Origin of the sequence: Amycolatopsis sp. VC5-11, from assembly GCF_037034185.1 — a bacterium.
Classification (GTDB): domain Bacteria; phylum Actinomycetota; class Actinomycetes; order Mycobacteriales; family Pseudonocardiaceae; genus Amycolatopsis; species Amycolatopsis nivea.
The window spans coordinates 114,492-171,530 of the sequence record NZ_JBAGKF010000016.1 but is presented as its reverse complement, the minus strand read 5'-3'; the positions used below and the strand labels follow the sequence as shown (position 1 = coordinate 171,530).

The 57,039-nt window shown below is 69.0% G+C and carries 55 protein-coding genes and 1 pseudogene (2 of these 56 running past the window's edge); 21 read left to right on the top strand and 35 right to left on the bottom strand.

Annotation, left to right across the window (positions count from 1 at the left end; translation table 11 throughout):
* Window positions 1-204 carry the 5' portion of an adenosine deaminase gene (locus tag WA670_RS35050; protein ID WP_037816136.1) on the bottom strand. 888 nt of this gene lie to the left of the window's left edge, so the window shows 204 of its 1,092 coding nt (coding positions 1-204); the start codon lies at window positions 202-204; its stop codon lies off the left edge, out of view.
* A gap of 212 nt (window positions 205-416) precedes the next feature.
* Between WA670_RS35050 and WA670_RS35045 the strand changes: the two genes are divergently transcribed.
* Window positions 417-1,508, top strand: coding sequence for a PA containing protein (locus WA670_RS35045; RefSeq protein WP_037816138.1), 1,092 nt, complete (start codon window positions 417-419; stop codon window positions 1,506-1,508).
* 582 nt (window positions 1,509-2,090) lie between these two features.
* On the opposite strand, the gene WA670_RS35040 is transcribed toward WA670_RS35045, so the two are convergent.
* The 6 genes from WA670_RS35040 to WA670_RS35015 all read right to left on the bottom strand — a co-directional run bounded on the left by WA670_RS35040 (window position 2,091) and on the right by WA670_RS35015 (window position 8,913).
* Window positions 2,091-3,365, bottom strand: coding sequence for a thymidine phosphorylase (locus tag WA670_RS35040; protein WP_336160513.1), 1,275 nt, complete (start codon window positions 3,363-3,365; stop codon window positions 2,091-2,093).
* A complete protein-coding gene (locus WA670_RS35035; RefSeq protein ID WP_336160511.1) occupies window positions 3,362-3,751 on the bottom strand; it encodes a cytidine deaminase in 390 nt (129 codons plus the stop codon). Before WA670_RS35035 ends, WA670_RS35040 begins: the two co-directional genes overlap by 4 nt.
* Window positions 3,751-4,983, bottom strand: a complete 1,233-nt coding sequence (locus tag WA670_RS35030) for an ABC transporter permease (protein ID WP_336160549.1) — start codon at window positions 4,981-4,983, stop codon at window positions 3,751-3,753. The genes WA670_RS35035 and WA670_RS35030 overlap by 1 nt, the downstream gene beginning before the upstream one ends.
* Before the next feature lie 47 nt (window positions 4,984-5,030).
* The gene (locus tag WA670_RS35025; RefSeq protein ID WP_037816144.1) at window positions 5,031-6,128 is read right to left on the bottom strand and encodes an ABC transporter permease; all 1,098 of its coding nucleotides are present in this window, start codon (window positions 6,126-6,128) and stop codon (window positions 5,031-5,033) included.
* Window positions 6,125-7,690, bottom strand: coding sequence for an ABC transporter ATP-binding protein (locus WA670_RS35020; protein ID WP_037816145.1), 1,566 nt, complete (start codon window positions 7,688-7,690; stop codon window positions 6,125-6,127). Before WA670_RS35020 ends, WA670_RS35025 begins: the two co-directional genes overlap by 4 nt.
* Window positions 7,691-7,770: 80 nt before the next feature.
* Window positions 7,771-8,913 carry a BMP family lipoprotein gene (locus WA670_RS35015; protein ID WP_037816147.1) on the bottom strand — a complete coding sequence of 381 codons (1,143 nt, stop codon included), beginning with the start codon at window positions 8,911-8,913 and terminating at the stop codon, window positions 7,771-7,773.
* Window positions 8,914-9,466: 553 nt separating this feature from the next.
* On the opposite strand from WA670_RS35015, the gene sdhC reads away from it, so the two are divergent.
* The 5 genes from sdhC (at window position 9,467) to WA670_RS34990 (ending at window position 14,022) form a co-directional block, all read left to right on the top strand.
* Window positions 9,467-9,916, top strand: coding sequence for a succinate dehydrogenase, cytochrome b556 subunit (gene sdhC / locus WA670_RS35010; protein ID WP_078870582.1), 450 nt, complete (start codon window positions 9,467-9,469; stop codon window positions 9,914-9,916).
* 4 nt (window positions 9,917-9,920) lie between these two features.
* Window positions 9,921-10,337, top strand: coding sequence for a succinate dehydrogenase hydrophobic membrane anchor subunit (locus tag WA670_RS35005; RefSeq protein WP_037816149.1), 417 nt, complete (start codon window positions 9,921-9,923; stop codon window positions 10,335-10,337).
* A gap of 35 nt (window positions 10,338-10,372) precedes the next feature.
* The gene (sdhA, locus tag WA670_RS35000; RefSeq protein WP_037816150.1) at window positions 10,373-12,127 is read left to right on the top strand and encodes a succinate dehydrogenase flavoprotein subunit; all 1,755 of its coding nucleotides are present in this window, start codon (window positions 10,373-10,375) and stop codon (window positions 12,125-12,127) included.
* Window positions 12,127-12,900, top strand: a complete 774-nt coding sequence (locus WA670_RS34995; protein WP_037816151.1) for a succinate dehydrogenase iron-sulfur subunit — start codon at window positions 12,127-12,129, stop codon at window positions 12,898-12,900. Before sdhA ends, WA670_RS34995 begins: the two co-directional genes overlap by 1 nt.
* A gap of 153 nt (window positions 12,901-13,053) precedes the next feature.
* Window positions 13,054-14,022 (top strand): hypothetical protein, encoded by a 969-nt coding sequence (locus tag WA670_RS34990; RefSeq protein ID WP_336160505.1) that lies wholly within the window; start codon window positions 13,054-13,056, stop codon window positions 14,020-14,022.
* Between the two features lie 86 nt (window positions 14,023-14,108).
* On the opposite strand, the gene WA670_RS34985 is transcribed toward WA670_RS34990, so the two are convergent.
* Together WA670_RS34985 and WA670_RS34980 are read right to left on the bottom strand one after the other, a co-directional pair.
* Window positions 14,109-15,491, bottom strand: a complete 1,383-nt coding sequence (locus WA670_RS34985) for a S8 family peptidase (protein ID WP_336160504.1) — start codon at window positions 15,489-15,491, stop codon at window positions 14,109-14,111.
* Between the two features lie 78 nt (window positions 15,492-15,569).
* The gene (locus tag WA670_RS34980; protein WP_037816154.1) at window positions 15,570-15,815 is read right to left on the bottom strand and encodes an SCO4848 family membrane protein; all 246 of its coding nucleotides are present in this window, start codon (window positions 15,813-15,815) and stop codon (window positions 15,570-15,572) included.
* 42 nt (window positions 15,816-15,857) lie between these two features.
* Here WA670_RS34980 and WA670_RS34975 point away from each other — a divergent pair, with 42 nt between their 5' ends.
* A complete protein-coding gene (locus WA670_RS34975; protein WP_134731414.1) occupies window positions 15,858-17,090 on the top strand; it encodes a D-alanyl-D-alanine carboxypeptidase family protein in 1,233 nt (410 codons plus the stop codon).
* Between the two features lie 55 nt (window positions 17,091-17,145).
* Here WA670_RS34975 and yhjD read toward each other — a convergent pair whose 3' ends face one another.
* From yhjD to WA670_RS34950, 5 genes are all read right to left on the bottom strand, one after another.
* On the bottom strand, window positions 17,146-18,159 hold the full coding sequence (gene yhjD, locus WA670_RS34970; protein ID WP_134667577.1) for an inner membrane protein YhjD: 1,014 nt from the start codon (window positions 18,157-18,159) through the stop codon (window positions 17,146-17,148).
* A 54-nt stretch (window positions 18,160-18,213) separates the two neighbouring features.
* Window positions 18,214-19,470, bottom strand: coding sequence for a hypothetical protein (locus tag WA670_RS34965; protein ID WP_336160501.1), 1,257 nt, complete (start codon window positions 19,468-19,470; stop codon window positions 18,214-18,216).
* A gap of 43 nt (window positions 19,471-19,513) precedes the next feature.
* On the bottom strand, window positions 19,514-20,533 hold the full coding sequence (gene trpS / locus WA670_RS34960) for a tryptophan--tRNA ligase (RefSeq protein WP_037816158.1): 1,020 nt from the start codon (window positions 20,531-20,533) through the stop codon (window positions 19,514-19,516).
* Window positions 20,534-20,825: 292 nt separating this feature from the next.
* The gene (locus tag WA670_RS34955; protein ID WP_336160498.1) at window positions 20,826-21,203 is read right to left on the bottom strand and encodes a hypothetical protein; all 378 of its coding nucleotides are present in this window, start codon (window positions 21,201-21,203) and stop codon (window positions 20,826-20,828) included.
* Between the two features lie 411 nt (window positions 21,204-21,614).
* Entirely contained in the window at window positions 21,615-22,430 is an 816-nt protein-coding gene (locus tag WA670_RS34950) for an exodeoxyribonuclease III (protein ID WP_037816421.1), read from the bottom strand.
* Between the two features lie 64 nt (window positions 22,431-22,494).
* On the opposite strand from WA670_RS34950, the gene WA670_RS34945 reads away from it, so the two are divergent.
* Complete coding sequence (locus WA670_RS34945) at window positions 22,495-23,226, top strand: MBL fold metallo-hydrolase (protein WP_336160497.1); 732 nt, start codon at window positions 22,495-22,497, stop codon at window positions 23,224-23,226.
* A 364-nt stretch (window positions 23,227-23,590) separates the two neighbouring features.
* On the opposite strand, the gene WA670_RS34940 is transcribed toward WA670_RS34945, so the two are convergent.
* On the bottom strand, window positions 23,591-23,902 hold the full coding sequence (locus WA670_RS34940; RefSeq protein ID WP_106961406.1) for a hypothetical protein: 312 nt from the start codon (window positions 23,900-23,902) through the stop codon (window positions 23,591-23,593).
* Between the two features lie 193 nt (window positions 23,903-24,095).
* Entirely contained in the window at window positions 24,096-25,319 is a 1,224-nt protein-coding gene (locus tag WA670_RS34935) for an NADP-dependent isocitrate dehydrogenase (protein WP_037816160.1), read from the bottom strand.
* 216 nt (window positions 25,320-25,535) lie between these two features.
* Here WA670_RS34935 and WA670_RS34930 point away from each other — a divergent pair, with 216 nt between their 5' ends.
* From WA670_RS34930 to WA670_RS34920, 3 genes are read left to right on the top strand one after another with little or no spacing between them, the layout of a single operon-like run.
* A complete protein-coding gene (locus WA670_RS34930) occupies window positions 25,536-26,024 on the top strand; it encodes a hypothetical protein (RefSeq protein ID WP_051729162.1) in 489 nt (162 codons plus the stop codon).
* A gap of 37 nt (window positions 26,025-26,061) precedes the next feature.
* Window positions 26,062-26,427, top strand: coding sequence for a DUF2203 domain-containing protein (locus WA670_RS34925; RefSeq protein WP_037816161.1), 366 nt, complete (start codon window positions 26,062-26,064; stop codon window positions 26,425-26,427).
* 29 nt (window positions 26,428-26,456) lie between these two features.
* Window positions 26,457-27,056 carry a class I SAM-dependent methyltransferase gene (locus WA670_RS34920; protein WP_336160493.1) on the top strand — a complete coding sequence of 200 codons (600 nt, stop codon included), beginning with the start codon at window positions 26,457-26,459 and terminating at the stop codon, window positions 27,054-27,056.
* Here WA670_RS34920 and WA670_RS34915 read toward each other — a convergent pair.
* Both WA670_RS34915 and WA670_RS34910 read right to left on the bottom strand, forming a co-directional pair.
* Entirely contained in the window at window positions 27,053-27,562 is a 510-nt protein-coding gene (locus WA670_RS34915; protein WP_336160491.1) for a hypothetical protein, read from the bottom strand. The two genes, WA670_RS34920 and WA670_RS34915, sit on opposite strands and share 4 nt — an antisense overlap.
* Before the next feature lie 68 nt (window positions 27,563-27,630).
* Window positions 27,631-28,044, bottom strand: coding sequence for a DUF2000 domain-containing protein (locus WA670_RS34910; RefSeq protein ID WP_336160490.1), 414 nt, complete (start codon window positions 28,042-28,044; stop codon window positions 27,631-27,633).
* 50 nt (window positions 28,045-28,094) lie between these two features.
* Here WA670_RS34910 and WA670_RS34905 point away from each other — a divergent pair, with 50 nt between their 5' ends.
* The 4 genes from WA670_RS34905 (at window position 28,095) to WA670_RS34890 (ending at window position 30,594) form a co-directional block, all read left to right on the top strand.
* Entirely contained in the window at window positions 28,095-28,856 is a 762-nt protein-coding gene (locus tag WA670_RS34905; protein ID WP_336160489.1) for an AraC family transcriptional regulator, read from the top strand.
* Window positions 28,857-28,883: 27 nt separating this feature from the next.
* Entirely contained in the window at window positions 28,884-29,465 is a 582-nt protein-coding gene (locus WA670_RS34900; RefSeq protein WP_275291715.1) for an HhH-GPD-type base excision DNA repair protein, read from the top strand.
* 102 nt (window positions 29,466-29,567) lie between these two features.
* On the top strand, window positions 29,568-30,218 hold the full coding sequence (locus WA670_RS34895; RefSeq protein WP_037816166.1) for a DUF433 domain-containing protein: 651 nt from the start codon (window positions 29,568-29,570) through the stop codon (window positions 30,216-30,218).
* The gene (locus WA670_RS34890; RefSeq protein ID WP_336160485.1) at window positions 30,208-30,594 is read left to right on the top strand and encodes a hypothetical protein; all 387 of its coding nucleotides are present in this window, start codon (window positions 30,208-30,210) and stop codon (window positions 30,592-30,594) included. Before WA670_RS34895 ends, WA670_RS34890 begins: the two co-directional genes overlap by 11 nt.
* An 18-nt stretch (window positions 30,595-30,612) precedes the next feature.
* On the opposite strand, the gene WA670_RS34885 is transcribed toward WA670_RS34890, so the two are convergent.
* A complete protein-coding gene (locus WA670_RS34885) occupies window positions 30,613-31,257 on the bottom strand; it encodes a hypothetical protein (RefSeq protein WP_043835159.1) in 645 nt (214 codons plus the stop codon).
* Between the two features lie 13 nt (window positions 31,258-31,270).
* A complete protein-coding gene (locus tag WA670_RS34880; protein WP_037816169.1) occupies window positions 31,271-32,461 on the bottom strand; it encodes an MFS transporter in 1,191 nt (396 codons plus the stop codon).
* Window positions 32,462-32,570: 109 nt separating this feature from the next.
* Between WA670_RS34880 and WA670_RS34875 the strand changes: the two genes are divergently transcribed.
* From WA670_RS34875 to WA670_RS45255, 3 genes and pseudogenes are all read left to right on the top strand, one after another.
* Window positions 32,571-32,894 (top strand): ArsR/SmtB family transcription factor, encoded by a 324-nt coding sequence (locus WA670_RS34875; RefSeq protein WP_134731434.1) that lies wholly within the window; start codon window positions 32,571-32,573, stop codon window positions 32,892-32,894.
* A 185-nt stretch (window positions 32,895-33,079) separates the two neighbouring features.
* Complete coding sequence (locus tag WA670_RS34870; protein ID WP_043835162.1) at window positions 33,080-34,258, top strand: MFS transporter; 1,179 nt, start codon at window positions 33,080-33,082, stop codon at window positions 34,256-34,258.
* An 11-nt stretch (window positions 34,259-34,269) separates the two neighbouring features.
* Window positions 34,270-34,399 (top strand): annotated as a pseudogene (locus tag WA670_RS45255) (MFS transporter); the annotation flags it as partial.
* A gap of 56 nt (window positions 34,400-34,455) precedes the next feature.
* Here WA670_RS45255 and WA670_RS34865 read toward each other — a convergent pair.
* A complete protein-coding gene (locus WA670_RS34865; RefSeq protein ID WP_336160482.1) occupies window positions 34,456-34,767 on the bottom strand; it encodes a DUF3017 domain-containing protein in 312 nt (103 codons plus the stop codon).
* Entirely contained in the window at window positions 34,767-35,621 is an 855-nt protein-coding gene (locus WA670_RS34860; RefSeq protein ID WP_275291713.1) for a bifunctional methylenetetrahydrofolate dehydrogenase/methenyltetrahydrofolate cyclohydrolase, read from the bottom strand. Before WA670_RS34860 ends, WA670_RS34865 begins: the two co-directional genes overlap by 1 nt.
* Before the next feature lie 274 nt (window positions 35,622-35,895).
* Here WA670_RS34860 and WA670_RS34855 point away from each other — a divergent pair, with 274 nt between their 5' ends.
* Window positions 35,896-40,560, top strand: a complete 4,665-nt coding sequence (locus WA670_RS34855) for a glycohydrolase toxin TNT-related protein (RefSeq protein WP_442893151.1) — start codon at window positions 35,896-35,898, stop codon at window positions 40,558-40,560.
* 68 nt (window positions 40,561-40,628) lie between these two features.
* Here the strand turns inward: WA670_RS34855 and WA670_RS34850 are convergent, their stop codons facing one another.
* The 5 genes from WA670_RS34850 to WA670_RS34830 form a co-directional block, all read right to left on the bottom strand.
* On the bottom strand, window positions 40,629-41,216 hold the full coding sequence (locus tag WA670_RS34850; protein ID WP_275291712.1) for a pentapeptide repeat-containing protein: 588 nt from the start codon (window positions 41,214-41,216) through the stop codon (window positions 40,629-40,631).
* A 90-nt stretch (window positions 41,217-41,306) separates the two neighbouring features.
* A complete protein-coding gene (locus WA670_RS34845; protein ID WP_336160477.1) occupies window positions 41,307-44,639 on the bottom strand; it encodes an error-prone DNA polymerase in 3,333 nt (1,110 codons plus the stop codon).
* A gap of 2 nt (window positions 44,640-44,641) precedes the next feature.
* On the bottom strand, window positions 44,642-44,764 hold the full coding sequence (locus tag WA670_RS34840; protein WP_336160475.1) for a hypothetical protein: 123 nt from the start codon (window positions 44,762-44,764) through the stop codon (window positions 44,642-44,644).
* A gap of 56 nt (window positions 44,765-44,820) precedes the next feature.
* On the bottom strand, window positions 44,821-46,407 hold the full coding sequence (locus WA670_RS34835) for a DNA polymerase Y family protein (protein WP_336160473.1): 1,587 nt from the start codon (window positions 46,405-46,407) through the stop codon (window positions 44,821-44,823).
* A 50-nt stretch (window positions 46,408-46,457) separates the two neighbouring features.
* Window positions 46,458-47,051 carry a hypothetical protein gene (locus WA670_RS34830; RefSeq protein WP_037816176.1) on the bottom strand — a complete coding sequence of 198 codons (594 nt, stop codon included), beginning with the start codon at window positions 47,049-47,051 and terminating at the stop codon, window positions 46,458-46,460.
* 460 nt (window positions 47,052-47,511) lie between these two features.
* Between WA670_RS34830 and WA670_RS34825 the strand changes: the two genes are divergently transcribed.
* Together WA670_RS34825 and WA670_RS34820 are read left to right on the top strand one after the other, a co-directional pair.
* A complete protein-coding gene (locus tag WA670_RS34825; RefSeq protein WP_336160471.1) occupies window positions 47,512-48,528 on the top strand; it encodes a hypothetical protein in 1,017 nt (338 codons plus the stop codon).
* Between the two features lie 97 nt (window positions 48,529-48,625).
* Complete coding sequence (locus WA670_RS34820) at window positions 48,626-49,138, top strand: GNAT family N-acetyltransferase (protein WP_336160469.1); 513 nt, start codon at window positions 48,626-48,628, stop codon at window positions 49,136-49,138.
* A gap of 45 nt (window positions 49,139-49,183) precedes the next feature.
* Here WA670_RS34820 and purH read toward each other — a convergent pair whose 3' ends face one another.
* The 8 genes from purH to WA670_RS34780 form a co-directional block, all read right to left on the bottom strand.
* Window positions 49,184-50,746, bottom strand: a complete 1,563-nt coding sequence (gene purH / locus WA670_RS34815) for a bifunctional phosphoribosylaminoimidazolecarboxamide formyltransferase/IMP cyclohydrolase (protein WP_134731442.1) — start codon at window positions 50,744-50,746, stop codon at window positions 49,184-49,186.
* Window positions 50,743-51,360: a phosphoribosylglycinamide formyltransferase gene (gene purN, locus WA670_RS34810; protein ID WP_336160467.1), complete on the bottom strand. Its 618-nt coding sequence runs from the start codon at window positions 51,358-51,360 to the stop codon at window positions 50,743-50,745. Before purN ends, purH begins: the two co-directional genes overlap by 4 nt.
* A gap of 74 nt (window positions 51,361-51,434) precedes the next feature.
* Window positions 51,435-52,976: a cell division protein PerM gene (locus WA670_RS34805; protein ID WP_336160465.1), complete on the bottom strand. Its 1,542-nt coding sequence runs from the start codon at window positions 52,974-52,976 to the stop codon at window positions 51,435-51,437.
* Window positions 52,977-53,119: 143 nt separating this feature from the next.
* A complete protein-coding gene (locus WA670_RS34800) occupies window positions 53,120-53,836 on the bottom strand; it encodes a DUF5336 domain-containing protein (RefSeq protein ID WP_037816180.1) in 717 nt (238 codons plus the stop codon).
* A gap of 217 nt (window positions 53,837-54,053) precedes the next feature.
* Window positions 54,054-54,944 carry a succinate--CoA ligase subunit alpha gene (gene sucD, locus WA670_RS34795; protein WP_037816181.1) on the bottom strand — a complete coding sequence of 297 codons (891 nt, stop codon included), beginning with the start codon at window positions 54,942-54,944 and terminating at the stop codon, window positions 54,054-54,056.
* Window position 54,945: 1 nt separating this feature from the next.
* Entirely contained in the window at window positions 54,946-56,115 is a 1,170-nt protein-coding gene (gene sucC, locus WA670_RS34790; protein ID WP_134667608.1) for an ADP-forming succinate--CoA ligase subunit beta, read from the bottom strand.
* A 118-nt stretch (window positions 56,116-56,233) separates the two neighbouring features.
* Window positions 56,234-56,554 (bottom strand): hypothetical protein, encoded by a 321-nt coding sequence (locus WA670_RS34785; RefSeq protein WP_134731446.1) that lies wholly within the window; start codon window positions 56,552-56,554, stop codon window positions 56,234-56,236.
* A protein-coding gene (locus WA670_RS34780; RefSeq protein WP_336160462.1) for a hypothetical protein crosses the window boundary here: on the bottom strand, window positions 56,551-57,039 show its 3' end. 1,740 nt of this gene lie beyond the right edge of the window; only the last 489 of its 2,229 coding nucleotides appear in the window; its start codon lies off the right edge, out of view; its stop codon occupies window positions 56,551-56,553. The genes WA670_RS34785 and WA670_RS34780 overlap by 4 nt, the downstream gene beginning before the upstream one ends.

Genomic DNA, 57,039 nt, shown 5'->3' with positions numbered 1-57,039 from the left:
CGACACCAGGGAACCGGAGTCCGCCGCGGCGCGGAACCAGCGGCCCAGCTCGTCCGGATCCGTCGCGGGAAGGTCCCGGTAGCCGAGATCCTCGGCGAGTTCGGCGACCGTGCCCGGCCGCAAGCCGCCGTCGAGGTGATCGTGGAGCAGGACCTTGGGGGCGCGGCGCAGGATCTCCGCGCTCAGCGGGGTTACGTCCGACATGCTCCAACGGTAGCCTCGCTGTCATTCCCCTACCTGGCCGTAACCGAGAGCACCGGAACAACCCTCTGCTCAGCACTGTGCGCAAGGAATCGGCCATCCGGGTGGCACGGTCGTTATCCGCGTTCCCCGGGGGCCATACGCACAGCAATTTTCTTCATCGATAAGCTCGGGTCAGTCCCTTCCATTTTTCCCCGCCGACGAAGGACACCGCAGTGACCACTGACAACCACATTGCCGCTCCGTCGTTCGACCGGATGCGCAACATGCTGGTGCGCGCGGCCGAGGTTCGTGAGAGCGAGCAGCAGCAGATCTTCGACGCGCTCGACGACATCTACGCCCGGCTCGCCCCGGTGGACTCCCTCGGCGCGGTGCGCAAGCGGCTGTCGGAACTGCCGGACCGGACCGAGGTCGGGGTGCTGGCGGAGCGCCTCGACGAGGCGATGACGCGGCTGGAGTCGCAGGACAACGCGATCGCCGCGCTCACGCACGCGGTGGAGAGCATCGTCGACAAGCTGGCGAAGCCCTTCGCCCAGCTCGACGGCCGCCTCGACGGCGTGGCGGCGCGGTTCGAGGGCGTCGCGGGCCGGATGGACGGGCTCGAGGACAAGCTGCAGAACATCCACCGCAGGCTCGACGAGCTGGGCGGGCACCTGGACAAGCAGGACGCCAAGCTGGAGTCGCTGCCGCAGGCCACGCAGGGCCCGATCCGCGACCGGATCGAGATGGCCGAGACGTCGCTGCGCGAGCGGATCGAGACCACGGACCAGGAACTGCGCTCGCGCGTCGACGAACTGGACCGCGCGACGAAGGAACGCATCGGCGCCGCGACCGACGCGCTGAAGAGCGCGGTCTCCGACACCGGCGAGATGATCGACCCGGCCGCGCGCCTCGACTCGGTGGGCACGAAGCTCGAAACGATCACCCAGCGTCTCGACGACCTGTCCAGCCGCATCGACAAGGTCGAGGACGACGTCACCGGCCGCATCGGCGACCTGGACGGCTCGGTCCGCAGCGGCCTGTCGAAGGTCGAAGGCACGCTGTCGAAGCAGCCGGACACCGACGCGGTCGACTCGCTGGTGCGCCGCAGCAACGACGAATCGGTACGCCGCATCGGCGGCCAGCTGGACGAAGCGATGGCGACCTTCGCGGAACTGATGCTGGGCGGCGGACCGGCGGTGCAGCAGATCGCCCCGCCGCCGCCCGCCCCACGCCAGCCGCGCCGCAGCTCGCGCAACGGCCGGTCGCCCAAGGCCGCCGACGCGAAGGCGAAGGCAGGCGGCGACTCGGACGAGTCGACTGACTGAGCTTGAGTGACCGAAGCCCCGTCCAGAGTTCTGGACGGGGCTTCGTCGTTTCAGTGTCATTAGCCGCGACCGAGCCCGCCCTCTAGAGGATGTCGCTGTACGGCTGTCAAGCCGCAGTGGCTGGACCTGGTTCCGAGTGCTGGCAGTGGGCGCCGTTGCGGAGCATGGCGTAGAGGTCGCAGCGCCGTCGGGCAAGGCAGATGAGCGCGGCAAAGGGTGCTCATCGAGTCTCGGCGGCGACCTGTTTACTTTGCAGGAGCACGATCTTTCAGGCTGTCGCCCGGCGCGGCAGACTGTGTCCGCGCCCTTGCGGGGAGCGTGAGTCTCGGCAATCCCGGCGTTTAGGGCTACTGATGCGGTCCGTGCGCGACAGCGTCCATAGCTCCGGTTCGCTGTTGGGCAGCGGCCCGGCATGCAGCCGCTTCCCGTCCGAGTCCAAGACAACCGCGTGCTGCTCGCCCGTCCCTAGATCCAGACCGACGAGCACGCCGGGATTGCCGGTCAGGCACCCTCTGCGGGCGATCGATGCGCCACGCCCGGCGACCGCAGCCCGTTGATCAGGAACCACGAGAAAGCAAACACTCAGGGCCGAACCGTCTCCAGCACGATCCCCCGCGCAGCAGGAGCCTCCGCTCCCACCGCGAACCCGCCTTCCAGCGCGGCCAGGGCCGCCGGGATCGCGTCCGGAGTGTCCGTGTGCAGTTCCAGCAACGGCTCCCCCTCCACCACCTGGTCACCCGGCTTCGCGTGGCACAAGATCCCCGCCGCGGCCTGCACCGGGTCTTCCTTTCGCGCCCGGCCAGCCCCAAGCCGCCAAGCCGCGACACCCACGGCGTAGGCGTCCAGCGAAGTCAGCACCCCCGAAGCAGGTGCCGGGACGACGTGCACCGTAGAAGGCCGCGGCAAGGCAGCCGAAGGATCCCCGCCCTGGGCGGTGATCATCCGAGCCCACACCTCGTAAGCCTCCCCGGACGCCAGCACCTCAGCCGGATCCACGGAAATCCCCGCCAAAGCAAGCATTTCCCGAGCCAGCGCCACCGTCAGCGAGACCACGTCAGCCGGACCGCCGCCGCGCAGGACCTCGACCGCCTCGGCGACCTCGACCGCATTGCCGACCGCCCGGCCGAGCGGCGTGCTCATGTCGGTGATCAACGCCGTGCAAGCCATCCCGTGCGCAGTGCCGATGTCCACGAGCGTCCGCGCCAGCAGCTGCGCCTCCGGCACCGTCTTCATGAACGCGCCGGACCCAGCCTTCACGTCCAGCACAATCCCCGAAGCGCCCTCGGCGATCTTCTTGCTCATGATCGAGCTGGCGATCAACGGCACCGACTCGACCGTCGACGTGACATCCCGCAGCGCGTACAGCTTCTTGTCCGCCGGAGCCAAGCCCTCGGTCGCCGCGCAGACCACCGCGCCGACCGAGTTCAGCTGCGCCGCGATCTCGTCCAGGGACAACGCCGCCCGCCAGCCGGGAATCGACTCCAGTTTGTCCAGCGTCCCGCCGGTGTGCCCGAGCCCGCGACCGGACAGCTGCGGCACCGCGGCACCGCACGCGGCGACCAGCGGAGCCAGCGGCAAGGTGATCTTGTCGCCGACCCCGCCGGTCGAGTGCTTGTCTACGGTCGGGCGCGCGACGTCCAGCGACAGCCGCGAACCCGAGTCGATCATCGCGCCGGTCCAGCGCGCGATCTCGCCGTCGTCCATGCCACGCAAGAAAATCGCCATGGCCAGCGCGGCCATCTGCTCTTCCGCGACCGCTCCGCGGGTGTAGGCGTCGACGACCCAGTCGATCTGCTCGTCGCTCAGCCGTCCGCCGTCGCGCTTGGTCCCGATGACGTCTACCGCGGTGAAAGTCACGGCAGGTCCTCCGGCCCGAACGCGTCCGGCAGCACCTCCGACATCGGCAGCACCCCGCGCGGAGTGTCGACCAGACAAGAGGATCCGCCGAGCTCGAACAGAATCTGGCGGCACCGTCCACAAGGCATCAGCAATTCACCTTCGCCGCTGCGGCAAGCGACCGCGACCAAACGGCCACCGCCGGACAGTCGCAATTGTCCGGCCATTGTGCACTCAGCGCACAAACCCAAGCCGTACGAAGCGTTTTCGACGTTGCAACCGGTCACCTGCCGACCATCGTCCACAATGGCCGCGACGCCGACGTGCAGTCCCGAATAAGGCGCGTAAGCGTGCGAAGCAGCCGAAACCGCCGCCGCGCGCAAAGCCTCCCAGTCCACTTCGGACATCAGTCGCCCTCACCTCGTCGATACTGCGCGCCGTCCGCCTTGGGCGGCCGAAGTCGTTGCGACGCAACAGCTAGCACGATCAGCGTCACGAAGTGCGCGGTGTACGGGATCAAGTCGCTCGGCAGCGTGTCGTTGGTCCAGTAGATCGCGTACAGAATCCCAGCGCCGACGACGCCGAGCGCGGCCGCGAGCCAGCGCTTCCGGATCAGCTGCACGATCACGATGATCGCCAGCAGAATCACCGCGCCGTACAGCAACGCCAGCACCGCGTCGCCGCCGCCGGCGAGCTGCAGACCGTCGGAGTACCCGAACAGCGCGGCACCGCCGAGCAGACCGCCCGGCCGCCAGTTGCCGAAGATCATCGCGGCCAGGCCGATGTAACCGCGGCCGTTGGTCTGGTTCTCCAGGTAGTCCGCGCCGCCCTTGAGCAGCACCAGGGAAGCACCGCCCATGCCCGCGAAACCACCGGAGATCAGCACACCGACGTACTTGTAGCGGTACACGTTCACGCCGAGCGACTCCGCCGCGACCGGGTTCTCGCCGCATGAACGCAGCCGCAGGCCGAACCGCGTGCGCCAGAGAATCCAGTAGCTCACCGGAATCAGCACGATCGCGAGCATGGTCAGCGGCGCGACACCGGTCACCAGTCCGCGCAGAATGCCCGCGACATCAGACAACCCGACGCGTTGCTGGTTCTCCAGCGAGCCCAGCCAGTCCGACAATCCGGCCGCCGAGTAGGTGTCGAACTTCGGCACCGGCGGCGACTGGCGCGGGTTTCCCGACAGCGGCTCGAAAATCAGGTTCGCCAGATACTTCGCGACCCCGAGCCCGAGCAGGTTGATCGCGACACCGGAAACGATGTGGTTGACGTTGAACGTCACCGTCGCCACCGCGTGCAGCAGCCCGCCCAGTGCGCCGAACGCGATCGCGGCCAGCAGGCCGACCCACGCGCCGCCGTAATACGCGCCCCAGGCCGCGCCCCAGGTGCCGAGGATCATCATGCCTTCGAGGCCGATGTTGATCACGCCCACGCGCTCGGCCCACAGCCCGCCCAGCGCACACAGCAGGATCGGCAACGCCAGCCGCAGTGCGGTCGACGCGGTGTTGCTGGACGTCAGCGCCGAAACGCCGGTGGCGTACGACGCGGTCGACATCACCGCGATCGCGACCACGGCCCAGATCACGCCGCGCAGCCAGCCGGGGATCCGCGGCCGCTTGCGCTTGACCGGCATCGGCGTTCCGGATTCCGGACCTGGCCGGGAGAACTCCGTCGTGGTGGTCACACCGCACCGCCTTCCGCGACCGAGGCGCCCTTGCGGCCGTTGCCGGCGAGCGCCCTGCCCACCCTGCGCTGTTCCGCGGCGAGGTCGGCCCGGCGCACGATCTCGTACGCCACGACGACCGAGAGCACGATGATGCCCTGCATGATCGTCGCGATCTCCTTGGACACGTTGATCTGCTCCAGCGACACCGCGGAGGTGTCCAGGAACGCCCACAGCAGCGCGCCGAACGCGATGCCGCCGGGGTGGTTGCGGCCGAGCAGCGCGACCGCGATGCCGGTGAAGCCGTACATCTGGGTCGCGGTGATGCCGTAGCTGTAGTCGCGGCCGAGCAGTTCCGGCATGGCGACCAGACCGGCCACCGCGCCCGACAGCAGCATCGCGATGAGCGTCATCTTCTTCGCGCTCACTCCACCGGCTGCCGCGGCCGTCGCGGACTCGCCGCTCGCCTTCAGCTCGAAGCCGAACCGGGTGCGGTTCAGCATGAACCAGTACGCGCCGCCGATCACGATCGCGATGAACACGAACCCGAACAGCGTGCCCGACCCGAGCGGGATGCCCGGGATCCGGCCGGACGGCGCGATCACCCTGGTCCCGATGTTGTTGCCGGTCTGCACGCCGAACTGGTCGGCGTTGATCAGGAACGCGATGATGCCCGCGACGATCGAGTTCAGCATGATCGTCGAGATGACCTCGCTGACGCCGCGGGTCACCTTGAGCACCGCCGGGATCGTCGCGTACAGCGCGCCGGAAACCACGGCCACCAGCAGGATCACGATGGTGTGGATGACCGGCGGCAGCTGCAGCGCCCCGCCGATGATCGCGGCGACCACCGCGGCGAACCGGTACTGGCCCTCGACGCCGATGTTGAACAGGTTCATCTGGAACCCGATCGCCACGGCGAGGCCGGACAGGTAGTACACCGTCGCGAGGTTCACCGTGTCGACCGCGGTGGAGCCCTTGAACAGCTGGCCGATCATCGTCCCGTACGCCTGCAACGGGTCGGCGCCGGAGATGACGAGCGCGATCGCGGACAGGATCACCGCGAACGCGATCGCGAGCAGAGGCGGCAGCAGCCGCGTGCGCCACGAACTCATGAGTCTTCACCTTCTTCGGCGCCGGTCATGGCGGAACCGAGTTCCTGCGGGGTGACGGTGGCCGGGTTCGCCTCGCTCACGAGCCGCCCGCGCAGCATCACGCGAATGGTGTCGGACAGCCCGATCAGCTCGTCGAGGTCCGCGGAAATCAGCAGCACGGCGAGGCCGTCGGCACGCGCCTGGCGGATCTGCTCCCAGATCAGCGCCTGCGCACCGACGTCGACGCCGCGCGTCGGGTGCGAAGCGATCAGCAGCACCGGGTTGCCGGACAGCTCGCGCCCGACGATCAGCTTCTGCTGGTTGCCGCCGGACAGCGCGGCGGCCGGAACGTCGATGCCGGGCGTGCGGACGTCGTACTCGCGCACGATCCGTTCGGTGTCCTCGCGCGCGCCTGCGATGTTGAGCAGTTGCCCGCCGGACACCGGTTCCCGCGTCTGGTAGCCGAGAATCCGGTTGACCCACAACGGTTGCGTGAGCAGCAGGCTGTGCCGCGTGCGGTCTTCGGCGATGTAGCCGATGCCCGCCTCGCGCCGCGCCAGCGTGCCCAGCTTGACCAGGTCGTGCGTCTCGCCGTCGGGCGGCGTCAGCTCGATGTGGCCGCCGCTCGCCTTGCGCATCCCCATGATCGTCTCGACCAGTTCGGTCTGGCCGTTGCCCTCGACGCCCGCGATGCCGAGCACCTCGCCCGCGTGCACGGTGAAGGAGATGTGGTCCAGCACGTTGCGCTCGGAACCTTCGGCGGACAGCCGCAGTTCGCGCACCTGCAGGACCTCGCGGTCGGTCACCGTCGACTCGCGCGTCTCCGGGCTCGGCAGCTCCGAACCGACCATCATCTCGGCCAGCTCGCGGCTGGTGATCTTCTTCGGATCCGCGGTGCCGACCGTGGTGCCGCGCCGGATCACGGTGACCGTGTCGGCGATCGCGCGCACCTCGTCGAGCTTGTGCGAGATGAAGAGGAACGTGTAGCCGTCGGCCTGCATCTCGCGGACGGTCGTGAACAGCGCGTCCACTTCCTGCGGCACGAGCACGGCGGTCGGCTCGTCGAGGATGATGATTTTCGCGCCGCGGTAAAGGACTTTGACGATCTCGACGCGCTGGCGGTCGGCGACGCCGAGTTCCTCCAGCAGCGCGTCGGGCTTCGCGTGCAGCCCGGTCCGCTTCGACAGTTCCGCCAAGCGCGTCCGCGCCGCGCGGCCGATGCCGTGCAGCGCCTCCGCGCCCAGGAACACGTTTTCCGCGACGGTCAGGTTGTCGGCGAGCATGAAGTGCTGGTGCACCATGCCGATCCCGGCGCGGATGGCGTCCTGCGGGTTGCGCAGTCTCACCTCGGCGCCGTTGATGGCGATGCTGCCCTCGTCGGGCTGCTGCATCCCGTACAGGATCTTCATCAGGGTCGACTTGCCCGCGCCGTTCTCGCCGCACAGCGCGTGCACCTCGCCCGCCGCGACGGTGAGGTTGACGTCGGAGTTCGCGACGACGCCGGGGAACCGCTTGGTGATCCCGGTCAGCTGGACGGCCGGCACGCCCCGGTCGGGGACGGCTTCGGCCTCGATCTCGGTCATCGGAGGGGACATCCCGTTCTGTCGGAAACGCGTGAGGGCCCGGAAGGAAGATCCTTCCGAGCCCTGCCGCGTCGTGAGCGTTACTTGGCCGGCTTGTCCGAAACCTTGATGGCGCCGGAGACGATCTGGGCCTTGTACCCGTCCAGCACGTCCTTGATGTCGTCGACCTTGCCGCCGGAGGTCGAGTAGCCGACCCCGTCGGACTTCAGGTCGAAGCGCTTCGGCACCGTGCTCAGGTCGCCCTTCGCGACGGCCTGCAGGTACTCGAAGACCGCGACGTCGACACGCTTGATCATCGAGGTGATGATGATGTCCTTGTCGGCGGCGACCGTCTTCTGGTTGTACTGGTCGGAGTCGACGCCGATGGCCAGCGCGTTGTTCTGCTTCGCCGCGTCGAACACGCCCTTACCGGAGGCGCCGGCGGCGTGGTAAACGACGTCCGCGCCGCGGGAGATCTCGGCGGCGGCCTTCGCGTTGCCCTTCGGCGGGTCCTGGAAACCGGAGAAGTCGCCGGCGGGCGTCAGGTACTCGTCCTCGATCTTGATCTTGCTCGAAACGGCCTTCGCGCCCTGCAGGAAGCCCGCCTCGAACTTCTGGATCAGCGGGGTGTTCACGCCGCCGACGAAGCCGACGTGGCACTTCTTGCTCTTGTACGCGGCGGCGACGCCGGCCAGGAACGAGCCCTGCTCCTCGGCGAAGACCAGCGGCGTGACGTTCGGCAAGTTGATCGAGTCGTCGTCGACGATCGCGAACTTCGTGTTCGGGTACTTCGTGGCGACGGCCTTGACCGACTGCGCGTAGGCGAAACCGACCGCGACGATCGGGTTCAGGCCCTGCTGCGCCATCTGCTCGAGGCGCTGCTGCTTGGCGGCTTCGCTTTCGCTCGCGCTGGCGGTGCTCTCGTTGACGGTCGGGACGCCCAGTTCGGACTTCGCCCGGTCGGTGCCCGCGGCGGCCGCGTCGTTGAAGGAAGCGTCACCGCGACCGCCGACGTCGAAGGCCAGGCCGACCTTGAGCTTGCTGCCGTCGACCTTGCCCGAGGCGGCGCTGCTGCTCGTGGCGGCGGCAGGCGCGGCGGGCGGCTTCGGGGCGGTGATGCAGTTCGAGCCCGCGTTGCCGTCCGAACCGGACGCGTTGTTGTTGCTTCCCCCGGTGTCCTTCGCGCACCCGGCCAGTGCAAGCACCCCAGCCATGGTCGCGGCGGCCAGCGCGGTTCCACGCATGCGACGCAACGTGTGTCTCCCTCCCCGCTGATCCAGCGGACGATCCAGGAACGGCCCGGTCACGGTCGCCGGGCTCAACTGGCAGACCGTACCCAACCGCCGGGTAACCGCCATAGGAACGGCACGCTACGTAACACAAACGTTTACTCGGAGGGTCGATCCGCGACCAATCCGGCGCCGACCGTGATCAAGAGCCCCCGCCCCGTCCGCCGCGATCACGCACCGTGGCCTCGCTTTCGCCCGGGAACCGTCCGGGAAGGACTCCGCGAGGGAATCCCGGTCCCGGAAGGCGTCCTTCGCGGCAGCTCAGACGTGCTCCAGACCACACGTCCGAGTGGTCTGCCGTGGTCACCGGTGTCTGGTCTGTCACAGAGAGGAACCCGGAGGTGAGCCGCGCGTATGGGTCGGGTCTAGCATCCATGCATCCACGCTCGATGGCCCCTGATCTCGGCACCGTCGCCGGAGTTGTCCCCAGTGGACCGACCCCGGCCGCGGGTGCGGACCTCACCGGTCACCCGGGCACGACAGTCATGACGTTGGAGGCCGTTCACCGATGTCCACCACGGCGAGCACTGCCACCGAAAGCGGGGCAGGAGCTAGCGATCGGGCGGGTGCCTCACGCCGGCAGGGAACCTTCTACCGGGGCGACCCCGGCATGTGGTCCTGGGTGCTTCACCGCATCACCGGCGTGCTGACCTTTTTCTTCCTGTTCGTGCACGTGCTCGACACCGCGCTCGTGCGCGTGTCGCCGAACACCTACGACCAGGTCATCGAGACGTACAAGACGCCGATCGTGAACCTGCTCGAGGTCGGCCTTGTCGGCGCGGTGCTGTTCCACGCGCTCAACGGGCTGCGCGTCCTGCTGGTCGACTTCTGGGCCAAGGGCCCGAAGTACCAGAAGACGATGCTCTGGGTCATCGGCGTCGTGTGGGTGGTCGTGATGGTTCCGGGTGCGTTCTTCATGCTGAAGCGCACCGTCGAGACGCTTTTCGGGGGTGCCTGATCCCATGGCCGACGCTCTGATCCTCGACAAGCCGCGCTCGCCGCGGCGGCCGTCCGCCCGGCGCAGCAACTTCGAGCTCTACAGCTGGCTGTTCATGCGCATCTCCGGACTCGCGCTGATCATCCTGGTGCTGGGCCACCTGTTCATCATGAACATCCTCGACGGCGGCGTGCACCGCATCAACTGGGGCTTCGTCGCCGGCCGCTGGGCCTCGCCGTTCTGGCAGTTCTGGGACCTGGCGATGCTGTGGCTCGCCGAGATCCACGGCGGGAACGGGCTGCGCACGATCATCGACGACTACGCGCGCAAGGACTCCACCCGGTTCTGGCTGAAGATCCTGCTCTACGTCTCGATGGTGCTCATCCTGGCCGTCGGCACGATGGTGATCTTCACGTTCGACCCCGAGATGCCTGCCTCCTGAGGCGCACCCACCACTAGCTAGCGGAGTCTTTCCCTATGCAGTTCCACAAGTACGACGTGGTGATCGTCGGCGCGGGCGGCGCCGGCATGCGCGCGGCCATCGAATCCGGTCAGCGCGCCCGCACCGCGGTCCTCACCAAGCTGTACCCGACCCGGTCCCACACCGGCGCGGCCCAGGGCGGCATGTGCGCCGCGCTGGCGAACGTCGAAGAGGACAACTGGGAATGGCACACCTTCGACACCGTCAAGGGCGGTGACTACCTGGTCGACCAGGACGCCGCGGAGATCATGGCGAAAGAGGCCATCGACGCCGTCCTCGACCTGGAGAAGATGGGCCTTCCGTTCAACCGGACGCCCGAGGGCAAGATCGACCAGCGCCGGTTCGGCGGGCACACCCGCGACCACGGCAAGGCCGCGGTGCGCCGCGCCTGCTACGCCGCGGACCGCACCGGGCACATGATTCTCCAGACGCTGTACCAAAACTGCGTCAAGCACGGCACCGAGTTCTTCAACGAGTTCTACGTGCTCGACCTGGTCCTGTCCGAGGGCGAGGACGGCAACCCGATCGCCACCGGCGTGGTCGCCTACGAGCTGGCCACCGGCGAACTGCACGTGTTCCAGGCGAAGTCGATCGTGTTCGCCACCGGCGGCGCGGGCAAGATCTTCAAGACCACCTCGAACGCGCACACCCTCACCGGCGACGGCCTCGGCATCATCTTCCGCAAGGGCCTTCCGCTGGAGGACATGGAGTTCTTCCAGTTCCACCCGACCGGCCTCGCCGGACTCGGCATCCTGATCTCCGAGGCGGTGCGCGGCGAGGGCGGCATCCTCCGCAACGCCGACGGCGAGCGGTTCATGGAGCGCTACGCCCCCACCATCAAGGACCTCGCGCCGCGCGACATCGTCGCCCGGTCGATGGTCCAGGAGGTGCTGCAGGGCCGCGGCTGCGGGCCGAACAAGGACTACGTCGTCCTCGACGTGACCCACCTGCCGGTCGAGGTCCTCGAGACCAAGCTGCCGGACATCACCGAGTTCTCCCGCACCTACCTGGGCGTCGACCCGGTCAAGGAGCCGGTGCCGGTGTTCCCGACGTGCCACTACGTCATGGGCGGCATCCCGACGAACATCCACGGCGAGGCGCTGCGCGACAACGAGCACGTCATCCCGGGCCTGTACGCCGCGGGCGAGGTCGCCTGCGTGTCGGTGCACGGTTCGAACCGCCTCGGCACGAACTCGCTGCTGGACATCAACGTGTTCGGCCGCCGCGCGGGCATCGCCGCCGCGGAGTACGCGCTGGCGCACGACCACGTCGAGCTGCCGGAGAACCCGACCACCCTGGTCGAGGAGCAGCTGGAGCTGCTGCTGTCGGAGCACGGCGACGAGCGCGTCGCCGACATCCGCAAGGAAATGCAGCAGACGATGGACTCGCACGCGTCGGTGTACCGCACCGAGGACACGCTGAAGCAGGCGCTGACCGACATCCAGGCGCTCAAGGAGCGCTACCAGCGGATCACCGTGGCGGACAAGGGCAAGCGGTACAACACCGACCTGCTCGAGGCCGTCGAGCTGGGCTTCCTGCTGGAGCTGGCCGAGGTGCTGGTCGTCGGCGCGATCGCGCGCAAGGAGTCCCGCGGCGGGCACGCCCGCGAGGACTACCCGAACCGCGACGACACGAACTTCATGCGGCACACCATGGCCTACAAGCAGGGCGAGGGGCTGTCGTCCGACATCCGGCTCGACTACAAGCCGGTCACCTTCACCCGCTACGAACCGATGGAGCGGAAGTACTGATGACGACGGCCACCCCTGAAGCGCCTTCCTCCAAGGCGTCCGACGAGCACACGCCGATCCAGGTCACGCTGAAGATCCTGCGGTTCAACCCGGAGGTCGACCAGGAGCCGCACTGGGAGTCCTACGACGTCCCGGCGCAGCCGACCGACCGCGTGCTGAACCTGCTGTTCTACGTCAAGGACTACATCGACGGCACGTTCTCCTTCCGCCGCTCGTGCGCGCACGGCGTGTGCGGTTCGGACGCGATGCAGATCAACGGGATCAACCGGCTGGCCTGCAAGGTGCTGCTGAAGGACCTGCTCGAGAAGAACGGCAAGAAGACCGAGATCACCATCGCCCCGATCAAGGGCCTGACGACGTTGAAGGACCTCTACGTCGACATGGACCCGTTCTTCGAGGCGTACCGGGCGATCAAGCCGTACCTGATCACCTACGGCAACGAGCCGACCCGCGAGCGAATCCAGTCCCAGGCCGACCGCAACCGGTTCGACGACACCACCAAGTGCATCCTGTGCGCCTGCTGCACGTCGTCCTGCCCGGTCTACTGGAACGACGGCTCGTACTTCGGCCCGGCGGCGATCGTCAACGCCCACCGCTTCATCTTCGACTCCCGCGACGAGGGCGCCGAGGAACGGCTGGACATCCTGAACGACGGTGAAGGCGTGTGGCGCTGCCGCACGACGTTCAACTGCACCGACGCCTGCCCGCGCGGCATCCAGGTGACGAAGGCGATCCAGGAAGTAAAACGCGCCCTCCTCTTCAAGCGCGTCTGACTTTCAGCGGTCCGTGAAGGGCTCCTTGAGGGAATTAGATTCCCTCAAGGAGCCCTTCACGGCTTTTGGCGGCTTATCCACAAGTCATTGGGTCATCCCCAGATCAGAGTTCGACAGCCTTCCGACCTCGCCGAGTGCGGCAGCATTCGTGAGATGCAGAGACAAGGCCGCTGGGCGAAGGGACCCGATGCGCTCGCCGAGTACAGCACCCATCAAGTGATCCGCGCGATGACGCTGGAATCACTGGACATGCACAGCAAGGTCATCTATCGAAGGTGCCTGCCCGGAGGGCCCTGGCGACGACTTTTGCCAGGGATCATCCTCCTGCACAACAACGATCCGACGCCTGACCAACTCGTGCACGCCGCTCTGCTTTACGCCGGCAGTACCGCGATCCTCACCGGCGAAGAAGCATGCCGCAGATACGGGCTGCGCCTGGCCGTTCCCGCCACGAGCGAGCAAAGGATCCACGTTCTGATCCCTCACCATCTCAAGAGGAGCAGCTCCGATTTCGTCACTGTCGAACGCACCAAACGCCTGCCCCGGCCGTGGCTGCGGGCGGGTATCCCGCTTGCTCCATTGGTCAGGGCAACGACGGACTTCGTCCGGCGGACTCAGTCCGTCAACGTCATCGGGCACGCCCTGATCGAAGCGGTCCAACGAGGCGGATGCACCCCGCAAGCACTCGCGGAAGAACTGGACCGCGGAACCAAACGCGGTACGGCTCTTCCGCGTCGGCTCCTCGCCGAATGGGCAAATGCCAGGTCGGTCGCCGAAGCTGAAGCCCAGAAGCTGGCAAAGGTTCTCCCGCACCCGCCGACCCACCAGAATGAAGTGCTGTACGACCACGCCGGAAACTACGCGGGCCGCCCGGACTTCTGGTGGGATGACGTAGGACTGGCCTGGGAAATCGATTCTTTGGATTTTCACTTCCGCTCAGCCGACTACGCACGAACGTTGCGCCGGAACACTCGCTACGCCTCGCTGGGAGTCGCAGTCGTCCAAACATTGCCGTCCAGGCTTCGCATTGAACCGAAGACCGTCCTGGACGAGCTGCGCGCCGCCTATGCCGCCGCACTTACTCGCCCTCGCCCGCCAGTCGTCCTCGGCGAACCGCCGTGACGCGCGCAGAGCCTTGAATGTCCGTGAAGGGCTCCTTGAGGGAATCTAATTCCCTCAAGGAGCCCTTCACGGACCTAGAACGTGCATCAGTGAACCGCGTCCAGCGCGTTCACCAAACCGCGCCCGTAGTACGAGTTGTTCTGCTTCGGACCCTCACACGCCGACACATCACAAGCCACCGGATCCGCCTCCGCCGTAAGCAAAGCCGCCAACGCCCGAGGCGGCGCGTTCCGGTGCGTAGAAGCCAAAAGCGCCGCAACCCCAGCCGCATGCGGCGAAGCCATCGACGTACCGCACTTGGTCCCGTAAGCGCCGTTGAAAATCGTCGACAGCGGGCACCCCGCGCCCTGCCCCGAAGGCGGAGCCTGTCCCGAATCGCCGCCCGGCGCAGTCACCGTCACTGAGCCGTAGTTGGAGTAGTAAGCCTTCGTCCCCGCGTAACCAACCGCGGACACGGTCACCACACCGTCGATCGCCTTGGGCAGGATGCCGCACGAAGAATCAATCTTGTGCGGACGGTTCGGGTCAACAGTCTGCTTCGTGACATCGAAGCCCGAGTTACCCGCCGCAGCGACATTGAGAGTTCCGCGCTGCGTCGAGTAGGTCACGGCACGCCGTACGGCCTCGTACGCGGCAGCGTCGCCTGCTTCGTTGCGGCAGTAGAACATCCCGGGGTCGATGTAGTAGCTGTTGTTCGTCACCTGGAAACCGTGCTGTGCGGCCCAGACAAAGCCGCAGACCGCTGCCTCCGGGAAGATGTAGCCGTCGTCGTTCACGACCTTCACGGACGCCAGCCGCACGCCCGGCGCGATGCCGGTGAAGCCGCGCGACGCGTCCTTGCCCGCGATGGTGCCTGCGACGTGCGTGCCGTGGTCGGAGTTCGTCGGGGTCCACGCGGAAGCGTCCGGCGCGCCGGTGACACAGCCGGTCGAGGACTTCGCGTCCACCGCGTTCGCGAGCGCCGGGTGTTTGGCGTCGATGCCGGAATCCAGCACGCCGACGGTGACCGACCGCGAACCGGGGTTGATCTTGTTCGCTTCGGGAGCGTGGATGGCCCGCATGTCCCACTGCTGAGTCGACAAATCGCTACCGGCGGCGACGCTCTCCGTCTGCTCCAGCATCCCGACCGCCGAACGCAGTCCGGCGCGGGCGGCGGCCTTCGCGGCGACGTCCTTGCCACCCGAATACGCCCGCTTCACCCCGATCCGGTCGGCGAAGTCCGCGTTGCGCGAGCTGGCGACCGCGACGCCGATTTCCGGGTAGTACGCGATCCGTTTGCCGCATTTGGCGGTCAGCTCCGCGTCGACCGAACGCTGCTTCTCGCCCGGTTGGTACAGCACGACGTAGCTGTACTGGGTGCTGGTGGTGTCACACGACGGCGCGGGCGCGGCGGACGCTGGCACAGCCACCGCACCGGCGGCGACGCCGGCTACCGCGACCGGGACGAGCAATCGACGTAAACGGGACATTTAGCCTCCATGGTCGGTCGCCCGAAACTAAGCCAGCCCGGACGCGCCCCGCCACCGACCAAAGGACGCTTCGCCGGATCAGGTGTTGGCGCGATCCCGGGACGTCGCCCGGATGCCGCGCCAGCCGAGCACCCCGATCGCGGTGCCGAGCACGAACGAAACCACGGTCAGCACCGCGTGCACGATGAAGTACCCGGTGGGCGAACCGTCGGGCGCCCACGACTGGTTGCTGGCCCACAGATTCTTGGCGAACGTGATCCAAATGATCCAGGACCAGATGCCGAAAGCGAACAAGGCCATCGCTGTACCTCGTGAAATGCGCATGTCTCGAGTATGCCGCCGGACCATCGGCGCTAGATTGCGTGGGTGCACCCCGCTTTCGCCCGGTCGCTGCGAGCATTCGCCGCGACACTCGCCGCAGCCCTCGTAGCCGTCGCCGCGCCCGTCGCCCTCGCCGCACCGGCGCTGGCGGAGCAATGCACCGAGCACGCCGCGCCGCCGGCGCCGGTAGACACCTCGGAGAAGCCGAAGCCGGGACAGCCCGTCCCGCCGCCGCTTCCGGTGCCCGCCCAGCCGGTCGGCGGCGACCTCCTTGGCGGCTGCGGCCCGGTCCTCCCGCCTGGCGCGCCCGCGCTGCCTCCTGGCGACACCTCGGCGTCGTGGGTCCTCCAGGACCTCGACACCGGCGCGGTCGTCGCGGCGAAGGACCCGCACGCGCGGGAGCGGCCGGCGTCGCTGATCAAGACGCTGCTGGCGCTGGTGGTGGTCACCGAGCTGAAGCCGGACCAGGTCATCGTCCCGACGAAGGAGGACGCCGAGCAGGAGTGCACCTGCGTCGGCATCACCGCGGGCGGGCACTACACGGTCGACCAGCTGCTGCACGGCCTGCTGATGCACTCGGGCAACGACGTGGCGCACGCCTTCGCGACGGCGCTGGGCGGCGTGGACGCGGCGGTCGCCAAGATGAACGCGCTCGCCGCCCGCATCGGGGCGACGGACACTCGCGCGGCGACCCCGTCCGGCCTCGACGGACCGGGCATGTCGACCTCGGCGTACGACCTGAGCCTGGTCTTCCACTACGCGATGAAGCAGCCGGAGTTCGCCAAGGCGGTCGCGACGAAGGCGTACACGATCCCGGCGATCGACGGGAAGCCGCCGATCCCGGTGTTCAACGACAACAAGCTGCTCGGCGTGTACCCCGGTTTCCTCGGCGGGAAAACGGGCTTCACGGACGACGCGCGGCACACGTACGTCGGCGGCGCGGAACGCGACGGCCACCGCCTCGCGATCGTGATGATGCGGGCCGAACAGCGTCCGACGAAGGTGGTCGACCAGGCGGCGAAACTGCTCGACTACGGCTTCGCGCTGGAGAAGAACGGCGCACAGCCGGTCGGCCAGATCGCCTACCGGCCGCTGAGCACCGACTCGGCCGCCCCGATGTCGGACAAGGAAGTCACCCCCGCGGGCGCGACGACCGCGGCGGCGGAGAAACCGGACCCGTTCGGAACGACCGGCTGGGTGCTGACGGTGGTGGTGCTCCTGATCATCATCGCCGGGTTCGTCATCAGCTACCAGCGGAAGCGCAACGCCCGCGCATAGCGAGCCGATGAAAAAAGGGCCTCCTTGATTCGCTCAAGGAGGCCCTTTTTTCGGATCAGCCCTTCCGCCTGCCTAGCCACGCCAGCAGCGCACCGGCACTGAACGCACCGGCCACGGAACCGAGCCCCAGCCCGTGCTGCACCGTCACCCGGGGCTCCAGCAGCACCGGAGCGGGCGGCTGCACCACGCGTCGCTGGTTCTCCCGCGCGGTCGCCGTCCAGGCCGTCACCAGCAGCAGGAACCGCGACACCAGGTTCGCGAACACCAGCAACCCGATCACCGGCCCGAACAACGCGAACGACGGCGACTTCGTGACGCTAGCCAGGTACACAGTCGCGACCTGCTGCAGAATCACGAACCCGACAGAGGCGAAGATCGCGCCCTTGACCGCGCTCCGCAGCGCGACGTGCTCCCGGGGCAGCCGGGCGATCACCCACAGGAAAACCAGCGCGTTGGCGATCAGGCTGAGCACGATCGTCGCGGCTTGGAGCAGGAACTTCGCCCACCCCTGGCCTTCCAGCCCGACCAGTTCCAGCAGCAGTTCGCCGAAGCCACTGCCCGCCGCGGTGATCGCGAACGACACGACCAGCGCCAGCCCGAGCCCGATCAGCGACAGCAGGTCCTTGATCGTCTTGGTGACGAACGGTTCCGTCTTCTTCTCCTGCCCCCACTGCGCGGTGAGGGCGTCGCGGAGGTTGGCCATCCAGCCGACGCCGGAGTAGAGCGCCAGCAGCAACCCGAAGATCCCGATCCCGCTGCCGGAACTCAGCGCGGTGTCGGTGATCTGTTTGACCAGGCCGCGCAGGCCTTCGGGGACCGAACTGTCGATCCCGTGCGTGATCTGGTCGATCACCGCGGTGTTGTGCCCGAGCACCATGCCGACGACCGCGAACGCCACCATGAAGATCGGGAACACCGACAGCACGCTGAAGTAGGTGATCGCCGCCGCGTAATGGTTGCCGTAGTTTTCGTTGAAGGAATCGTTGGCGCGGATCAGGTGATCCAGCCACGGGTACTTCCGCCGCAGCCGGGGCAGCAGCTTTTCCTTGTCACCGGTCTCTTTCGCCACCGGAAAACGCTAACCACGGCAACCGGGCCCCGCAACGCGAGCGTGCCCGCGCGGTTACTGCTCGTGGAAGGCGGAGATCATCTTCTGGGCGGCGGGAACCAGCAGCCGGGTCGCGTCCGCGCCGCTGATGCCGTTCGGGGCGGCGTTGTGGTCGGCGAGGTAGAGCTTGAACACGAAGCGGCCCTTGCGGAACAGCACCTCGCCGTTGGTCTGGCCCTTGCTGCGCACCTGCCCCTCGTCCCCGACCTGGGCGGGCGTGGACTGGCCGTCCTTCGGCGCGGACCCGAGGTAGCTCTTCGCCGCGTCTTCGCTGAGGAAACTGATCGCGGTCAGGTGCAGCGCGCGCCGGTCGATACCGTTGTCCTGGCCGGTGCCGCGTTCGCAGTCGATCTGCACGTAGTTGTGCTGGGTGCTGTTGGTCATGAACATGTCGCCGACCGCGGTGGCGGGGGTTTCGGCGACCATCGGCGAAGCCTCGGTGCCGATTGCCGGGGTCACGGCGTCGGGCGTGAGCATCGGGCAGGGCTGCGCGACCGATTTCGGGAACGCCGAGCTGTCGTAACCGATGACGTTCGCCCCGGCCGGCGCGCTCACCTGCTTGGCGAAGTTCTCGGCGAGCTTCTTGCCGAGGTCCTGCAGCTTGCCCGCGTTCTTGTCCGCCTTCAGCTGGAAGTCGAAGTCGACCAGGGTGTCCCCCAGGACGAGCACGGCGTCGCCGGCAGCGTCCGACGGGCTGTCCGTCGTGCGGCGCTTCGAGAAGATCTTCACCGGGCCGACGGTCAGGCTGGGGTCCGCGTCGTCGAGGTAGGGCTTGGTGTTCACGGTCGGCACGTACGCCGGCTGGGATACCGCGACCGCCAGCTCCTCGTACGTCTGATTGCCCTGGTCGTCCTGCAGGCTGTACACACAGTGGTTCACGCCCGAGGTCAGCGCCTTGGCGTAGGTGTTTTCAGACGACCGCAGCGGTCCCGAACCGTCGCCGACCAGGTAGCGGCGCTCGAAGACGGCCCCGTTCGGGTCCGGCCGCGATTCGACCTTGATCCCGAGCGCGACGAGGTCGGCAATCGTCAGCAGGTTGCACGCCTGGATCACCGGCTTGCCGCCGATCTGCACCGCTTGCGGGTTCGCCTTTTCCTTGATCGGAGCGGGGTCCGGGTACTGCGAGTTCGCATAACCCGGCCGCTGCACGGTCTGGCCGTCGGCGTTCGGGTCCTTCGCGTTCTCGCGGTCCGATCCGGAGAATCCGCTGCATGACGTGACCAGCATCAACGTCGCGACACCGATCGGCCACAGCCCGGTTTTCCACTTCACTGTATTTATCCCCCCACAGGATATTTTTTTGTGTACTCCCCGCTCAGCTCGCGGGCAGGAACCCGATCCGCTCGTAGACCGACGCCAGCGTGGCCGACGCGACCTCGCGGGCCCGGTGCGCGCCCGCGGCGAGGATCCGGTCCAGCTCGGCGACATCGTCCAAATAGGACTGAACGCTCTCCTGCAGCGGCGTGACCCAGTCGACCAGCACCTCGGCGAGGTCCTTCTTGAGATCGCCGTAACCCTTGCCCTCGTAGGCGGTTTCGAGGTCGGCGACGGTCCGGTCGGTCAGCGCGGAGTAGATCGTGAGCAGGTTGGAGACGCCTGCCTTCTCCTCGCGGTCGAAGCGAACCTCGCGACCGGTGTCGGTGACCGCGGAACGGATCTTCTTCGCCGAGCGCTTCGGGTCCTCGAGCAGCTCGATCAGCCCGTTGCCGGTCGCCGCCGACTTGCTCATCTTCGAGGTCGGTTCCTGCAGGTCGTAGATCTTCGCGGTGTCCTTGACGATGAACGGCTCCGGCATGACGAACGTCTTGCCGAACCGGCTGTTGAACCGCTGCGCGAGGTTGCGGGTCAGCTCAAGATGCTGCCGCTGGTCCTCGCCGACCGGCACCGCGTTCGTCTGGTAGAGCAGGATGTCCGCGGCCATCAGCACCGGGTAGGTGAACAGGCCGACGCTCGCGTGGTCGCTGCCCTGCTTGGCGGCCTTGTCCTTGAACTGGGTCATCCGCCCGGCCTCGCCGAAGCCGGTCTGGCATTCGAGCACCCAGCTCAGCTGAGCGTGCTCGGGCACGTGGCTCTGCACGAACAACGCGCTGCGCTCCGGGTCGACCCCGATGGCGAGCAACTGCGCGGCCGAACGCCGCGTCCGCTCGAGCAGCACCTTGGGATCCTGCTCGACGGTGATCGCGTGCAGATCGACGACGCAGTAGAAGGTCTCGTGGGTGTCCTGCAGCCGCACCCACTGGCGCAGGGCGCCCAGGTAGTTGCCGAGGTGGAAGGAGTCGGCTGTCGGCTGGATCCCGGAAAGCACCCGCAGGCGCCCGTTCTGTTCGTCGGACACGCCCGGGATTCTTTCAGGCTGCGAAGAAGCCCCTGCCGCGGGCCCGGCGGTTCGCGGGACGGACGGGCAGACGGGACGTTTCGCCGCCCTCCGCGCGGGTATCCGCTTCCGGGAGGGCGTTGCCGGAGCGATTTAAGGGGTGGATGTGCAGCTCAGGTCGCCGATACCGCGGTGTGGGGAGAGCGGCGAAGACGACCGGGGCCGCAAGTGACTCAACCGGCGGCGTGGAAAGCATGGCGAAGTTCGCCGCTCGGCCGGGAAAGATCCTGCTGCCGGAGAACCGGCCAGCTGACTAGGACTGCCGCAGGTTGAGCGCGGCGGGAGCCGGTTCCAGCGGCCGGGTCTCCTCGTCCAGAGCCCCCGCGGCAGCGACCGCATCGAGTGCCTTCGCGCGGGCCTTGCGGCGCTGCCGGACGACGCCCAGCGCCATCCCGATGACACCGAAACCCACCGCGACCAGGCCGACCGGCCCGAGCATCCCGAACCCGGCCGACGTCGTCTCCGCCCGGACGACACTGTCGTCCGCGAACGCCGTCGCACCCGTCCCGACAGCCGCGATCAGCACCGTCGCCAGCACTGCCAGGACTCGCCCGCCCGCGACGACCAGGGAACGGCTGCCACGGACAGCCCGGCGAACCGGAGTCCGCTCGGCCGACCCCGTCCCGGACACCCCCGATGGGGTGACGGACGAGCGAAGCGCTGGACGGCCAAGAGCCAGCGTGGACCGTGTCACGAACCGGCCTGGGTTGCGCACCGGAGTGCCTCCCGCGAGGTGACTGTTCTGAACGAGCGCCTCACCCGTAAGGATGAGTTCTCGACGTGCTACTGGTCAGAAAACTACCGAGCGTGTCAAGACCTGTCGGATCTGATCAACTCGGGAGCCGAGGCTAGCGCCCACTCGGGGAGTAACCGAGGCCGCCCCTGCGGTCTCGGTGTCGTCGGTGGTCAGCGCCGTGCGCCGTGCGCGGAACCACGCACAGTGTCCTCGACCCCCGGCAAACCGGACAGAATCACCCTGCAGAACAAACCCGAACTACCCTCAGCAGGCTTCACCCACTAGTCACCAGCAGGACAACCAGGCTCAGCCCGGGAACGGCACGTCGTACGTCGCGGTGACCGGCGCGTGGTCCGACCAGCGCTGGTCGTAGGACTCTGCCCGTTCGACCACCACCGACGTCACCTTCTCCGCCAGGCCGGGCGTCGCCAGCTGGCAGTCGATGCGCCAGCCCGAGTCGTTGTCGAACGCCTTGCCCCGGTAGGACCACCACGTGTACGGGCCAGGGCCCTCGGGGTCGAGCCGACGCTGCACGTCGGCATAGCCCGCTTCGTAGACGCGCCCCATCCACTCGCGCTCCTCCGGCAGGAACCCGGAGTTCTTCTGGTTGCCGCGCCAGTTCTTGAGGTCGACGGTGTCGTAGGCGATGTTCCAGTCGCCGACCACGACGACCTCCCGGCCCTCCGCGGCCGCCTTCGCGCGCAGCTCGACCAGGTACGGCAGGAACGCGGCCATGAAGCGTTCCTTCTCGTCCTGCCGCTCGGTGCCGACGTCGCCGCTCGGCAGGTACAGGCTCGCGACGATCACGCCGGGCAGGTGCATTTCCAGGTACCGCCCGCTGTCCTCGAACTCGGGCTCGCCGAACCCGGTCCGCACCTCGTCCGGCTCGACGCGGCTGTAGAGCGAGACGCCGTTGCGTCCCTTCGCGACCGAGGGCGCGTGCGCGGCGAACCACCCCTCCGGCGCGACGACGGACGCGGGCAGCTGCGCGGCCTCAGCCCGCACTTCCTGACACGCGACGACATCCGCCTCGGTGGCGGCCAGCCACTCGACGAAGCCCTTCTTGACGGCAGCCCGGAGACCATTGACGTTGACAGTGGAGACGATCAGCACCCCGCGCACGCTACCCGCCGGGTCCGACAATTTTCCGCGCGCGGCGGGTACGGCGAGGTCCAGAATGACCGCCATGCCTCGCTTGACCGTCCTCGGCAGCTGCGGCGCCTGGCCCGAACCCGGCCGCGCCTGCGCCGGATTCCTGCTGTCCCACGAGGACTTCCACGTCGCACTCGACCTCGGCTACGGAGCCGCCCCGCGACTCTTCCAGCACGTCGCCGCCGACCGGCTCGACGCGATCGTCGTCACGCACGAGCACCCCGATCACCTCGCGGACGTCAGCGCACTCGGCCGGGCCCGCCACTGCACGACCGACCGCAAGCTCCCGCTGCACTGCACTCCCGGCAGCGTGCGCCGGCTCGCCGCGATGGAGCCCAACCCGGCCCCCGACGAGAACTTCGACCTCCACGACCTCGGCCCCGACACCGACCTCGGCCCGTTCCGGCTCACCACCGCGCTCCTGCCGCACCACGTGCCGAACTACGGCGTCCGGCTCACCGCACCCGGCTACACCCTCGCCTACACGGGCGACACCGGTCCCGCTCCGCACCTGACCGACCTGGCCCGCGACGCCGACGTCCTCATCTGCGAAGCGACCCTGCAAGGCGCGCCGCCGGACGGTCCCCGGTACCTGATGACCGCCGCGGAAGCAGGCCGACTCGCCGCCGCGGCGAATGTCCGCACGCTGTTGCTCACGCATTTCTGGCCCGGTTCCGACCGCGCGGTTTCGGTAGCCGAAGCCCGCGCCGAGTTCGCCGGGGAAGTACTCGCCGCGGAAGAAGGACTCATGCTGAATCACGCATAATCGCGCGTTCCGCACAACAAACGCGATCACCGTTCACCCTGAACGCTTTCACCCCGGCACCGCGCGGCACAAAAGAGCAGCCGCATCCGGCAATCGCGAACAGAGCCGTCCGGACGCACCGGTTCAACCGACCGGCGCATTCCCGCGTGGACAACCGAAGCCGTCCCACCACATGGGACGAATCAGCGGACAACCATCGGCCCGGACCCGCACCAAGCTCAGCAGCCGCTCGGCCCCGGCCGAACCACGCGTCGCAGCAAACCCAGCAACCACGCGAACCTAAGCGCCGCAACAGACTCCGCGCACGACAGCGTCAGCGCACCACCGGCTCAGCACCTCAGCCAGGCACCAGTACCAACCAGACTCAGCACTTGGCCCCGGACACCGGCGTCACGAAGCTGTCCGCGACCCACTTGCCGTCGGCGACCTTCCGGAACCCGTTCTGCACCACGGGTTGCGCGTCGAATTCCGCGCCGCGCAAGTACTTCCCGACGACCTTCCCGTTGCCCGCGGCGGTTTCCCGCGCGTTGAGCACGTCGGCGGTCACCGAGACCTTGCAGCCGGTCGGGGATCCCTGCGCGTCGGCCTGGCCTTTCTGGCCGAACGCGTAGATGACCACGACCGCGGCGACGACTCCGATAATAATCAGTGTCTTCTTGGGCAAACCCAGAATCACGGCCGCTCCTCAGTCGCGAAAAACCCCTCGTCCAGAGTAGGCAGTCCGACCCGGCCCGGACAGGTTCGCGACCCCATTCCACCCGGAGGTGCCAATCCTGTCACCGACACATCACGAAGAGTGACAAAAAGGTGAAGGGCACCTCGGAAGACTCCTCCGAGGTGCCCTTCTCGCAAAAACGGCTAAAGAAAGATCAGCCCTGCGCGATCTTCTTGGCCAGGTTCTCGTCCAGCGTCGCGAGGAAGTCCTCGGTCGTCTGCCATTCCTGGTCCTTGCCGACCAGCAACGCGAGGTCCTTGGTCATCTTGCCGCCCTCGACGGTGTCGACGACGACCTGCTCCAGCTTGTTCGCGAAGCCGATGAGCTCCGAGTTGCCGTCCAGCTTGCCGCGGTGCTCGAGGCCGCGGGTCCACGCGTAGATCGAGGCGATCGGGTTCGTGGAGGTCGGCTTGCCCTGCTGGTGCTGGCGGTAGTGCCGGGTGACCGTGCCGTGCGCGGCCTCGGCCTCGACGGTCTTGCCGTCCGGCGTGCGCAGCACCGAGGTCATCAGGCCGAGCGAACCGAAGCCCTGCGCGACGGTGTCGGACTGGACGTCGCCGTCGTAGTTCTTGCACGCCCAGACGTAGCCGCCCTCCCACTTGAGCGACGCGGCGACCATGTCGTCGATCAGCCGGTGCTCGTAGGTGATGCCCTTGGCGTCGAAGTCCGACTTGAACTCGGTCTCGAAGATCTCCTGGAACACGTCCTTGAACATGCCGTCGTAGGCCTTGAGGATGGTGTTCTTGGTCGAGAGGTAGACCGGGTACTCGCGGTCGAGGCCGTACTGCAGCGACGCGCGCGCGAAGTCCTCGATCGACTTGCGGTAGTTGTACATCCCCATCGCGACGCCGCCGCCCTCGGGGAAGTTCGCGACCTGGAACTCCATCGGCTCGGAGCCGTCTTCGGGGGTGTAGGTCATCGTCAGGGTGCCCGGGCCGGGGACCTTGAAGTTGGTGGCCTTGTACTGGTCGCCGTGCGCGTGGCGGCCGATGATGATCGGCTTGGTCCAGCCGGGTACCAGCCGGGGCACGTTGCGCATGACGATCGGCTCGCGGAAGATCACGCCGCCGAGGATGTTGCGGATGGTCCCGTTCGGGGACACCCACATCTTCTTGAGGCCGAACTCCTCCACGCGCGCCTCGTCGGGCGTGATCGTGGCGCACTTGACGCCGACGCCGTGCTGCTTGATGGCGTTGGCGGCGTCGACCGTGATCTGGTCGTCGGTGCGGTCCCGCTCCTCGATGCCCAGGTCGTAGTAGTCCAGGTTGACGTCCAGGTACGGGTGGATCAGCTTGTCCTTGATGAACTGCCAAATAATGCGGGTCATCTCGTCGCCGTCGAGTTCGACAACGGTGCCCTGGACCTTGATCTTGGCCATGAGCAGCGGTGCTCCTTCCGCGGATCTTCGCGTTCGCTTCTTCGCTCTCCGATAGCGGTACAAGCGTACTGCTTAACAGAGCTGGATGGTTCCAGAAGTGGTCGGAATCAAGTCTCTACCACCCTTGACCCGGCCTGCCGACCGGGCACGACTGCGGAACCAGCCGAGCGGGCCGCCCGTCCCATCGCGGCAAGCACCGCACTGGGAGGTCCCGCCATGTCATACCCCGAGCCGTACTCCGTTTATCCCCCCGCGGGCGGCCCGGTCGCCGCGCCGGCGGGCAGCCGGGCGGTGGCGCGCGTGCTCAGCGGGCTGTGCGGGCTCGTCCTCACCCCGGTCGCGCTCGGGCTGCTGGCCTACGGCAGCTACCTGCACCAGCGGCAGATCGCGGCTTCGTTCGCCGAACACGGGGACGCCCTCGGCATCACGTTGGCGGTGGCGGGCGCGGTGCTCCTGTTCGGGGTCGCCGTGCTCGGCGCGTGGTCGGGAACCGGACCGATCGCGGGCGGGCTGGTGTGGTGCCTGGTTCCGGGGGTGATCACGCTGGTGGCGCCGCGCTCGGCGTTCGATCTGCTCGACCTGCTGCCGCGCGGACAAATGACCGTGGGCGTGGCCGGGTGGATGTCGTCGGGCGCGCTGCTCGGCACCGGGTTCCTGCTGGTCGGCACGGGTCTGGCGGTCCGGCTGGCGCGTCGGCGCAGGTAGCGGCGGACCGGCGCGGGCCCGGTGAGACTATTTGCAGATGGGATTGTTCACCGTAGCCGAGGCCCGCACCGAGCTCGCCCGGTTGCTTCCCGTGCTCGCCGAGCTGATCCGGGTCCGCGCCGACGCCGCCGAACTCGCCGCGTCGCTGCGCCCGGGCGGGCGGGACACCAGCCTCGGCGGCCTGCCGGAGTGGAAGGCCGCGCAGGCGAGGCTGGACGACCTGATGACCGCGATCCAGGCGACCGGGGCGGAACTGAAGGGGTTCGCCCCGCTGCTGGTGGACTTCCCGGCTTCGCTCGACGGCGACGACGTCCTGTTGTGCTGGCTCGAAGGCGACCGCGAACTGTCCTGGTACCACCGGGCCGACCTCGGTTTCGCCGGCCGTCGCCGATTGCCCGGATAATCACTGGTCAACCGCACTACGGTGGCTAGGTGAGCACACTTTTCGACGCCGACGCGGCGGGATACGACGAGGACACCTTCCACCCGTATGTGGCCGAGCAGCTGATCGGCGGCCTGGCCCCCAAGCCCGACCTGCTGGTCGACGTCGCCGCGGGCACCGGCGCGGCAGCCTTCGCGGCACTGCGCCTCGAACCGGCCGCGGTATTCGCGATCGACCTCTCCCCCGCGATGATCGAGATCGCCCGCACCAAGGCCGCCGACCGCGACCCGGACGGCCGGATCACCTGGCAGGTCGGCTCCGCGGTCCCGCTGCCGATCGGAGACGGCGAGGCGGACGCGGTCGTCTGCGCGTCGGCGCTGCATTTCCTGGGCGCGCGCGCCTTGACCGACTGGCGGCGAGTGCTGCGTCCGGGCGGGAAGCTGGCGTTCAGCGTGGTGTCGGCGGAACGCTTCAAGCCGACCGGCAAATTCGCCGACGTGTTCCCGCGCGACCTGCGCGTCCCGGGCACCCTCGAGGAAGCCGCCGCGCTGGCCACCGACGCCGGGTTCAGCTCGGCGAAGGCACAGCACGTGACGCTCGATCAGGGCGACCGGGTACGGCAGGTTTTCGCGGTGTTCGCGGAGGCTTAACGGTGGAAGTGCGCCTCGCCGCGGGTAGCCGCGGCGGGGGTGCAGTGTAGGACGAAGGTGACGTCGAGGTCCGTGACGGCACCGTCGGCCGCACGGGTTAGGCGGGAGACAGTGAAGTCGGCGGTCGCGTCCGGAAGTGCGCAAGCGCGCGTGCCGCCCGCCTGGGTCCCGCGGAACGCGATGAAGCTAGGAGTCGCGAGCTGCGGCGAATTCTGCGGCCGGACAGCGGCGTTCGAGTAAGCCCCCTCGTGCAGCTGCTGTCCGGCAGGCGCGCTCAGCTCCAGCCGGGCCCAGTCCCAGCCGTCGGGCGTCTCGGCGTCCACTTTCACCGCGCCGTCGTGCTCCCAGGCCGTGACCTCGTCGACGGTCCAGGAAGCACTGCCTTCAAACGCGTAAGCGCCTTCGTCCGAGGTGTAGCCGAACCCGGCCGCCGGATCCGCGTGCGCGGCCGATGCCGTCCCGAACGCGATACCCGTCGCAGCGACGAGCGCCAAGATTCTTCGCATGATTCCCCTCCCCTGGGTCGCTGCCGATCTTGGCAGGATTCCCTGCGCTGCGGCGAAAAATCCCCCATTCAGCCGTGCAGCTGAGCACCCTTGAGGATCTTGTCCACCGTGTTCTTCGGCCCGTGCACGGCCATCCCCGCCAACGCCAGCTTCTCCGTCGGCACCGCCCGCACCGCCGCGCGATTGTCGACGTCATTGCCGGTCTGGAACAGCTCGTCGGTGAAGATCGAGAACCGCAGACCCCGCGAGAGCGCGCGGCTGTGCGCCAGCGCGAGCGTCTCCGCGGTGCCGGCGAACACGAGTACCGGCTGGCGGAACATCGGCAGGTACTCGGTGTCGTCGGCGTCGAGGTAGGGCTCGCCGATCAGTTCGGGCGTCGTGTGGGCCACGCCGCTCACCAGGAACGCCGTGACGTTCAGCCGTTGCCACGAGGCCAGGTCGTCCCGCAGCAGCACGGCGATCTTCGTGTCGAATCGGTTCATGCGGGACAGCGTCGGCCCGGCGCCGCGTGCGGGTCTTGTACGTTTTGAACATGACGGTGTCGGCTTGGTGCCCTCCGGTGCCTGGGATCGCCGAGGCGTTCCACGCCCGGTTCACCGACCACGCCTACCCCGCGCACACGCACGACACCTGGACGCTGCTGATCGTCGACGACGGCGCGATCAGCTACGACCTCGACCGGCACCACCACGGCGCACTCGGCACGGCCGTCACCCTGCTGCCGCCGAACGTCGCGCACGACGGGCGCGCCGCGACCAGCCACGGCTTCCGCAAACGCGTGCTCTACCTCGACGCCGACGTCCTCGGCGACGACCTGATCGGGGCCGCCGTCGACCAGCCGAGCCTGCCGGATCCGTTGCTGCGCACCAGGATTCACCAGCTGCACCAGTCACTCGCCGAACCGCTGGAAGCCGAAAGCCGCCTAGCCCTGGTCGCCGAGCGGCTGCGCACCCACCTCGGCCGCTTGACGGTGACGCCGCCCGACCGCAGCCTGGCCGACGACCTGCGCGACCTCCTGGACGAACGCCTGCCCGATTCCCTGACGCTGGCCGACGCCTCCGAGGCATTGGGCGCGCACCCCGTCCACCTGGTCCGCGCCTTCGGCCGCCGTTTCGGGCTGCCGCCGCACCGGTACGTCACCGGCCGCCGCGTCGACCACGCCCGCCGCCTCCTGCTCGACGGCACCCCGCCCGCCGCCGTCGCCACGACCGCCGGGTTCACCGACCAAGCCCACCTGACCCGGCACTTCCGCCGCTACCTCGGCACCACCCCGGCCCGCTTCGCACGCGGCTGACCGGGCGGTTTGTGCGAAGATGGCCCCATGCTGCGCGAACTGCACCTGACCGGCGACCCGGCGGCCGACAAGCTGCTCAACGACGACCCGTTCGCCCTGCTCACCGGGATGCTGCTGGACCAGCAGTACCCGATGGAGCACGCCTTCGCGGGCCCGCGGAAGATCGCCGACCGGATGGACGGCTTCTCGCTGCAGAAGATCGCCGCCACCGACGTCGAGGCATTCGTCGAGATGTGCGTCGTCCCGCCCGCGATCCACCGCTACGGCGGCTCGATGGCGCGCCGGGTGCACGCGCTGGCGCTGCACATCATCGAAAACTACGACGGCCGCACCGAAAGCATCTGGCTGGACGGCCGCCCCAAGCCGGACGGCGAAGAGGTGCTGAAGCGACTCAAGGCACTGCCCGGTTTCGGCGAGCAGAAGGCGAAGATATTCCTGGCGCTGCTGGGCAAACAGCGCGGCGTCGCCCCGAAGGGCTGGCGCGAAGCCGCAGGCGCATACGGCGACCGCGGCTCCCGCCGGTCCATCGCGGACGTGACGGACGCCAAGACGCTCGGCGAGGTACGCGCGTTCAAGAAGGCCGCGAAGGCCGCCGCCAAGGCGAACTGACTCAGCCTCGCGCGAACACGCGGATCTTGAGCCGCCCGGCAACTGGGCGAACCGATACAGTGGGCTGTGTCGAGGACGAATCCACATCATGAAGGAGGGGCCGTGGTCGACAAGTTCGCCGATCCGCTGCTGACTCCCAAAGAAGTGGCTCGGCACCTGCAGATTCCTCAGTCCACCATGTACTACTGGCTCGGCGAGAAGGCAGACGGTACGCCGCTGGTGCACCGAGTCGAACCGGAACGACATGGCAGGCCGTCAGTTCCGTTTGTCGCCGTGATCGAGGCCTACGTGCTTCGAGCGCTGCGCGATCTCGGACTGACCAAACGAAAGATCCGTGACGCCGCTGCTGAGGTTCGTCGGTCGTTTCACACGCCGTATGCACTGGCGACGAAGCAGATCGCAACCGACGGAGTGGACATCTTCCTCCACTACGCGGACGGGGACCTCGCGCGCGTCGGAGATGGTCAGCGACCGTTCCGCGAGATCATCAACGATTACCTGCATTTCATTGAATGGGACGCTGCGGACGGTTTCGCCGGAAGCCTGCGCCTCCGGCAGTACCCCGATGTGGCACCGGTGGTGATCGACCCACGGTTCGGATGGGGCACGCCCGTTGTCGAGTCGACGAAGGTACCGGTCGACGCCGTCGTCGATCTTTGGCTGGCCGGCGAATCCTTCACCGACGTCGCTTACGAATACGGTCTCACTTCGGAACAGGTCGAAGCGATCTGCAGAGTAGGCCGTGCCGCCTGAGTTTTTCCTCGATCGAGGGCTAGGACGAAGGCTGGCCGAAGAGCTGACCGACCTCGGCTGGATCGTGCACCGAGCAGCCGCGCACTTCCCGGACGATGCCCAACACGTCGCCAACGAGGACTGGCTGGACTACGGCCTGGCCCGGGGATGGTCGCCATTGTGCAAAGACGGCCGGATCAAAGGTCGTGACACGGAACGCGCACCGCTGGAGACGTACGGCGGGGTTCTTTTCTATCTCGACAACCAACGCCTCAGGGTCGACGACATGGTGGCTCGATTCGAGCAGCATCGGCAAGCGATCCACCGGGCCGTAGCACGTGGCGGCCCGCGCGCATACGCAGTCGGTGCGCACAGCCTGCGTGCAACCTGGCCATGACTCGTCAGGCCGTCTGACTCAGCCTCGCGCGAACCAGACCACGTCCGGTTCCCCGCGCGGCACCGGAATCTCCACCACGTCCACCTCGGCGAACCGCTCCCGCAGGCGAGCCGTGAACCCCGGTGCCGCGCCCGCGCTCCACACCGCCAGCACCCCGTCTGGGCGCAGCAGCTGAGACAACCGCTCCAGGCCGGAAGCCGCGTACAGCGACGCATTCCCCTCGGTGACCGTCCACTCTGGACCGTTGTCGATGTCCAGGCACAGTGCGTCGAACGTCTCGCTCGTCGTCCGCAGCCACTCCAGCAGGTCCGCCTCGACCACCGTCACCCGCGGATCGTCCAGCGCCGCGCCGTGCACCTCGCGCAGCGGACCGGTGCGGTTCCACGCGATCACGGCAGGTTCGCGTTCCACGACCACGACCTCGGAAACCGCACTGTGGTCCAGCGCGGCACGCAGCGAGAACCCGACGCCGAGGCCGCCGATCAGCACTCGGGCGCCGGGGGCGAGCCGGTCGGCCGCTCCGGTCACGAGCAACCGTTCCGACTCGCCGTTGCGGGTGTCCATCAGGAACATCCCGTTTTCGATCACCTCGAACTCGGCGCCGTCGCGCCGCAGCACCAGTTCGCCGCCGTGCCCGGGCACGGTTTCCAGTACCTCTGCCACGCCCGGCAGCTTCTCAGACCGCGACCTCTTCGCGGACCTCAGCCCGCTTCCGCGCGCCCCAGAAGAACACGACCACCAGCATCGCCGCGGCGGCGAGGATCGCGGCGATCTCCGGCAGCACGGTCGGCCCGGCCGAGGTCAGCACCGCGCCGCCGACGACGCCGGACAGCCCGACGCCCAGGTAGATCGCCGACGCGTTGAGCGACAGCGCGAGCCCGGCGTGCCCCGGCGACAGTTCGATGAGCCGGTGCTGCAACGGCGGGCTGAACGACCAGTTCGCCAAGCCCCACACGAACAACGTGATCCCGGCCCCGACGACGGTCGTCGCGGTGAACGGCAGCAGCACCATCACGGCGGTGAACCCGATGAGCACGATCAGCAGCGGCTTGCGCGCACCCCACCGGTCGGCCGCGCGGCCGCCGGCGAAGTTGCCGATCGCGCCGCCGATGCCGTAGCAGAAGAGAAGCACCGTGATCGTCCCGCCGGAAACGCCGGCGGTGGCGGACAGCACCGGCGACACCAGCGTGTAGACCATGAACGCGGCGAGGCAGGCGAGCGTGGTGGTGACCAGCAGCGCGACCACCCGCTTGTCCCGCGCGACCGCGAACCGCTCGGCGAGCCCGACCACCGGCGGCGGCGCGACCTTCGGCAACGCGACCTGCACTCCGATCGCTCCGAGCAGCGAAAGGATGCCGACGAACAGGAACGCGCCCTCGTAGCCGAACTGCTGGGAGATCACGCTGCCCAGCGGAACGCCGAAGATCAACGCGATGGTGAGTCCCCCGAACACCAGCGAAACAGCTCGCCCGCGACGTTCCGGCGTGGTCAGTTCAGCCGCAACGGCAGTGGCGGCCGGGGTGTAGACGGCGGCCCCGATCGCCGTGACGACCCGCGCGATGAGCAGCGTGGTGTACCCCGGCGCGACGGCCGCGAAGATGTTTCCGACCGCGGCCACCGCGAGCGCGGCGACCAGCAGCGTGCGCCGTTCCCACCGGCCGGTGGCGGCGGCGAACAACGGCGAGCCCACCGCGTACGCGATGGCGAACGAGGTGACGAGCTGCGCCGCGGCCGTCGCGGAGATGTGCAGTTCGGAGGTGAGCGCCGGCAGCAGCCCGGCCACGATGTAGCCGCTGGTGCCGACGCCGAAGGCCCCGAACGCGAGCACCGAGTTCCGGGCCGCCGCCGAGGACGAGACGCTGGACATGAATGTTCCCCCAAGGAAACCTGAACGGATAGTTCGACGAACGTCGTAGTTCGATGACGACCGTACACGGACCCGCCGACAATTTCGACAGTCGTCGTACTATGGACACATGCCCGCCTCTGTGCCCCTGCCGCCGCTCGCCTATCCCGACCGCGACGAGATCACGGTCGAAGCGGTGCTGCGCGCGCTGGCCGACCCGGTCAGGCTGGCGATGGTCCGGCAGCTGGCGAACTCCGAAACGGAGATCTCGTGCAGCGGTTTCGAGGTGCCGGTGACCAAGTCCACACTCACCCATCACCTCGCGACCCTGCGCCAGGCCGGGGTGATCGTCGGCCGCCAGGAAGGCACGACCCGGTACAACTCGTTGCGCCGCAACGATCTCGACGCGCTGTTCCCCGGCCTGCTCGACGGCGTGTTGGCCGCGCCCCGCTGACCGGTCGCGCTACGTGGCGGGCCTCACCCGAATACCGGGATGACAAGGCCGCCCTCCATCGGTTCAACTAGAGCGAGACAGCACGACGACGTCGGGGCTGTCTAGTTTTTTGCCCTCGTTCTAAAGCGCTTCAGAAGCCTGGTCCCCAGGCGCTGAGCAATCGTTTTCTCCAAGAAGGGAGAGCCGTGCCCGTCGCGTTGCTCGCGCTCGCAGTCGGTGCCTTCGGCATCGGTACCACCGAGTTCGTGATGATGGGCGTGCTGCCTCTGACCGCCGCGGACTTCCACATCGACATCCCGTCCGCGGGCTACTTCATCTCCGCGTACGCGCTCGGCGTGGTGATCGGCGCGCCGCTGCTCACCGCGCTGGCGGTCCGGTTGCCGCGCAAAACCATGCTGCTGGCGATGATGGGTCTGTTCACGGTCGGCAACGCGCTGTTCGCGCTCTCGCCGAACCAGGACTTCGGCATCGCGTTCCGGTTCCTCGCCGGCCTGCCGCACGGCGCGTTCTTCGGCGCGGGCGCGGTCGTCGCGTCCAGCCTCGCGCAGCCGGGCCAGCGCGCGAAGGCCGTGTCGATGATGTTCATGGGCCTGACGCTGGCGAACGTCATCGGCGTCCCGCTCGGCACGCTGCTCGGCCAGCAGGTCGGCTGGCGCGCGACGTTCGGCGTCGTCGCGGTGATCGGCCTGCTCGCCATCGCCGCCATCGCGAAACTGGTACCGCACCAGGGCCGCCCGGCCGACCCGTCGATCCGCGGCGAACTCGGCGCGTTCCGCCGCCCGCAGGTGTGGCTGGCGCTGGCGATCGTGATGTTCGGGCTCGGCGGCGTGTTCGCCTGCATGTCCTACATCGCGCCGATGCTGACCGACGTCGCCGGCTACTCGCCCGCCAACGTCACGGTGCTGCTTTCGCTGGCCGGTGTCGGCATGACGATCGGCAACTACCTCGGCGGACGGCTCGCGGACAAGGCGCTGATGCCGAGCCTGTACGTCGCGCTGCTCGCGCTCGCGACCGTGCTCGCGATCTTCACCGTGACCGCACAGGGCAAGGTCGGCGCGGCGGTCACGATCTTCTTCGTGGGTGTCGCGGGCTTCATGATCGGCCCGATGATGCAGGCCCGGATCATGGAGAAGGCGGGCGGCACTCCGTCGCTGGTCTCGGCCGCAGTGCAGTCCGCGTTCAACATCGCCAACTCGATCGGTGCCTACCTCGGCGGCCTGGTCATCGCGGGCGGACTCGGCCTGCTGGCCCCGAACTGGGTCGGCTCACTGCTCGCCGTGCTCGGCGTATCCATCGCCGCAGTGTCCGGGCTGCTGGACCGCCGCGAAGCGCGAGTCCAGAAAGAACTCGCACTCGCGTCCTGACCGCGCTCGCTCAGGAGGAGGCGGGCGGCACGCCGTCGCTGGTCTCGGCGGCGGTGCAGCCCGCGTTCAACGATCGGCGCCTACCTCGGCGGCCTCGTCATCGCAGGCGGACTCGGCCTACTGGCCCCGAACTGGGTCGGCCCGCCGCGAAGCGCGAGTCGAGAAAGAACTCGCGCTCGCGTCCTGACCGCGCTCGCTCAGGAGGAGGCGTCGAACGGGCCGCCGACGATCGACAGCGAGATGTAGAGCACCGCGGCGCACAACGCGCCGTAGGTGAGGATGTCGACGGCCTTGCCGCGGATCGCGAGCAGTCCGGCGCGCTCCTCCGGCAGCACCGCGCGCAGCACCCCGGCCACGAACAAAGCCACGCCGACCAGCGCCGCGCCCTCGCGCCAGTGGTACTGCAGCGCCCGCACCACCGCCGCCGCCAGCAGCAGCATGATCACCGCGAACGGCACGTGGACGAGCCAGGGACGATCGCCGCGGTGCCGTTGCCCGGTCATCGCCATCAGCGGGCGGCCGCGCGTTCCGCAGCCTCGACCACGTTCGTGACCAGCATCGCCCGCGTCATCGGGCCCACGCCGCCGGGGTTCGGCGACAGCCAGCCGGCCACCTCGGCGACCGCCGGGTCGACGTCGCCGGTGAGCTTGCCGTCGACGTGCGAAACGCCGACGTCCAGCACCGCCGCGCCGGGCTTGACCATGTCCGGCTTGATGATCCCGGGCACGCCCGCCGCGGCGATCACGATGTCCGCGCGGCGTACCTCGGCGGCGAGGTCACGAGTGCCGGTGTGGCAAAGCGTGACGGTCGAGTTTTCGCTGCGCCGGGTGAGCAGCAGACCGAGCGTGCGGCCGACGGTGATCCCGCGGCCGACCACGGTGACCTGCGCGCCGTTCAGCTCGACGCCGTGCCGCTTGAGCAGTTCGATGATCCCGTAAGGGGTGCACGGCAGCGCGCCCGCTTCGCCGAGCACGAGCCGGCCGAGGCTGATCGGCGCGAGACCGTCGGCGTCCTTCTCCGGGTCGATGCGCTCCAGGACGCGGTTAGCGTCGAGGTGCTTCGGCAGCGGCAGCTGGACGAGGTAGCCGTGGCAGGCCGGGTCCGCGTTCAGCTCGTCGATGACGGCCTCGAGCTTCTCCTGCGAGATGTCCGCGGGCAGGTCGCGGCGGATCGAGTTGACGCCGATCTTCGCGCTGTCCGCGTGCTTCATCTTCACGTAGGAGTGGGAACCGGGGTCGTCGCCGACCAGCACCGTGCCCAGCCCAGGGGTGATCCCCTTCTCCGCAAGCGCGGCCACACGCGGGCGCAGCTCTGCGAAAATGGCGTTCTTCGTGGCCTTGCCGTCGAGAATCTTCGCCGTCACGGCGGCCATTGTCGCAGAGCCGCCCGAGACTGCCGGTCAGGAGTGGGTTCTGCACTCTGTGTGTCCGCGACACCACCCGATCGGCCCGCGCGTCTTCCGTCGAATCAGCCGTCCCGGGTCTTAAGCTGGAGGGGCTCCACCGCATCACCCACCCAGGCGTGTGACCCGTGCCATATCGCGTCCGTCGAGGTCAGCGGGCTCGTCCACCGGCCTGAGGGTGGCAAAAGCCCTATGCGGGGTGCGTTCGTGCGCGCGAACAGTCAAAATGTTCTCTGTGGCACAACCGACGACGCAGCTGAACGCGACGGAGCAGGACACTCTGGTCAAGCAGATCGGACTGGCCCTGCTGCGCGCCGCCCCGCGCGACTGGCGCAAAGTCTCCGCGGAGTACCGAGCCGTCGGCAGGTACCACGAGCTGACCGGCGAGATCGTGCTCGAGGACGGCTCCGCACAGGAATGGATCGCGACGCACGACATCGCGACCCTGTTCGGCAGACTCCGCGCGGGCATGTACCGCGACGGCCGCGGCACCTGGTTCAACGCGCGCTACCAGCTGGACCACCCCTCCAGCTACAACCTCGAATACAACCGCGACGAGCCCGGCTGGCACCTCGCCCCGCCGCCGCAGGCGTACTCCGACGAGCTGCGCATGTTCCCGCGCACCGAGGAAAACGTCCCCGAATGGCTGATCCGCCGCATGTCCGGCCTCGGCCCGGAACAGCCCGGACCGCACTTCCGCATCGCCCGGATCTTCGACACCATCGGCCCGGCGGGCCGCCCGGTGATCAACCGCCCTGACCTGGACGTCGACGAGCAAGACCGGCTGCTGGACTACCTGGACCACGCCCCCGTCGTGGTCCAGGACCGCGGCTACGACATCGACCGTCTCGCCCAGACCCCCGAAGCGACGGTCCCGGTCGCCTTCCACAGCGACGGCCACTGGATCTGGCCGGCCGCGGTGAACTTCTACCTCCGCACGTACGGCGTCTCGCCGGAAGCGGACCTGATCGAGCACATCCGGGCGAACGCGTTCCAGCTTCCGCAGGTGGACGAGCTGACCCTGCAGGGCGCGGCGGCGTACCTGACTCGCGGGAGCCAGACTCCGCAGCAGCGACCCGCTCCCGGCGGACCTGGTGCTGGTGGTCCCGGGGCTGGCGGTCCTGGCTCGGGCGGACCTGGTGCCGGAGCTCCCGGCGCGGGCGGACCTGGCGCTGGTGGCCCCGGTGCCGGTGGTCCCGGGGCTGGCGGGCCTGGTGCGGGCGGTCCCGGCGCTAGTGGTCCTGGTGTGGGCGGGCCTGGTGCCGGAGCTCCCGGCGCGGGCGGACCTGGCGCGAGTGGTCCCGGTTCCGGCGGTCCTGGCGGCCCCGGCTCGGGCGCTACTGGTCCCGGTGGTCCTGGCGCGGCTGGTGGGCCAGTCGGTGCTGGCGCAACGGGCGGCCCCGGCGGACCTAACGGCCCTGGCGGTGCCGGTGGCCCCGGCGGTGCTGGTGCACCCGGCGGTCCGAACGGAGTCGGCGGACCGACCTCGGGCGGCCCCGGCGGATTCGACGCCAACGGACCTGGTTCCGCCAGCCCCAGCGCTGACGGCCCCAGCTCTGGTGGCCATGGCGCAGCCGGAGTCGGAGCAGCCGCCGCCGGACTCGGTGCGGCCGGTCTGGGTGCAGCCGCACTCGGCGCGGCAGGCGAATCTGGACCAGGCAGCCACGACAACTTCCACCCAGCCGACGACTTCAGCGACCCCGGTTCCGGCAGGCCCGGACCGGGTGCGCCCGGCCCCGACCGACGCGGCCCAGCCGACGAGTTCGACAACCGCGACTCCGGCCGACCCGACAACTTCCACCCCGACGACAACTTCAGCAGGCCCGGCCCAGCGGACCAGCCAGAAGGCACCTTCCACCCGGCCGAAGACTTCAGCAGGCCCGGCGCAGCCGACCGGCCAGAGGGCACCTTCCACCCCGCCGACGACTTCAACAGGCCCGGCGCAGCCGACCGGCCAGAAGGCACCTTCCACCCCGCCGACGACTTCGGCGGGCACGAAGCAGCCGGTGGCCCGGAGGGCATCCACCCCGCTGACGAGTTCGGCAGGCCCGGCGCGGCCGACCAGTCGGAGGGCGCTTTCCACCCGGCCGAGGAATTCCGCAGGCCCGGAGGATCGGACGCTCCCGGCTTCGACTCGGCGGACGAGTTCGACGGCCCAGGCTCCCGCAGGCCCGGCGCGTCCGGAAGCCCAGGCGGCCCCGGTCCCGATCGGCGCGGCCCGGCCGACGAGTTCGACAGCCGCGATCCCGGCCGAGCGGACAGCTTCCACCCTGCCGAGGAATTCGCCGGTCCCGACGCAACGGACGGCCACGGCTTCGACGACCGCGGCGGCCCGGAAGAGCACTTCGAGCCCAACCGCGGCTCGGACAGGCGTGGACCGCAGGGTCCCGGCGCACCGGACACGCGAGTGTCCGGGCAGGACAGTCCCGGCGGGTCGCACGGACTGGGTGTAGCCGCCGCGGCGGCAGGAGCAGCGGGCGTGGCAGGAGCTGCCGCGAGCGGCACTCGTGCTGAGCACCCGCACGAGGCGGATTACGACGAGCACCCCGACGCGGCCGGCTACGACGACCGAGCCCACGACGCCGACGGTTACGACCAGCAGGGCCACGCCAACGCTGGCTACGACCAGGCAGCCGGTTACCCGGAGGAGTACGACCGCGGCGAAGGCCAGCGCGGCCACGCCGATGGTTATGACCAGCACGACGAGGGTTACGACGAGTCCGCCCACGGCGACTACGACCACGCACCGCACGGTGGGTACGACGCCGAGCCGTACGACCAGCACGGGTACGAGGACGCGGCATCTCACGAGGCCGGTGCCTACGCCGAGCAGGGGTACGACGAAGCCGGTCAGCACGGCCATGGCGAAGCGGGGTACGACGAACCCGCGCACCACGTCGATGACCGCAACCGCGACGCGGCCGACTACGACGACGCCCACGGGTACGACGACCACCTCGACGCGCACGGGAGCAAGGTTCCCGGTGTCGGCGCGTTCGAGCAGCCCGCTGCTCCGAACACGGAAGACGGCCTGGTCGGCGCGGATGGCCTGATCGGTGCCGACGGCCTCATCGGAGCGGACAACTCCGCCGACGAACCCGCCGCCCCGAACCGGCACAACGCTGAGCCGGACGCAGGCCGGCGCGGCGCACCGGACGACAGCCGTGACCAGGAGGGTGGCCGTCGGCGAGCCCAGCCGGACGCCGAAGCGGACGACAGCCGCCGGGAAGACGTGCGGCTGAACGCCGAGGACGGCGGACGGCGCAGCGCCGAACCCGACAGCCAGGCCGAACCCGCGGACGAGCACGGCAGTCACGTCGGCGCGGCTGCGGCCGGGGTCGCCGCGGCAGGCGGGCTGGCCGCGGCCGGGCTTGCCGCTGCCGCGCACGGTCGGAGCCGGGAGAAGGAGGCCGAGGGCCGCCACGGCACCGCGCCGGAGCGTCCTGCGGAGCCGCCCTTCGAGCAGGACTTCGACGGCGGGCAGTACGACCGGTACGACGACGGTCACTACGACGACGAAGACCACACCGAGGTCCACCACGACCTGGTCCCGAGCCGCAACGGCACCGGCCCGGGTCACCCGGACGACGAGGACGACACCGACGTTCACCGGCCGGTCGACGTCGAGAGTGAAGAGCCGGTGCTCTTCACGCACGGCAACGAGCCGTCCCGCGACGACGACGAGCAGCGTGCCGAACTGTTCACGCACTCCAATGGTTACGAGGACGACAACCGTCGCGAGGCCGAGTACGACGCGGGCCCTCCGACCGCGATGATCATGCCGGGGTCCGAGATCCCCGGCGGGCTTCCGGTGCCGGAGATGCCGGTTCCGCCGCCGTCCGGCGGGCGGCGCGCGGCTCGGGAGCAGGCCGAACCGGCCCCGGTCGCGCGGCGGGAGCAGCCCGCCCAGCCGGAGCTGGCCGAATTGCAGGCGAAGCTCGACGAGCTGGACGTGCCCGAAGCCGCGTACCGGCTCGGCGGCCCCACCGAACGCGGGTGGAGCGTCGAGCAGGTGGGCGAAGGCTGGCGCGTCGGCTGGTACGACGGCGAGCTGATCAACCCGGCGGTGTTCGGCGACGCCGAGGACGCCGCGGCGTTCATGCTCGGCAAGGTGCTGCTGTACCCCGACGGGTACGTCGCGGCGGAAGCCTCCGCACCGGCTGAGCAGCCAGTCGCGGACGCGCCGAAGCCGCCCGTGGTGGCGACGTTGTCGCCGGAGGTCGCGACGGGCTCGTTCCCGGTCCGGCCGCGCGAGAACGTGCCGCCGCAGGAGCAGACCGCGTTCACGCCCGCCGATCAGCTGCTGGCCGACGACGAACCGCCTGCCCGGCAGACCCCGCCGCCCGCCCCGCCGACGCAGGTCGCGGCACCGGTGAGCCCGCCGACCCAGGTGGCTCCCCCGGTCAGCGCCCCGCCGACGCAGATCGCCTCGCCAGTCAGCGCGCCGCCCACCCAGGTCGCTCCGCCGGTCAGCCCGCCGCCGCGGCGGGAACCGCCGGTGCGACGCGAGGAACCGGTGCGCGCCAACGGAACCGGCGGCAGCGGGCAGTGGCCGATCGCGCCGCTGTCCGGGGAGCCGCCGCTGACCCTGTTCCGCGGCAAGGAACTGCGCGAACTGCCCGCGGGCAGCGAGCTGGACCGCTTCGGCGGCCCGAACGGCAACCTGACCTACGCGGCGGGCACCCCGTTCGAGGAGCGTTCGCTGGTGCCGGAGTGGGTGAACCGGCCGTACCACGTGTACCGCGTGCAGCGGCCGCTCGAAACCCTGGCCGGGGTCGCGATCCCGTGGTTCAACCAGCCGGGCGGCGGGTCGGCGTACCTGCTTCCGGCGAGCATCGAAGAGCTGCTCGCCGAGGGCGACCTGATCGAACTCGACCCGGGCGAACCGCCGATCGACTGAGAAAACCGAAGCTGCGGAAAAGGGGCGGGGCCAGCGGGCTTCGCCCCTTTTCCGTGCCCGGAACCGCGCTACTTGACGACCAAGCCATGGGCCGCGGCGAACGCCACCGCCAGTTCGACGTCCACGTACGCACCGCGCAAGTCCGCCTGCACCAGCCCGTTCGCATCGACCACCGCACCGCGCAGGTCGGCTCCGGGAAACTTCGTGCCGATCATCCGGGACCCGGACAGATCCGTGCCCCGCAGGTCGGAATCCGTCAGATCCGCCTCGTTGAGGTTCACTTCCCGCATCCGCAGACCGGACAGGTCCAGTTTCCGCAACCGGCCGCGCGCGAACGACGCGAGCGACAGATCGCATTCGGTCAGCGCGATCCCGGTATAGCGACAGTCCACAAAGGACGAACCAAGCAGCGAGCACGACGACCAGCGGCTGTCGGCGAGCACCGAGCGGTCGAATGTGCAGGAGCGGAACGCCGACGCGTCGTGCCGCGAACCGGCGAGATCGACCTTGGTGAAGTCGCAGTTGTCGAAGGTGCAGCCGCGGGTGCGCAGGTCGCGCAGGTCCGCTTCGGTGAAATCGCAATCCACGAACTGGCGTTTTTCCCACCACTGGCCGGAAAGTCGTGCTTCGGTGTAGTCCTCGCCGGTCTCCGTCACCCGGACAGGATGTCATCCGCCCCGGTGCCGACGTTGCGACGGGGTGGCTGCGAGCCGCCGGAAGGCGTGTGTCCACGAACTGTCCGCCGGTCATCGGAAGTCCCGCGATCTCGTGGGAATCCGCAGCCTCAGCTGCTCCAGTTTCTGCGCGCGCACGCTCGCGACGCCGTCCGCTTTTTCCAGCACTCCGTGCACCAGCAGCGCCGAGCTGCCCCGCGCGATCCGGTGGAACCGTTGCCACAGCCCGAGTGTGCAGATCACGTTCACCATGCCGGTCTCGTCCTCGAGGTTCAGGAACGTGACTCCACCGGCGGTCGCCGGCCGCTGGCGGTGCGTGACCGCTCCTCCGACGAGCACTCGTTCCCCGTCGGACCGGTCCAGCAGCTTGTCAGCGGTGATGACCCCGAGCGCGTCGAGGCGGTCTCGGATGAACTCCGTCGGATAGCTGTCCGGCGAGATCCCGGTGGCCCACACATCGGCGGCGGCGACGTCGAGCCCGTCCATTCCGGGCAGCATCGGCGCGTCCACGCCTACGCCGGTGCCGGGCAGTTTTTCCGGCCGGTCCTGCGCGACCGCTCCCGCGGACCACAACGCCTGCCGCCGGTCCGGGCCGAACGCGCTGAATGCACCCGCGGTGGCCAATGCTTCCAGCTGCGGTGTGGTGAGCCGGACGCGCCTGCCGAGGTCGGACATGCTCTCGTACCGGCCATTCGCCTGCCGTTCCGCCACGATCTCCTTGGCCAGCGTTTCGCCGATCATCCGGACGGTGCTGAGCCCGCCGCGTACCGCGTGGAGTTTCCCCTTGTCCGGCAACGCTTCCAGGGTCGCGTGCGGGAGGCTCAGGTTGATGTCCGGGCCGAACGTGGTGACGCCGTGCCTACGCGCGTCCGCCACCAGCGACTGCGGCGAGTAGAACCCCATCGGCTGCGCCCGCAGCAGACCCGCGCAGAACGCGTCCGGGTGGTAGTGCTTGAAGTACGCGCTCGCGAACACCAGATGCGCGAAGCTCAGCGCATGGCTTTCCGGGAAGCCGAAGTTGGCGAACGCCTTGAGCTTCTGGAAGATTTTCTCCGCCAGCTCAGCGTCCACCTCGTTGGCGACGGCCCCGTCAAGGAACCGCTTGTGCAGCCGTTCCATCTTCCGCTGCGACCGTTTCGACCCCATCGCGTGCCGAAGCTGGTCGGCCTCGGCCGGGGTGAATTTCGCGACGTCCAGGGCGATCTGCATCATCTGCTCCTGGAACAGCGGCACTCCCAGCGTTTTCTCCAGAGCGTTCTCCAGCAGCGGATGGTCGTAATCCCACTTCTCGCGCCCCTGCTTGCGGCGGATGTACGGGTGCACCGAACCGCCTTGGATCGGGCCCGGCCGGATCAACGCGACTTCCACGGCCAGGTCGTAGAATTTCTCCGGCCGCAACCGCGGCAACGTGGCCAGCTGAGCCCGGCTTTCCACCTGGAACACGCCGATCGCGTCGGCGCGGCAGAGCATTTCGTAGATGTTCTCGTCAGTGAGGTCCAGTTCGGCGAGATCGATCGTCTCGCCCTTGTACTCCTTGACCAGGTCGAGCATGTAGTGCAACGCGGAGAGCATGCCGAGCCCGAGCAAATCGAACTTCACCAGCCCGACCGCGGCGCAATCCTCCTTCTCCCACTGCAGAACGCTGCGGTTTTCCATCCGCGCCCATTCGACCGGGCACACCTGGCTCACCGGTTCCCGGCACATCACCATGCCGCCGGAGTGGATGCCGAGGTGCCGCGGGAAGTCTTCGAGGGCGAAGGCGAGCTGCACGACGTCGTTCGGGATGTCGTGGTCATGGTCTTTTTCCGTGCTGCGCAAGGCTCCCCAGCGGTCGATTTGCTTGCTCCACGCGTCCTGCTGGCCCGTCGAGTAGCCGAGCGCCCTGGCGGCGTCGCGGATCGCGGAGCGGGCGCGGTAGGTGATCACGTTCGCGACCTGTGCGGCGTTGAGCCTGCCGTGTTTGCCGTAGACGTACTGGATCACCTCCTCGCGCCGGTCGGACTCGATGTCGATGTCGATGTCCGGATAGCCGTCGCGGTCGGGCGCGAGGAACCGTTCGAAGAGCAGGTGGTACTCGATGGGGTCGACCTTGGTGATCTCAAGCGCGTAGCAGACCGCCGAGTTGGCCGCGGAACCTCTTCCCTGGCACAGAATGTCGTGGTCCCGGCAGAATCGCGCGATATCCCAGACGATCAGGAAGTACCCGGGGAACTCGAGTTTCTCGATCACCTCCATCTCGTGCTCGATCTGCTGCCAGGCCTTGTCCGCGTGGTCCTTGCCCGAGTAGCGCTTCTCGAAGCCCTCCTTGACGATGTTTCGCAGGTGCGTGGTCTCGGTCTCGCCAGGCGGCACGTCGAACGGCGGCAGCTCCGGCGCGAGCAGCTCCAACGGGAAGGCGCATTCCATGCCCAGCAAGGCCGACCGTTGCACCGCACCCGGGTATCGCTGGAAAACTTCCGCCATTTCGTTGCCAGAGCGCAAGAACGCGGTGGCGTCGCCGGGCAGCCAGCCTTCGAGATCGTCGATGCTGCGCCGGGCGCGGATGGCGGCGACGGCGTCCGCGAGCCGGCCTCGTTCCGGGCGAGCGTAATGCGCGGCGGTGGTCGCGACAGTGGGCAGCTTGAGTTCGCCGGCCATCTCGGTCAGCAGGTCGTTGTGCGTGCTGTCGAGCGGCTGGCCGTGGTCGATCAATTCGACATAGACCTGGGTTTGGCCGAAGAGGTCGACCAGCCGGCGCAGTTCGGCGAACGCGGCGTCCGCGCCTTCGCGCACCAACGCCGAACGCACGGATCCCTTGCGGCAGCCGGTCAGCACCGCGCATTTCCCCGCGACCTCCTCTGCCACGGCGGCCAAGTCGTAGATCGGGCGGCCTTTTTCGGCCCGCTCCACGTCTTCGCCTTCGTGGCCGCGCAACTGTCCAGCGGTGATCGCGCGGCACAGGCTGCGGTAGCCGTCGCTGCCGCGAGCCAGCAGCAGGAGGTGCTCGCCCTCGGGGTCGGCGACACCGTTTTGCGGCGCGGACAGCCCGAAGCTCAGCTCAGTGCCGAATACCGTTGCGACGCCTAGCTCTTTGGCCGCTTCGGCGAACCGGACCACGCCGTACATGCCGTCGTGATCGGTGAGCGCGATCGCATCGAGCCGCAGCCGCGCGGCTTCCTCCACCAGTTCCTCGGGGTGGCTGGCACCGTCGAGGAAACTGAAGTTGGAGTGGCAGTGCAGTTCGGCGTACGCCACTCGCGGTCCGGCTTCCAGGTCGCTGCGCGGCGGCGGGATGTCGGCGGGTCGGCGGTACCCCTCGCGTTTGCGTCCCCACGCGGGACTGTCGCCGTGGTCGCCGGGCGGCATCCCGCCCGACAGCGCCCGCGCGAGGTCCTTCCACGGAACCGGCGGGTTGTTCCAGCCCATCGTCAGTCCATCCGGTTCTCGGGTGATCGGCGGGGTTCCGGGATCAGCAGCGCGACCGGCACCGGGTCGAACGGGCACGGCGGTTCGACCGGGACGCGGGGCACCGGCAGGTCGTGGTCCATCACGGGCGAATTCCTTTCGTTGTCTCCACCGGGTTTTTCGGGTTTCGCGGCAGCTCGGTTCAGTCGTAGCTTCCCTCCACTGTCCACACTGGATTTTCCGTTCCGGAGCAGAGGACGAGCACCGCCTCCGGCGCCTCGTTTTCCCCTGCCGCGAGCAGCAATTGCAGCCGGGCTTGCTGCGGTCCGGTCGACCGACGGCCCGACGTGGCAGGCCACGGACCGGCCCATCCGGTGATCGGCCGGGGCGGCCCGCCCGCGACGCACAGTCCGTGCGGCGGCGCGGTCAGCCGTTTGCGCGAGGTGAGACCGACTGGCCGTCCTTGCGCGTCGATGACCTGGACTGGCAACGGTTGTTCCAGCACCGTCGCCGGGGACGGGGACGGCAACCGGGCAGGCCACGTGGCGTCCGGCGGTCCGGCAGGTTCCCGCGGATCACCCCACGGAATGAGCCGGACCCGGCTCGCCGGATCGCGTCCGCCGTCGAGCAGCGGCGTGACCACGCCCTCCGGACCGAGCAGACCTTGCACCCGCACGAACGCGCGGCCGGCCCGTTCGGCAGCCAATTCCTCGTCCTCGCCGGGACCGGCGCCGGGATCGCTCCCCCGCCACAGCCCCAGCTGCAATGACCTCCCTTCGACGGTCTCTTCCGGTTCGAGCCGCAACCGCGCGACCCCGGCCGTGGGCCGTTCGCCGGGCGCGGCCTTGAGCCAGCCCTCGAACTGCCACCGGACCCGGTCCGCAACCCCTTGCGGCGTAAGTGGTTCCGCACAACGCCAGACGCGACCGAGCTGCTCACCGTTCTCAGTTGTCGCGTATATACCCAATCGAGTGCATGCGAGCCCGCGATCGGCGAGCGCGGCGTGGAACCGCGCGCCGAGTTTTTTGGCCATGAACGCGGCGACGTCCACCCGGGCAAGCACTGGATCGAACGATTCGGCAAGCGACAGTTCCGGCGGCGGACTGCGGCGCAACGGCGGCCGGTCGGACAGCCCCCGGGCCAGCCGATGCGCGAGCACGCCGGTGCGCCCGAACCGGGCGGCCACGTCCCGCTCGCCGAGTTCGGCGAAGGCGCCGAGCGTGCGCAACCCGAGCCGGACGAGCAGGCCGACCAGATCCGCGCGCTCGGCATCCGGCTGGTCCAGCTCAGTCACCGGCAACGGAGCGAGAAATTCGGCGCTCCGCCCAGGTTCGACCAGCGCACCCTGCCGTGCGGCCAGCGTCGCCGCGAACAGTCCTTCCGCCACGCCGACCTGGCATTCGACTCCCGCCGCCGCGGCCACCTGGTCCACCAGTTTCTCCGCGAGCTGCGGTTCGCCGCCGAAATACCCGGCCGCCCCCGCGACGGGAACCGCGAGCAACCCGGGCCGCACCACTTCCAGCCCGACGACCAGTTCCTCCACCGCCGACGCGACATTCTCGAAAAACCGTGCGTCCCGCGCCTCGTCTACGCCGAACACCGCCAGGTCAGGACACTGGGATTCCGCTTCTCGCCGACGCATGCCGCGCCGGATGTTCCGCGTCCGCGCGACCGCGGTGCACGCCACGACCCGGTTAGCGTGAAACACCGCCGCCGGCTGGGTAAGCACACTCCCCGCCGCGGCGACGGCAGCGACCGCGGGCCAGTCCGGGCACCACAAGACCAGCATCCGCACGGGATGGCGGCGCGGATCCTTATGTCCTTTGTGGACACTTTGGTTCACCCGACCGCCTCTTCCCGCGCCGCGACGCGCTTCTCGCCCCGGGAAACCCGACCGTCCTGGCCAGGAAGAAGCACCGATGCCGACCGAGGACGGGCCGCTGCACCGCGTCCGCGGGCGTGCACTTCGACCGGACGGGAACGGAGGTGTCCGGCGCCGTGCTCGAGCACCCCGGTCCAGGTGCCTGGGGTGCAGTGCAGCTCGACGTCGGCGGAAGGCCAGGGCCCCAGCGAAAGCAGCACGGCCCCGCGATGCCGAGCCCGAGCCGCGAGCCGGCGCGCGACGTCCGGCCGGACTGACCGGGGTTCGGTGACGACGAGGTCGACGCCATCGAGCAAAGCGGCCATCACCGCCGGGTATTCGGCTCCCGGCTGCGGAACCAACGCGAGCCGCGAGACGACGACGCCGTGCTCGGCCGCCGCGACAATCCCCAGCGACGGGGCCCCGACCACCGCCGCCCACGCCCCGGCGGCGGTCGCCTCCGCGAGCAATGCGAACAGCAGCGAGGTGGAGTGGTGAACCGCGACGACGCTTCCGCGACGCAATCCGGCTCCGGGGAGGAGATCGGCCAGTGCTGGAGCCACCGGAAGCATCCGCCCGGCAGCCTGCCCCCAGTCGGCCCGGGAAGCCCGCTCGGCGGCGACGGTGCTGGCAGTGCTGACGCCAGGGAGGGCGGTCAGTTTGGCCAGCGGGTGTGCCGGATCTGCCGGTGAGGGTGGGTCCGTGGGGCGGAGCCGGGTTGGGGGACGGAGTTTCGAGGGCTCGGGGGTTGCTGGGCGCAGTTGGGTCGGCGGGGGCTCGGGGGGAGTTTCCTGGCTGGGCTCAGTTAGCGGGGTGGAAGGAGTTTCCGGGCGCAGCTGAGACGGCGGGGTGAGCGAGCGAAGACGAGTTGGCGGCTCCGATTCAGGTTGAGGCGGCGAATCGCGTTCAGCAGACGAGTGCCCCCGATCGGAAGGCCGTAGTGAATCAGGTCCGCTGGACGCGCGCGAGGCAGTACCGGCGGGGCGAGGCTCGCGGCTGGATTCGGCTGATCGGGCCTGCGAACGAAGCTCGGTGGGCGACCTGGCTTCCGCTGCCTTGCCGGAGGTGGCCGGTGTCCATGGTTCGAACGCTCTGCCCAGCCGGGTGCGGGATCCGTTCTCCCCCATGGAGAACTTCAGGCTGGGGGAACTCGCGGACATCGCGGCGACTGGCGTCCGTTCCTTCGCCAAGGCTTCGAGCGCCGACCATGGCACCAGTACTTCCCACGAGCGTGCCGGCCGCGCCTCCGGCACGCTCGTGGGCGCGGAAGGTTCCGCAGCGGAGAAGATCTCCCGAGATGCCCGCTTCAGCAGAGGTGATTTCCTTGCGGTGCCAAGGAGATCGGTCGTGGCAGAGTCAGCAGGAAGAACGGGGGTGCGCAGGTTTCCGGACACCGCCGAAGAGTCGCTTGTCGCGGAAGCGGCCTCGGCCAGAGCCACCGCGGCGCCCTCTCCCGACACCGCCCCAGTCAAAGCCGAAGTACTGCTCGCTCCCAACGCCGCCCCGGCCGCTTCCGGAACTCCCCTAGCCCCGGAAGCTCCCGACGCCACCCTGACCGCGGACGAAGAACCGTTCGCCGCCGAGGCTCCCCAAGCCATCTCGGCGACGGCCGAAGAACCACCCGCCGCCGAAGCTCCCGCAGCCAAGGCAACAGCGCCGCCCGCCCCCGAAGCCACCCCGGCCAGAGTCGAAGCCTCGCCCGCTTCCCAAAAACCAGCCGAGGCACCGTCCGCGGAAGTCCCTCCAGGCTCACCAGCCGCCCCCGCGGCCGAGAAAACCTCTGCACCTTCCGCGATCTCCGAAGCAAACCCCGAAGAAGCAGCCCCCGAAGCCGCTCCGGTCGTCACCGGTTTCTCCTTCCGCCGGGATTGGCCGACGGTCCGTCCCGGGACAGGTCGTCATACCTGGCCCGGGACGGACGCCGGCACACCGCGGGGAAGGCGGTTCCGCATCCTCATCCGTGCGGAAACCGCACGGTCACCCAACAAATCGCACCCACAACACACCACTGCGCCGAACAGTATCGAACACCCGTTCGACACCACCTAGTCTCACCCGCCCTCCCCCGCCTGTCAAGCGCGCACGGAGAAAGAACCCAGAAGATCACCGGACACCAGGAAAACCGCTCTTTACACTGGGAACCCTGATGAAGACAGGACACATCGCCCTGCGGGGTTTCGCCGAAGCTGACCTTCCGGTGCTCGACCGGTTCTCCACGGACCCGGACGGCGCCGGGACCTTCCAGTGGACGAGGTTCACCGGACCGCAGGCACGGCGCCGGTTCGCCGAGGACGGGTTCCTCAGCCCGGCGTCGAGCGCGGTCGCGGTGACTGTCGACTCGGTCGTCGCCGGGATGGCTACCTGGGAGGCGGCCGACCGGGGCGGGCCTGCCGGCGGGTGCTTCCGGGTCGGGGTCGCGTTGCTGCCTGACTATCGCGGCCACGGCACCGCCGCGAAGGCGTACCAGCTGCTCGTCGACCAGCTCTTCCGGCACACCCGTGCGCACCGGCTCGAAGCCTTCGTCGACAGTGAGGACATCGCCGGGCAGCACACGCTCGAAAAGACCGGCTTCCATCGCGAAGGCCTGCTGTGCCAGGTCACCTGGCGCGACGGCGGTTACCGCGACGAGGTCGTCTACGCGATCTTGCGCGAGGGATGAAAAAACCGGCCGGGACCCGAAAGCCCCGGCCGGTCAGCGAAAAACTCAGTGCGCGAAGTGGCGCGTTCCGGTGAGGTACAGCGTGATCCCGGCGGCCTCGGCGGCGGCGATCACCTCGGCGTCGCGGATGGACCCGCCGGGCTGCACGACGGCTCGCACGCCCGCCTCGATCAGCACCTCGAGCCCGTCCGGGAACGGGAAGAACGCGTCCGAGGCACCGACCGAGCCCTTCGCCCGGTCGCCCGCCCGCGCGACCGCCAGCCGCGACGAGTCGACGCGGTTGACCTGGCCCATGCCGACGCCGACGGTTGCCTGCTCGTGCGCCAGCAGGATCGCGTTGGACTTCACCGCGCGCAGCGCACGCCACGCGAATTCCAGGTCCGCCAGGGTCTGCTCGTCGGCGGGCGAGCCGGTGGCCAGCGTCCAGTTCGCCGGGTCGTCGCCGGGGGCGTCGATCGCGTCGGCGGTCTGCACGAGGACGCCGCCGGAGATCGGCCGGAACTCCACCGGGGACGCGTTCTCGATCGCGGGCAGCTTCAGCAGCCGCACGTTCTTCTTGCGCTGCAAGATCTCCAGCGCTTCCGGCTCGAAGTCGGGGGCGAGCACGACCTCGGTGAACACCTCGGCGATCTGCTCCGCCGCCGCGACGCTCACCGGCCGGTTCGTGGCGATCACGCCGCCGTACGCGGACACCGGGTCGCAGGCGTGCGCCTTGCGGTGCGCTTCGGCGACGTCCGCGCCGACAGCGATCCCGCACGGGTTGGCGTGCTTGATGATCGCGACAGCCGGCTCGGAGAAGTCGAAGGCGGCCCGACGCGCGGCGTCAGTGTCGACGTAGTTGTTGTACGACATCGCCTTGCCGTGAAGCTGCTCCGCGTGCGCGAGGCCCGGCTGCGCGCCACGGTACAGCGCCGCCTTCTGGTGCGGGTTCTCGCCGTAGCGCAGTACGTCCGCACGGTCCCACGTCGCGCCGAGGAAGTCCGGGAAGCCACTGTCGTCCGAAGGCGCGTACGCGTTGGCGAACCACGAAGCGACAGCCGTGTCGTACGCAGCCGTGTGCGCGTACGCCTGCGCAGCGAGCCGCTTGCGGTCCGAGAGTTCGAAGCCGCCCGCGGAGACCTGCTCAAGCACCCACGCGTACCGCGCCGGGTCCACGACGACAGCGACGCTGCCGTGGTTCTTCGCGGCCGCGCGCACCATCGCGGGACCGCCGATGTCGATGTTCTCGACGCAGTCCTCGAAGCTCGCGCCGGACGCGACAGTCGCCTGGAACGGGTACAGGTTCACCACGAGCAGGTCGAACGCCGCGATGTCGAGCTGCTTGAGCTGCGCGACGTGGTCGTCATTGCTCTGGTCGGCGAGCAGGCCGGCGTGCACGCGCGGGTGCAGCGTCTTGACCCGGCCGTCGAACGACTCGGGGAACCCGGTGACCTGCTCGACCGGCGTAACCGGAACCCCGGCGTTCGCGATGACCTTCGCCGTGCCGCCGGTCGACACGATCTCCACGCCGGCCGCGTGCAGGCCGGTCGCGAGCTCGAGCAGGCCGGCCTTGTCCGAGACGCCGATCAGCGCGCGCCGGACCGGGCGCCGTCCCTGTGCTGTGCTCACGAAAACCTCACCTTTCGTCCGTCCACGGTGCACCCACCACGGCCGAGTCGCTCGATCGTTTCAACCAGCAGCCTGCGTTCCACGGCTTTGATCCGCTCGTGCAGGACGTCTTCGGTGTCGTCGGTCTCCACCGGCACCGCCTCCTGGGCGATGACCGGGCCAGTGTCCACCCCGGCGTCGACGAAATGCACCGTCGATCCGGTGACGCGCACGCCCGCAGCCAGCGCGTCGGCGACCGCGTGCATCCCAGGGAACGACGGCAGCAGCGCGGGGTGGGTGTTGATCACGCGGCCCGCGAACCGCGACAGGAACTCCGGCCCGAGGATCTTCATGAAACCCGCGGACACCACGAGGTCGGGCTGATAAGCCGCGACGGCCTCGGCGAGCGCACGGCCCCAGGCGGCCCGGTCCGGATGATCGGCGACGCGCACGGTGAACGACGGCACGTCCGCCCGTTCCGCCCGCGCGAGCGCCTCGATGCCGGTGCGATCCGCGCCGACCGCGACGACGGCGGCCGGGAACCCGGGCTGCCCGGCCGCGTCGAGCACAGCCTGCAGCAGCGTGCCGGAACCGGACGCGAGCACGACGATCTTCACCGGAGTGGGCAGTTCCAAGCGGCTGGCCAGAACGGGCTCCTTGCACGGCGGTACGCCTCGGGCGCACGGCGCTTCACCAGGTCGCCCCAACCCTAACGGTCGTCCTCGGCGGGCTTCGCGTCGCCGGAGTCCTCGGTGGACTCGGTCACAGCGGCCGGCTCTTCGGCGGGGGTTTCGGGCTCGTCCTCCGGCAGGTCGAGGCCCAGTTCCGCGTCGGCCTCGGCGTCGAAGTCCTCGTCGCCCTCAGCCGAGGCCTCGTCGAATTCTTCGGCAGGCTCTTCGGGATCTTCGGAGTCTTCAGCGTCTTCGGATTCCTCGGCCTCGTCCGTATCCGCGACGTCCTCGTCGGACTCGGGCTCGGACTCCTCAGCATCCTCGGACTCAGCCGACTCGGACTCGGCTTCCGGTTCAGGTTCAGCCTCGTCCTCCACCTCGAGCGAGCCCACCGGCTGCATCGGAGCGTGCGCCCCCGCGAAGAAGGCCACGAACCCGGCCGGAATGACGATCCAGCAGAACGCGACGATCGACGCCACCCCGACCGGCACGCTGACCGGGTCGAACGGACCGTCGCCGAGCCGTCCGCCGGCGAGCGTGCCCAGCAGCACGCAGCCGAATCCGACGACCGCGCCCGCGACGACCACGACCCGCAGCCGCGCCGCCGGGTCCTCGTCCACCGCGCGGACCGACCAGCCGACCAGCACGCCGACCGCCAGCGGCAGCACCAGCAGCACCGGCCACCACGACGCGGCGTGCTCGGGAATGCCGCCGAGCAGCGGAACCCCGGGGACGGAACCGCCGCGGTAGCCGATGAGGTGCACGTCGAGACTGCCGATGCTGAATCCGGGTCCGCTCACGAACGACATCGCGGCGACCACGGCGTTCGGCAGGTACAGCGCGGAAAGCAGGAACAGGCCGAAGCTGCTCCCGAACGACGGCTCGAACAGGCTGGACACCGTGCGTGCGGACAGCGCCGTGGCGGCGGTCAGCGTCAGCGCGCCAGCGGCCAGCAGCGCGAACAGTCCGAGCAGGCCCGCGCGCAGGCCGCGAAGAGCCAGCGGATCGAGCCGGTCGGCGAGCACCCGCGGCATCCCGAACCGGCGAAGTACCCCGCCGGTGGCCGCGAGTCCGGAGATCACGGCAGGCACCACCGCGGCGAGCCAGAAATTCGCCCGTACCGGTTCGCCGATCGACAGCAGCGAAATCAGCACTCCGAACAGCAGATGGGCGCCGGAAATCGTGGCGATCAACGGGACCGCGTGCCGCAGCCTGGCGCAGCGAAGCCGTCGCACGGCCTTGGCCGCCGCGCGCGCGACCAGCAGTACCACCCCGATCGTCGGCAGCAGCGGCAGCATCCCGAGCGGATGGCCGCCGATCCCGAGTTCGACCTGGTAGGCGGCCAGCCAGCCAGGTCCCGCCGACAGCAGCACGCCGCCCGCGGAGAAGACCGCGTACTGGGCGGTCAGGGTGACGAGCGCGAGCAGCGTGGCGACCACCGCGTAGCCGGTGACGAGCGGGCCGAGCGCCGCGGCGAGCAACACCCGGAACCGGGGAACATCCTGGTCAAGGGAGTCGCCCACCGGCTCGTCGCCCGCGGGGCGTCCGGGACTGGTGAGCACCTGCATGTCCTCGACCATGACATCCGCACTCGGCCGTCCGGGTGAGGCACGCCGCCGGGCGGACGTGGCGAATCCAACGCCCACCCGGTCGTGGCACCGGGCCAAGAAAAACACCCGCTGTGACACGGAGAGTCACAGCGGGTGGGTGATGCGAAGGGGTTTCAGCCTTGCTGTCCGAAACCTCCGGGCGGCGTGCCCGGTTTGTTCTGGTCCGCGGGCGGCTGGAAGAACTGGCCCTGCTGCGGCGCGTACGTCGTGGCCTGTCCGCCCGGCGGCGGAGTGGCGGGCGGCTGCTGCCCCGGAGCGGGCGGCTGCTGACCCTGCTGACCGGGAGCCGGCTGGTACTGCGTCGGCTGGTACTGGCCCTGCTGGCCGTAGGGCTGCTGGTACGCCGGAGCGGACGGCTGCGGCGTCGGCGGCTTGAGCACGTTGTACTCGAACAGCAGCACCGCGACCGACGCGGCCGCCTGCAGCAGACCGAGGATCAGCACCACGATCACGATGGCGGACGACCGCCCGGAGATGACGGCGTCGAGCGCGCCCAGCCCGCCGACCACGCTGAACAGCGCGGCGAAAGGCAGCGTCTTCGGCCCCTTGGGCAGCAGGCTCAGCGCCGACAGCAAACCGCCGACGAGCAGGAACAGAATGGGCTGCCCGGCCGTGCCCGCCTCGGAAGCGAAGCCGAGGAAGTACTGCACCAGGCCGAGCCCGGCCACGCCGAGGGACAGCAGCAGCGGAAGGTTCGGCGGCGCACCGGCACCCGCGGCAGGCGGACCCTGCTGCGGCTGGGGCTGCTGCGGGAACCCGCCCGACGGGGGCGGTCCCTGGGACGGCTGGCCCTGCTGAGGGTAGCCGGGCCCGCCACTGGGGAAGGTCATCGGAAGCTCTCCTGTCTCATCGACCGGCGGTTCGGGATCTTGAGGCACCCGGGGTGCACCGGCGGCGTCCCCCGCTCACGAGTGACTGCACGCTAGCGCATCCGCGCTGGGCGTCCGCGTCGTTGGACGCACCGGACACCGGATCGGTTGCGGGCGGAAACGACGGAGGCCGGGCACCGTGTCGGTGCCCGGCCTCCGCCAGTGGAGTCGCTGCTGGTCAGCCGAGGCTGTTGTACAGCTCCCGGGCGAGAACCGCGGTCTCGCTCGGGGTCTTGCCGACCTTGACGCCGGCGGCCTCGAGGGCCTCCTTCTTCGCCGCGGCGGTGCCGGACGAACCGGAGACGATCGCGCCCGCGTGTCCCATCGTCTTGCCCTCAGGGGCGGTGAAGCCCGCGACGTAGCCGACGACCGGCTTGGTCACGTTCTCCTTGATGTAGGCCGCGGCCCGCTCCTCGGCGTCGCCGCCGATCTCGCCGATCATCACGATGACCTTGGTGTCGGCGTCCTTCTCGAACGCCTCGAGGGCGTCGATGTGGGTGGTGCCGATGACCGGGTCGCCGCCGATGCCGACAGCGGTGGAGAAGCCGATGTCGCGCAGCTCGTACATCATCTGGTAGGTCAGCGTGCCCGACTTCGACACGAGACCGATCGAGCCCGGGCCGGTGATGTCGGCCGGGATGATGCCCGCGTTCGACTTGCCGGGGCTGATCACGCCGGGGCAGTTCGGCCCGATGATCCGGGTCTTGTTGCCGGTCGCGACCGCGTGCGCCCAGAAGTAGGCCGAGTCGTGCACCGGGATGCCCTCGGTGATGACGACGGCCAGCGGGATCTCGGCGTCGATCGCCTCGATGACCGCGTCCTTGGCGAACTTCGGCGGCACGAAGATGACCGACACGTCGGCGCCGGTCTCCTTGATGGCCTCCTCGACCGTGCCGAACACGGTGAGGTCCTTGCCCTCGACGGTGACCGTCTGGCCGGCCTTGCGGGCGTTGACGCCGCCCACGATGTTGGTGCCGGACTTCAGCATCTTGGTCGCGTGCTTCATGCCCTCGGAGCCGGTGAGCCCCTGGACGATGACCTTGCTGTTCTCGTTGAGGAAGATCGACATCTCACGCACCTGCCGCGGCGAGCTCGGCAGCCTTGTCGGCCGCGTTGTCCATTGTGTCCACCACGGTGACCAGCGGGTGGTTCGCGTCGGCCAGGATCTGGCGACCCTCGACGACGTTGTTGCCGTCCAGGCGGACGACCAGCGGCTTGGTGGCCTCGTCGCCCAGGATCTTCAGCGCCTCGACGATGCCGTTCGCGACCGCGTCGCAGGCGGTGATGCCGCCGAAGACGTTCACGAACACGCTCTTCACGTCGGTGTCGTTGAGGATGACGTCCAGCCCGGCCGCCATGACCTCGGCCGACGCGCCGCCGCCGATGTCGAGGAAGTTGGCGGGCTTCACGCCGCCGTGCTTCTCGCCCGCGTACGCCACGACGTCCAAAGTGGACATCACGAGGCCCGCGCCGTTGCCGATGATGCCGACCTCGCCGTCGAGCTTGACGTAGTTGAGGTTCTTGGCCTTGGCCTTCGCCTCGAGCGGGTTCTCGGCCTGCTTGTCGACGAGCTCCTCGTGCGCCGGGTGGCGGAAGGAGGCGTTCTCGTCGAGGGTGACCTTGCCGTCGAGGGCGATGATCTTGTCCTGCGGGTCGCGGACCAGCGGGTTGACCTCGACCAGGGTGGCGTCCTCGGAGACGAAGGTCTCCCACAGCTTCACCACGACGTCGGCGGCCTCGTCGATGATCTCGGCCGGGAAGTTGCCCGCCTTGAGGATCTCGAGCGCGGTGGCCTTGTCGACGCCCTTGATCGCGTCGACCGGGATCTTGGCGAGCGCGTCCGGGCGCTCGACCGCGAGCTGCTCGATCTCCATGCCGCCTTCGGACGACGCCATCGCGAGGAAGGTGCGGTTGGCGCGGTCGAGCAGGAAGGAGAAGTAGTACTCGGACGCGATGTCCGAGGCTTCCGCCACCAGCACGCGGTGCGTGATGTGGCCCTTGATGTCGAGGCCGAGGATGGCTTCCGCCTTCTCCTTCGCCTCGTCGGGCGTCTGGGCCAGCTTGACGCCGCCCGCCTTGCCCCGGCCGCCGACCTTCACCTGCGCCTTGACGACGACCTGGGTGCCGATCTGCTCCGCGGCGGCCTTGGCTTCTTCCGGGGTGCTTGCCACGGCGCCCGGCAGAACCGGTACTCCGTGGGCGGCGAAGAGATCCCTCGCCTGGTACTCGTAGAGGTCCACTACTCCAGTCTCCTGACGACACGCCACTGTGGTGGTCCGTTTTCCGGACCGCGCTGTCGGACCAGTCGAGGTTAGCGACCAGCGCAGACGCAGGGGACGCCGCACCTGGTGAAGTCGGTCACCGTGCGCGGTCAGAGGGTGTGCCGAGGGTGTGAGACCGCCCACCGACAAGCATTTCAGCGGCCTTTTCGGCGCTTTCGGAGCCCAACTCGATCACTGTGGTGCTGGAGAGCGCTTCCGCGAGACCTTTGGGCGCGGGACCGCCGAGGAGGCCCAGAATGTCTGGATCCTCCTGTTCGGTGGTGCGCACGATCTTTTCCGCCGTGTCGAGGTGTCCTACGTGGACGACTTCGAGACCGGCGTCGCGCAGCAATCGCGCCAACGGAATCGCCGCGGTTTCTTCGGCCAGCTCGACGAGGACGACGCGCCGCGGACTCACTTCTTCGCACCGGCGGCCGCGATGACAGCGGTGATCACTGCCGACGCTGTCGCGGCGAGCCCGAGCCAGAAACCCGCACCCGGCTTCGCGGCGTAGAACAGGATGCTGACCAGCGGAATCTCGGCGACGCGCAAGGCAAGGAGCAGTGCCGCTCCAACCAGTCCCGCCGCCGCGGCACCCGGCCGGGAACGAACGCTCAACCCGAGCGTCCCGAGAACGACGAGCAGCGCGGCGAGCAATCCCCACGACGGAGTGTCGAAATCGGACCAGAGACCGGGCGGCGCGTAATCCTGCGCGGTGAACACCGGCGTGCCGAACGCCGCGATCGCCAGCACCGCGGTGATTCCGGCAGGAATGAGCGCGGCGGATCGCGCCCCTTCGGTACCGGTGTCATCGCGTTCCACGACGCCGGTGATCACCGCGGCCAATCCGGTAAGCCCGGCGAGACCGAGCGCGATCGCGGTGAAAACGGCACCCGCGCCGAG

Excerpts from the sequence above, each read along its gene's own strand:
- WA670_RS35035 (WP_336160511.1), bottom strand. The coding sequence starts at position 3,751 with ATGTCCGAAGTGGACTGGGAGGCTTTGCGCGCGGCGGCGGTTTCGGCT.
- WA670_RS35030 (WP_336160549.1), bottom strand. The coding sequence starts at position 4,983 with ATGCCGGTCAAGCGCAAGCGGCCGCGGATCCCCGGCTGGCTGCGCGGC.
- WA670_RS35025 (WP_037816144.1), bottom strand. The coding sequence starts at position 6,128 with ATGAGTTCGTGGCGCACGCGGCTGCTGCCGCCTCTGCTCGCGATCGCG.
- WA670_RS35020 (WP_037816145.1), bottom strand. The coding sequence starts at position 7,690 with ATGACCGAGATCGAGGCCGAAGCCGTCCCCGACCGGGGCGTGCCGGCC.
- WA670_RS35015 (WP_037816147.1), bottom strand. The coding sequence starts at position 8,913 with ATGCGTGGAACCGCGCTGGCCGCCGCGACCATGGCTGGGGTGCTTGCA.
- sdhC (WP_078870582.1), top strand. The coding sequence starts at position 9,467 with ATGTCCACCACGGCGAGCACTGCCACCGAAAGCGGGGCAGGAGCTAGC.
- WA670_RS35005 (WP_037816149.1), top strand. The coding sequence starts at position 9,921 with ATGGCCGACGCTCTGATCCTCGACAAGCCGCGCTCGCCGCGGCGGCCG.
- sdhA (WP_037816150.1), top strand. The coding sequence starts at position 10,373 with ATGCAGTTCCACAAGTACGACGTGGTGATCGTCGGCGCGGGCGGCGCC.
- WA670_RS34995 (WP_037816151.1), top strand. The coding sequence starts at position 12,127 with ATGACGACGGCCACCCCTGAAGCGCCTTCCTCCAAGGCGTCCGACGAG.
- WA670_RS34990 (WP_336160505.1), top strand. The coding sequence starts at position 13,054 with ATGCAGAGACAAGGCCGCTGGGCGAAGGGACCCGATGCGCTCGCCGAG.
- WA670_RS34985 (WP_336160504.1), bottom strand. The coding sequence starts at position 15,491 with ATGTCCCGTTTACGTCGATTGCTCGTCCCGGTCGCGGTAGCCGGCGTC.
- WA670_RS34980 (WP_037816154.1), bottom strand. The coding sequence starts at position 15,815 with ATGCGCATTTCACGAGGTACAGCGATGGCCTTGTTCGCTTTCGGCATC.
- WA670_RS34945 (WP_336160497.1), top strand. The coding sequence starts at position 22,495 with ATGCCTCGCTTGACCGTCCTCGGCAGCTGCGGCGCCTGGCCCGAACCC.
- WA670_RS34935 (WP_037816160.1), bottom strand. The coding sequence starts at position 25,319 with ATGGCCAAGATCAAGGTCCAGGGCACCGTTGTCGAACTCGACGGCGAC.
- WA670_RS34930 (WP_051729162.1), top strand. The coding sequence starts at position 25,536 with ATGTCATACCCCGAGCCGTACTCCGTTTATCCCCCCGCGGGCGGCCCG.
- WA670_RS34925 (WP_037816161.1), top strand. The coding sequence starts at position 26,062 with ATGGGATTGTTCACCGTAGCCGAGGCCCGCACCGAGCTCGCCCGGTTG.
- WA670_RS34915 (WP_336160491.1), bottom strand. The coding sequence starts at position 27,562 with ATGCGAAGAATCTTGGCGCTCGTCGCTGCGACGGGTATCGCGTTCGGG.
- WA670_RS34910 (WP_336160490.1), bottom strand. The coding sequence starts at position 28,044 with ATGAACCGATTCGACACGAAGATCGCCGTGCTGCTGCGGGACGACCTG.
- WA670_RS34905 (WP_336160489.1), top strand. The coding sequence starts at position 28,095 with ATGACGGTGTCGGCTTGGTGCCCTCCGGTGCCTGGGATCGCCGAGGCG.
- WA670_RS34900 (WP_275291715.1), top strand. The coding sequence starts at position 28,884 with ATGCTGCGCGAACTGCACCTGACCGGCGACCCGGCGGCCGACAAGCTG.
- WA670_RS34880 (WP_037816169.1), bottom strand. The coding sequence starts at position 32,461 with ATGTCCAGCGTCTCGTCCTCGGCGGCGGCCCGGAACTCGGTGCTCGCG.
- WA670_RS34875 (WP_134731434.1), top strand. The coding sequence starts at position 32,571 with ATGCCCGCCTCTGTGCCCCTGCCGCCGCTCGCCTATCCCGACCGCGAC.
- WA670_RS34865 (WP_336160482.1), bottom strand. The coding sequence starts at position 34,767 with ATGGCGATGACCGGGCAACGGCACCGCGGCGATCGTCCCTGGCTCGTC.
- WA670_RS34845 (WP_336160477.1), bottom strand. The coding sequence starts at position 44,639 with ATGGGCTGGAACAACCCGCCGGTTCCGTGGAAGGACCTCGCGCGGGCG.
- WA670_RS34835 (WP_336160473.1), bottom strand. The coding sequence starts at position 46,407 with ATGCTGGTCTTGTGGTGCCCGGACTGGCCCGCGGTCGCTGCCGTCGCC.
- WA670_RS34830 (WP_037816176.1), bottom strand. The coding sequence starts at position 47,051 with ATGCTTCCGGTGGCTCCAGCACTGGCCGATCTCCTCCCCGGAGCCGGA.
- WA670_RS34820 (WP_336160469.1), top strand. The coding sequence starts at position 48,626 with ATGAAGACAGGACACATCGCCCTGCGGGGTTTCGCCGAAGCTGACCTT.
- WA670_RS34805 (WP_336160465.1), bottom strand. The coding sequence starts at position 52,976 with ATGGTCGAGGACATGCAGGTGCTCACCAGTCCCGGACGCCCCGCGGGC.
- WA670_RS34800 (WP_037816180.1), bottom strand. The coding sequence starts at position 53,836 with ATGACCTTCCCCAGTGGCGGGCCCGGCTACCCTCAGCAGGGCCAGCCG.
- sucD (WP_037816181.1), bottom strand. The coding sequence starts at position 54,944 with ATGTCGATCTTCCTCAACGAGAACAGCAAGGTCATCGTCCAGGGGCTC.